This window comes from Microbacterium gilvum, from assembly GCF_039543865.1.
GTDB classification, from domain to species: Bacteria; Actinomycetota; Actinomycetes; order Actinomycetales; family Microbacteriaceae; genus Microbacterium; species Microbacterium gilvum.
In genome coordinates this window covers 392307-438109 of sequence record NZ_BAABKO010000003.1, presented here as the reverse complement: position 1 = coordinate 438109, position 45803 = coordinate 392307, and the positions used below count along the sequence as shown (strand labels likewise).

Below are 45803 nucleotides of genomic sequence, written 5' to 3'. Positions count from 1 at the left end.
CCGCGACCTCGACCCCACCCTCACCCGCACCAAAGTCGCCCGCCCCGTCATCATCGACGGCCGCAACACCCTCACCCCCACCACCTGGCAAAACGCCGGCTGGACCTACCACGGCATGGGACGCTGAGGAAGGAGCGGATCGAGATCACATCGCCGGACGCAAACAACGAGGTCATCAGGCAGACCTTTTCCCGACGCGGCGTGAGTCGACGTGGCTTGCTTGCCGGGGGCGCACTCGCGATTCTGGGCACCTCGATCATCCTGCGGGCGGCGGACGCCAACGACGCAGCAGGGCGATCGTATGAGACCCCGCATACTGAGATCGAGCCGGTCCGACCGCTTATCGGCGAGGGGTTTCTCATCCGTCCGGAGGGGAAGACGGCAGCCATTCTCTTCTGCGACGAGGACGGCAACGAGGTCCAGCGCTTTAGCGGCTTCCGCTTCCGTGACAGTGTCTTCCATCCCTCGCGCGTCTCCGTGGGAGAGGACGAAGGAGGATTCCCGGCGTTCGTCGTGGAATGCGCGACGCCCGACGGTTCTGACGGCACCGTCGGAGCGGTCTTCGCGCCGCGCGGGCGCCGGCTCGAGATCACCTATCAGTTCACGAACTTCACTGAGTTGACGCCGAAGGAGGGGATGATCCTCCGTGAGACCCCCTCACGCGACGCCGTCGAGGAGATAGCGCACGGAGTCTTCGACTGGACCCGTGACCCGCGCGGAGGCATTCCCTTCCAGCGCGACGGCACATTCGTCTATACGCAGAACTACAAACGCCGGCGCCTTGGTCTGGTGGCGAAGACGACGACCACGGAATGGCGGGACAATCGCGCCCTGCACCTCCCTCCGCAGCTGCAGGAGGACGGTAGCTATCGCTCCACGATTCGGGTGGCGTTCGCGGAGGATGCGTCGCCCGCCATGCTCGTGGGGATCGCAGAGGCGCATCCGCTTCGCGTTGAGCTCAGCACGGCAGCCCCGTTCAACATCTGGCGGTCCCCTTCAGACGCGTCCATCACGGCCACCGTGCTCAACGGTCGCGCCGACAGGGATGTCCGACTGAGGTGGAGCGGACGCGACTTCGATGGTTCGGATATCGGCTCAGGGGAGACCGTCGTCTCTCTACGGAGCGGTGAGTTCCGAGCCGTCGAGATCCCCCTGACGATGAACTCCCGAGACATCGGCTTCCTGGAAGCGACGGTGCGCGCCGATGGCGACGAGCACTACGATCGCACGAACGTCGCCGTGCTCCCGGACCATGAGTTCGGTGATGACGCATCGCATTCGCTCTTCGGGATTGCTGCCGCCTATCTCTTCGATACCGACGAAGAGCGCTCGCTTCTGCGACGCATCGGCGCTCGTCGCAGCCGCCACATCTACTTCTCGAGCGATCAGTTGTCGACGTACGGTGTCTCGCAGCATCGAATGCGCACGCCGCCGTCGCTCGATGCCTTCTCCGACGATGACAAGGCGATGGTGGCGTACGTCGACAGTGAGATCGACCGCGCGGAAGCGGGAAGTGCCACCGCCTACGAACTCGGAAACGAGATGAACCGCTGGGGCGACGGTCCGTACACGGGAGATGGCGCGGCTGAATATGTCGACAGGTGGGTTCGCGCGTTCCGTCGCCGCCTTCGCGCCCGGCGAAGCCCACTGACCCTCATCGGAGTAGGGCTCGCGGGAATGGATGTGCCGTACGCGAAAGCGCTCTTCCGCGCGGGTTTCGCCAAGTACGCGGACGCTTTCAACCTGCATCCGGGCCGCGGAAACGTCACACCGGACTACGCACCCGACTGGCGTGCGATACGGGACGGCTCTGATCGGACGTGGAGCTACCTCGGCGCCCTGAAGGAGGCCCGGGGGATGATCGAAGATCACTCCCCAGGACTCGAGCTCTGGCTGACCGAGGTGTACGCGTGCACCCGACCGAACGCGTGGTGGGATGACTCGTATCGCCACGCCGCTTCGAACGTCCTTCTGAGCGCGGCTCTCGCGCACACCGTGGGTGTCACGTCGATGATGTGGTTCCAGCTGTACGACAACATCCGCGCCAATCCGCATGGCGCGCGGCCCACCGACCGCGAGCACCACTTCGGACTCCTCTTGCGCGACTTGAGTCCGAAGCCCTCCCTCCTCGCATACGCAGCAGCAGCCGAGAACCTCGACGGGGCCTCGTTCACGCGGTGGCTCGATCTGGATATCGACGACATCTTCGGCCTGGAGTTCGAGACCCCCCGCGGCGTCCTCACCATCCTGTGGAGTCGCGCCGACGGGCACCGGCTCAACACGGAATCAGCCCGCGACGGAAGCTTCTATCCCTCCCCCGAGCCCTGGGAGGAGACGTGGAAGACGAAAGCCGAGCTGAGTCTGCCATCGGATGCAGGTCATGTGACCGAGGTCGACGTAATCGGGCGATCCCGCACGATCGATGTGGACGATGGCAACGCCAGCGTGGTGCTCGACGGAGCGCCGCGGATGTACTACGGCCTCCGCAGCGAAGCCTTTGCCACCGCACGTTCGATACCCGGCGGGGTCCGGCAGCCGTCCGCCGGATGAGAAGGTGCGCCTGCACGGTACCCGCGGGCACCTCTCCCGGTCGCTTGCGGCCTCTCGCCACCGCCCCGCTACCATCGAGACGGTGACTTCCGGGGGGATCGACGCATGGCGAGCAGCACGATGACGGGTTCGAGCGCACGAAGCCGATCGCGAACACGTCGTTGGGTCGCAGTTTTCGCAGCCGCACTCGCGATCGGCGGCCTCACCGCGGTCGCCCCGACTGCCCCGGCGCCCTCTGCCACCGCGGCGACGTCCGCACCCGATCCCGACGACAGCCGCCCCATCTACCGGTTCTGGAGCCAGGGCTACGACAACGCCCACTTCTATACCCTCGATCACTCCGAAGCGCAGAACCTCCACACGAAGGATGGCAACTGGGCATACGAGGGCACCGACTTCCGCGTGTGGCCGCTCGAATCGGGCACCTGTCCTGCCGGCACATCGCCCGTGCACCGGTTCTGGTCATCGGCCTACTCGTCGCACTTCTACACGATGAGCGCGTCCGAGGTCGAGCGCGTGCGCACCACCGACTCCAACTGGAACTACGAGGGCGTGCGCTTCTGCTCCACCCAGAGTCAGAGCGCCGGAACCACGGCCGTCCACCGCTTCTGGAGCCCAGCGTTCCGCAAGCACTTCTACACCGCCAACGCCGCAGAAGCCCAGAACCTTCGCGACAACGACGCGAACTGGAACTACGAGGGCGTGGCCATGTACGCGCCGACGTCGGGCGCCGGCTCCGCGCCGATCACGGGGGCCGCCGCACCCCGCGTCGGCTGCCAGTCACCCGCCTTGCCAGCCGCTCTCGCCGTAAAGGATGCCGCGCGCATCACCCAGCTCTTCGGCGGCGCGGGCGCTCTCCGGGATGCCATCGCGGCCGGCCGCGCCGACTGCCTGCCGCTGGACGACCCGGCACTCCCCTGGGTCGTCGTCAACAAGCAGCGCGCGATCTCGCCGCTCAGCTACACGCCGCCGTCCCTCACGGTGCCCTCGTCCTCGCTCGTCGACGGCGGCATCCGCTCGGACGCGATCGGCTCCTTCGAGCAGCTGCAGCGCGATGTCGCGAACAGCGGGGCGGGACGAATCGCGCTCACGAGCGGCTATCGCTCCTATGCGACGCAGGCGGCCATCCACCGCAACCAGGTAGCGCTGCTCGGCCAGGTCGAGGGAGAGCGTCTCGCCGCCCGGCCGGGCCACAGCGAGCACCAGCTCGGTCTCGCCGCCGATGTCGTCGCCTGCGGCACGAACGGCTGCGGGTCGCTCTACTCCTTCGCCGGCACGGCTCAGGAGAACTGGGTGCGCGACAACTCCTGGAAGTACGGCTGGATCGTCCGCTACGAGTCGGGTCAGTCCGGGACGACGGGCTACAACCCCGAACCCTGGCACCTGCGATACATCGGCGTGGATCTCGCCCGTGTGTATCACGACGGCGGATACCACTCGCTCGAGGCGTTCTTCGGGCTGCCTGCCGCGCCTCAGTACTGAACAGGGGCCCTCTGGGCTCAGCAGCAGTTTCCGTCGCTCGGGGAGGCGCTCCCATAAACGCGCAACAGATATGGCGCATGCGGCCGTCGGAGACATACGCGTGGTGCGGGCGCGCTGTGTATCCAACGATCGCCGGTTGCCGCGCAGGGTTGCCCCACCCAATCAACCCGCCTTCTGGACTGCGATCCTCCAACGTAGTGCGCTTGAGGATCTGCTGGGTGGACCCGCAAGCTCGCGAGTCGCATGAAGTCCGGATGTGGATACCTCATCGCGCGAGTGTCAGCCGCTACTCTATGCTCCTGCCATGAGCGCAGGAGTGGGGCGTCGCGGATTCGTCGGAGGTGTGGCGGGCACCGCCGCAGGATTTATGTTTGGGCAAGCGCCTCAAGCGCCATTCACTGTCGCGCCGATGTCGATACCAGAACTTACCGACTGGGAAAACCATCGGGGCCTTGCACTCGTTGACAGATACCCAAGCTCCGACAGCTGGGATTCATCTCGAATCGCAAACGCAATCGAGGACGCCTTGACCCGCGGCTTGGGTGGAGTACTATTTTCAGCCAGGGATTATGATCTAAATGTCCCTGTGGTCATCCCGCCCGTGGATGGCTTCATACTCCAGGGCATACGAGGTCAAACGCGGTTCACACGAACAGCAAACGGTGTAACGGGAACCGCATTCCGCATGGCTCCGCCGATCGGAACGACAATTAAGAATATTGTCTTCGACGGGCTGACATTTTGGGGTGGAATGACGAACATCGCGGACCTCGGCACCCGCCGCGCCAGAAGGAGTGGAAGCGGGGCCACGGAAAGTGAGGGTGGCGCGGAAATCGTATTCTCCGATGCGCGTCTGAGGGCCGCAATCTCCTGCGAGGGCGACCTCGCCAAGTATTGGAACTCAGCAGGAGACGACGTACCCAATCAGTATGGGGTCACACGAGATGTATATGTCCGAAACTGCGAGTTCGTCGGGCTACAGGGACTGCCGGTTTTCTTCCGCGGGGCGCGAGGGGTTTCGTCCGTCGAGAGTTCACGCTTCCAACGTTGCCTCGACCCCGGGTGGGTCTATTGTGAGGATGCTCGGTTCGAGCACAATTTGTCGGAATACTCGATGGATAATGGCTGCTCGCTTTCGCGAGGTTGCGTGAATGTGCGTGCGGTCGGAAACACAATCATTGCACCATGGTTCAATGGAATTTGGGTCGGGGGCTTCCGGCAAGATCCACCTACGGGTAGCACCCCCAGTCCAAAACCAACATTTGGTCCAAGAAATGTGGTGGTGGAGTCAAACACGATCACACGAGCAGGCGAGTACGGGATATACGGCCGAGATTCCTACGGGCGGTTTGTCCTTGTGGGCAACAACATTCTCGACACCATTCCACCTGAGGGAACCGGAGCTACCCGTGGTGCGGGGATCGTAATCGATGCGTGGTCAGCGGATGAGATGCCACTCTCGGTCACGATCAATGGCAATACCATCGACGGCGTCGCGCGGTCCTGTATTGACGTCAGGAACGCGCGCAGCGTTACGATATCAGGTAATACGTTGCGAACCGTCGGTTCCAAGACGAACCCTGACGGAACGATACGTCCCGGACAGGCGACTCAACGCGTTGGCGTATACGTTGGCGGACTCAATGCCCTGACCGTCGTCGCGGTCGTCGGTAACACGATTGCAGATCAACGCGGAGCGGCCTCAGCGATGTTCTTCGGCATTTCAATCCCGGCCGGGGCCGGCGCGCGCGTCGTCGAGGGCAACGCCGTCTTTGGAGCAGAGAACGGTAACAATCTTCCCTAAGCGAGCGGGTGCCTGACCGGCCGCCCGACCGCATGCTCGAGAATGACCGCGAGCACCGTGGCTGCTCGGAAGCCCTGGATGTCGCGTCGCACGGACGGGCGGGGGCAGCCCCGGCCGCATCGGCTACTTCGTCTTCGAGGGCGTCACCGCGGCCGTCGTCGAGTCGGTCTGAGGGATGACCACGCGGTACGTGCGACCCGCACTCGTGCGGTATGACAGCGTCGCCGACCCGTTCACGAGCTTCACGGTCGCGACCGTCTTCCAGGTGGTGCCGTTGCGCACCTGCAGCTGCGCCTGAGGGGCCGAGAACTTCACCTGCTCGGGGTAGGAGTACGGCGCGAAGCGCGTCGCCGACACTTTCACCGTCGTCACGCCGTTCGTCCGGGTGATCGATGAGATACCTGCCTTCGTCCTGGAACGGACGTAGAAGTACCCCTTGGTCCCGTCAAGACCGCTGCGGTGCGTGCCCGTCGTGCCCGCATACCACTCGGTCGGGCCGAGCGTGAACTTCCCGAAGCCATCGAGAGGGCAATAGAGGAAGCGGCTCTTCGTCGAACTGCCTGTGGAACCGAAGAACGCGGTCGAGATCAGCTGTCCGTTGCGGGTGACATCGACGAACGCGTCCCAGTACTGCACCCCGACGGGAAGCTTGCGCGAGATCGTCACGGGCACGTACGTGCAGCCATCGGTCGTCGGGCCGACGACGATGCTCGACGCCGTGAGCTTCGTCACGTCGAAGAACGCGGTCGATGCGGCCGTCGACGTCGACACCTGCGGTGCGTCGGACTCATCCGGCGTCGTCGCCGAGGCCGGAACCGCGAGTCCGAGCGCGAGAACGGCACCGCCCAGAAGACTGAGCGCGCGCAGAGGGAGAGAGGGCATGGCCGTCCTTCGGGAGAAAGGGAGAGCGCGCCATATATCGCGCGCGGGACTCACCCTAGTGCCCGCGCGCCCCGGGCACCGCCATCCGTCGTCGCGCAGCGACCTACTCGGTCTCGGAGCTCGCGACCGGCTTCCTCGCGAGACCGATGATCCCGCTGACAACACCGATGACGGCGAGGACGATAATCGCGATCAGCAGCGGCAGCGACGGGGTCTCCTGCAGGATCTGCCCGATCGTCACCGTGGCCATGGCGGCGCCGAGGAACAGCAGGCTCACCGCAGAGCGACGCTCCCGCCCCATGATCAGCATCGTGACAGTCAGAGCGACGACGGCGACCGAGAGTACGAGTGCGACCACGGTGAGCCCAGGCATGCACTCAGCCTACGGCGCGAGCCCGTCGCCTCAGCGCACCCCCGCGCGCATCCGCAGACCCTCCGCGCTCGCTCGGCGACGCGCCTCGTGGTCCCAGATCGCGCGCGCGATGAGCCTCTCATCGCGCGAGGTGATGGCGCCGCGCACGACGCCGAGCGCCGCGAAGCCGATCCATCCGCCCATCGTGTTCGCCACGACGTCGAGCGGGCTCGCGAAGCGCTCGGCGAGGAGCGCCCCCTGCAGCGCCTCGATCCCGATCGAGAACGCCGGCACGATGACGAGCGTGGCCCAGACCGCGCGCCGCGGCAGCGCCATCCCGATGAGGAACCCGAGCGGCACGAACATCGCGATGTTGGCGCCGAACTCGAGCTTGCGATACCCGAACCACCACGGCAGCCCGTTGCGGTGCGCGATGTCGAGCAGGTCGTCGATCGCACCCGACCAGCCGCGGTCGATGGGGGTCGGCCACATCGTCGCGAGCAGCACGATCGAGGCGTAGGCGACGAGCAGCATCACCGACCAGGTGAGGCGCACACGGCTCGGCGGCGGCTTCCTCGGAATCGTGTCGCTCATCGGGCCTCCCGCGTGCGGCCGCTGAGCGGCTCGTCGGTATCGCGCGGCGATGAGCGTGTGTGTCGCGCCAGGATATCGCGGGTGACCGCCCGGCGCACCCCCGCACGATGCGCGATCGGGATGCGCCGGGCCGCGGCTCACTCGAGCCCGAGATTGCCTCGCAGCGTCGTCCCTTCGTACGCGCGCTTGAAGACCCCGAGGTCCTGCAGGTGCGGCACGACGGCGCGACCGAACTCGTCGAACGAGCCGGGGAAGTGCGTGGGGGTGATGAGGAATCCGTCCGCCGACTCCGAGGCGAAGATCCCGGCGAGCTGCTCGGCGACCTCCCGCCCCGTCCCCACGATCTGCGGTGTCAGCTCGCTCTGCGAGAACGCGATCGCGGCGTCTCCGATCGTCGCGTTCGCCCTGCGCTGCCCGAGCAGGTCGTCGAGCGCGGCGATCGCGCGGCTCTTCCGCTGCTCCTCCGTCGCACGCTCGTCGAGCACCTTGAGGTACGACTCGTCGGGGTCGACGTCCGACAGGTCCAGACGCGAGAACTGGCTGAAGAACACGAGACCCGCCTGCGGAGTCACGAGCTCGTTCAGGTGCGCGCGACGCGCCTCGGCGATCTCCGTCGTCTCGCCGATGATCGGCTGCACGGCGGCGAACAGCCGGATGCGCTCGGGATCGCGCCCGAGCGCGGCCGCCTTCTGCTGGATGTCGCGCTTCTTCGCGAGCAGCTCCTCCGGCGTGCGCTCGATCGCGAAGATCACCTCGCCCCACCGCGCCCCGAACTCGCGCCCCCGCGGCGAGTCGCCCGCCTGCAGCAGCACGGGATGCCGCTGCGGCGACGGCGGCAGGTTGAGCGGTCCCTGCACCTCGACGTAGCGCCCCTTGTACTCGGGGGCCGCGATGCGGCTCGTGTCGGCGAACACCCCCGTCTCCTTGTCGGCGACGAGCGCGTCGTCCTGCCACGACCGCCAGAGCGCCGTGACCGCCTCGACGACCTCGTCGCCTCGGTCGTACGTCTCGGTGCGGCCGAGCTCCGCGACGTGCGGGAAGTTGCGGAAGTTGCGCTCACCCTGCGACTGGATGATGTTCCACGCGACCCGTCCCCCCGACAGCACGTCGAGCGACTGCAGCGTGCGCGCGAGGTTGTACGGCTCGTTGAAGCTCGTCGAGAGCGTCACCCCGACACCGAGGTGGGTGCTCGCCGCGGCGATCTGCGCAGCGAGCTGTGCGGGGTCGTGCTTGATGCCGTTCGACAGGCCGTGCCGGGCGAACCCCTCGCCGTACGACACCGTCTCGGGGATGAACGCGAGGTCGAACAGGTAGCGCTCGAGACTCTGCGCGGTCTGGTGGAAGAGCCCCGGGCCCACGAAGTCGCGGTCGGAGTACGGATGGCGCCACGCGCCGGCGAAATGTCCGCTCGGGAAGAGGATGTAGGCGCCGAGGAAGAGCTGACGGGTCATGGAGGGCTTTCTCGTGTGGGGATGGTCAGACGCGCGCGGGCCGCGCGAGGCCGAGGTTGTCGCGGAAGGTGCCGTCGACGTAGCCGGTGCGGTAGCGCCCGCGCGACTGCAGCTCGGGCACGAGCTCGTCGGTGAGACGGCGGAAGCCGTCGACGAGGTGCGACGGCAGCAGGTTGAACCCGTCGGCGCCGCCGCCGTCGAACCGCTCGAGCAGGAGGTCGGCGACCTGCTCGACGGCGCCGACCGGCGCCCAGTGTCCGCCGCCCGCGACCGCGAACTCGATCAGCTTGCGCAGGGTCAGCGCCTCGACGAGAGCCAGGTGCCGGAACAGGTCGTAGCGGGAGCGCACGAGGTCGACGTCGTCGGGCGCGGGGATGGCCGCCTCGGGGATGCGGTCGTCGAGCGACAGCGCCGACAGGTCGGCGCCGCCGAGCATGAACTCGACCTGGCCCCGGCTCGCGTCGTGATCGAGGTACTCGAGCAGCTCCGCCGCGATGCGGCGGGCCTCCTCCTCCGTTCCGCCGAGCACGGGTGCGAGACCGGGCAGGATGAGGACGTCACGCGGGTCCCGACCCGCCGCGGCCGTGCGCGCCTTGACGTCCGCGTAGAACGCCCGCCCCTCGGCGACGATCGGCTGCGCCGTGTACACGACGTCGGCGAACCGCGCCGCGAGATCGCGCCCTGCCGACGACGACCCCGCCTGCGCGATGACGGGCCGGCCCTGCGGAGGCCGGGGCAGGTTGAGCGGCCCCGTCAGCGCGATGTGCTCGCCCTCGTACCGATCAGCGCGGACGCGATCGGGATCGCCCCACCGCCCCGTCTCCCGGTCGAGCACGAGCGCGTCGTCCGCCCATCCGTCCCACAGCAGCGTGACCGCCTCGAGGAACTCCGTCGCGCGCTCGTACCGCACCGCGTGCGCGGGCAGCGGCGCGTCCGAGAAGTGCTCCGCCCCGCCGAAGGAGGTGACGACGTTCCAGCCGGCCCGGCCATCCGAGAGATGATCGAGCGACGCGAGCTGACGCGCGACCGTGTGCGGCGCGTTGAACGTCGTCGACAGCGACGGGATGAGCCCGATGCGGCTCGTGCGCCCCGCGAGGACCGCGAGGAGCGTGAGCCCCTCGAGATAACGGAGCGGACGGACGGGGAACCGCGCGGCGTCGTGCGTCGGACCATCCGCCACGAACAGGTGGTGGAGCGCCGCTCCCTCCGCCCAGCGCGCCTGATCGGAGTAGAGCGAGAGGCGGTACGCCTCCTCCACCCTGCTGCCGTCGCGCCGCCAGGCTCCGGGATGCGCGCCCGCCCCGTTGAGGAGGATGCCCAGCACGAGCTCACGCGGTTCCCCGTGCGTCATGCCCTGTGCACCTCCTGCGCGTACAGGTAGCGCGCCGACCGCGGTTCCCACGTCACGCCGCGCGAGATCACCGCGGTGAAGGGCGACGGGTAGAGGAAGATCGTGTGCGCCTCGTCGTAGTAGTTCTGAACGGCCTCGTCGACCAGCGCACGCTGCTCGTCGACGTCGGTGGCGGCCTGCGCCTGCTGCACGAGCGCGTCGAACTCGGGCGCGATCACGTCGCTCTGGATGTGGTCGGTCGTGAACGGATCGAACAGCTGGAACCCGTCGCGGTACTGCCCGCCCCACATGATGTAGACGAGGTCGGCGCCCGCCTGCGCGTCGCCGTACTGCCGCTCGATCCAGGCGGGGAACGGCGTCTGGGTGATCGTCAGCTCGACGCCCACCTCCGCCCACTGCGCGGCGATCGCCTGCGACGCCAGCTCGGCGGCGACGTACGTTCCCGACGGGACGTCGACCTCCACCTCGAACCCGTCGCCGTAGCCGGCCTCGTCGAGCAGCTCCTGAGCCTTCTCGAGGTCGAAGGGATAGGCCGAGACGTCGGGGTTCGGCTCCTGGAACGGCTCGTACAGCACCTGGCCGGGCAGCGGGTCGACCGACTCGCCGAACAGCGCCTGGATGATCGACTCCTTGTCGGTCGCGTAGTTCAGCGCCTGGCGGACGCGCACGTCCTGCAGCGGCGAGCCCTCCTTCTCCTCGTTGATGGCGAGGACGAGCGGCTGCGGGCCGATGCCGAGGATGGTGTCGTACACGGCCGAGTCGGCGAACAGGTCGAGGCTCAGCGGGTCGACGTTGAGGGCGATCTGCGGCTCACCCGCCTGCAGCGCCGCCACGCGCTGGGCCTCGGAGGCGAGCACCGTGTAGTGCACGCTCTCGAAGTCGGGCGCCTCGCCCGCATAGTGCGGGTTGAGCGACAGCGTCACGCCGTTCTCGAGATCGACCGTGTCGACCTGGTATGGCCCCGACCCGAGCGCCTCCGTGTTGAGGTCGTGGCTCTCCGCGAACGCGCGGTCGACGATGTAGGAGTTCCACAGCCGCCCCGGCAGGTCGATCGCGGGCGAGGAGAGGTGGAAGGCCACGGTGTCGTCGTCCACGGCGTCCACCGAGGAGATGTACTTCCGCAGTGCGGCACCGGACGTGCCCTCGTACTCGGGGTCGAGCAGCTGCGCGAAGTTCCACGCGATCGTGTCGGTCGTGAGCGGCGTGCCATCGGAGAAGACGGCGTCGGTGCGCACCGTGAACTCCCATTCGAGGTCCGACAGCTGCTCCCACTCCGTCGCTAGCCCCGGGGCGACCTCGAAGTCGGGGGTGATCGTCGTCAGCGCCTCGTACACGGATCCGATGACGGAGCCCTGGCTGTCGGGCGAGCCGCCCTTATGCGGGTGGATGCTCGTGAGCTGGCGCGAGAGGGTGAGCTGGAGCTCCTCGCCGACCTCGACGGCTGCCGCGGCCGCGGCATCGTCCGTGTCGGCGGGCGCGACCGAGCTGCACGCGGCGGCGACGGCGATCGTGGCGGCGGTGGCTGCGGCGAGCGCGATACGCGACAGGCGGCGCAGCGTCGGGCGCAGCGAGGCGCGGGGTGGGTGGACGGGCATGGTGACTGCTCTCTATCGGGAAGGGTCGGGAGGGTGGGAGGGGTATGCGGCCGCGTGCGGCCGGTCAGGCGAAGGCTCGCCCGGGGATGGCGTCGACGAGCGCCCGTGTGTAGGGGTGCTGCGGCCGGGAGAGGACGTCGTCGGTCGGCCCCTGCTCGACGATGCGGCCGTGACGGAGCACGACGACGTCTTCGCAGAGGAACCGAACGACACCCAGATCGTGGGAGATGAAGAGGTAGGTGAGATCGTGCTCGGCGCGCAGCCGTTCGAGCAGCCGGAGGATGCGCGCCTGCACCGACAGGTCGAGCGCGGAGACCGGCTCGTCGGCGACGATGAGGCGCGGCTCGCTCGCGAGCGCCCTCGCGATGCCGACGCGCTGCCGCTGCCCGCCCGAGAGCTCCGCCGGCAGGCGGTCGCGGAACCCGCGCGGCAGCTCGACGTCGTCGAGCAGCTCGTCGATGCGCGCCGACACGGCGCGCCGGTCGAGGCCGAGGCGCTGCAGCTCGAGCGGCTCACGCAGCGTCTGCGCGACGGTGAGACGCGGGTCGAGCGAGGCGTACGGGTCCTGGAAGACGTACTGCACGTCGCGCCGCCAGCGCTGCCTGGCCGCGCCGCGCAGACGGCGCGGCTCGACTCCGTCGAACCGCACGCCGCCGCTGTCGGGGGCGTCGAGCCCGACGACGATGCGCGCGAGCGTCGTCTTGCCCGACCCCGACTCGCCCACGATCCCGAGCGACTGGCCCCGCTGCACGTCGAGCGAGACGCCGTCGAGCGCGACATGGCGACGGCGGCCGTCGGGTGCGCGCACCGTGAACGAGCGGTGCAGGTCGACGAGCTCGACGAGCGGCGCCTCCGCGGCATCCGCAGCCGCCGCGCGGTCGCGCGACGAGGCGGGGCGCGACGGCGCGAGTCGCGAGGGGACAGCCGCCAGCAGCGTCTGCGTGTAGGGGTGCTCGGGAGCCCCGAGCACCCGTTCGGTGGGGCCGTGCTCGACGACGGCGCCGTCTGCCATCACGTAGACGTGCTCGGTGCGGTCGGCGATGACGCCGATGTCGTGACTCACGAGCAGGATGCCGATGCCGAGCCGGCGACGCAGGTCGTCGAGCAGATCGAGCACCTGCGCCTGCACCGAGACGTCGAGGGCGGTGGTGGGCTCGTCGGCGATGAGCAGCGACGGGCGGCGGGCGAGCGCCATCGCGATGACGACGCGCTGGTTGAGCCCGCCCGACAGCTCGTGGGGGAAGGAGCCCAAGGTCTTCTCGGCGTCAGCGATCCCGACGAGCCGCAGCAGCTCGGCGGCGTCGGCACGGCGTTGCGCACGCGGCACATCGCGCGGCAGCGCCTCCGCGAGCTGGGTGGCGATCCGCAGGCGCGGGTTGAGGGCGGAGGTCGGGTTCTGGAAGACCACGCCGATGTGCGCGGAACGGTGGGCGCGCGAGGCAGCCGGCCGGAGCGCGCGCACCTCGGCGCCGGCGACCTCCACCTCTCCCCCGTAGGTCGCGATCCCCCAGGGCAGGAGACCGGCCACGGCGAGAGCCGTCAGCGTCTTGCCGGAGCCCGATTCCCCGACGAGGCCGACCGAGGTGCCCGCGGGCACGACGAGGTTGTCCACGCTCACGAGCGGACGTCCGCCCCCGGGGGCGGGATCGCCGGTCACGGGTGCCCCGGTGGTCGCACCGGGCACGGGTCCGCGCCGTGCGATGAGGTCGATGACGAGATCGCGCACGACGAGCGCATCGGCCGGCACCGCGCCATCCGCCGCCCTGTCGATGAGGGCGGGCGTCTGCAGATCGGCGGTCATGCGCGCTCCCCTCCCTCTCGCCGTGCGGTGCCGAAGCGCTCGGCGAGCCCGTCGCCCAGGAGCTGCAGGGCGACGATCGTGACGATGAGCGCGAGACCGGGGAAGACCGAGAGCCACGGCGCGGCCGAGAGCCGGGCCTGCCCCGATGCGACCATCTGGCCCCAGTCGGGTTCGGGCGGCTGCACACCCAGGCCGAGGAATCCGAGGCTCGCCTCGAGAAGCAGCACCGCCGAGCCGCTCAGGGTGAGGGCGACGAAGAAGAGCGGGAGGACGCTGGGGAGGACGTGCCGCCAGGCGAGGGCGAGCCGACCGGCCCCGGAGACGCGGGCGGCCTCGATGAACGGCTGCGCGACGACCGCGCGGGCGTGGCCGCGCACGACGCGGAAGGTGAGCACCCAGGCGCCGAGCACGAGCACGAGCACGAGCGGCGCGAACGAGTTGCCGACGAACGACAGGATGACGATCGCGAGCACGATGCTCGGTACCGCGAGCTGCACGTCGGCGAGGCGGCCGCCCACGGCGTCGACCCACCCGCCGACGAGGGCGCCGGCGAGGGCGAGCACGAGGCCGAACACGGAGGCGATGATGCTCGCCACCGCCGTCACTCCGAGCGCCGTGCGCCCGCCGTGGAGAACCCTCGCGAGCTGGTCCCGACCGAGCTCGTCGGTGCCGAACGGGTGCGCCGCCGAGGGCGCCTGGAGGATGGCCGTGAAGTCCTGGGCGAGAGGATCGGGTGCGATCCACGGCGCGGCGAGCGTGACGGCCACGACCACGGCGAGCGCCACCGCCCCTGCCGCGCCCGACGCGCCGAGCCGCCGACGGGGTGTCTGCGAGGGACGGGCCGCCTCGACGGCGGGCGGGATGTCGACGACGGTCATGAGCGGAGCCTCGGTTCGAGCAGGGCGGCGACGATGTCGACCGCGAGGTTGATGACGACGAAGCCGATCGCGATGACGAGCACGCAGACGATGACGAGCGGGTAGTCGAGGTTCTGCACGGCACTGATGGAGAGCTGGCCGATTCCCGGCCATCCGAAGACCGACTCGGTGACGACCGCGCCGCCGAGGAGCACCCCCGCCTGGATGCCCACGACGTTGAGGGTGGTCCCGAGGGCGTTGCCGACCACGTGGCGGAGCACGATGACGCGCTCGGGCAGCCCCTTGGCCCGCGCCGTGCGCACATGATCGGCCTGCAGCACGTCGACGAGCGCCGTGCGGAACACCCGGGCGACCGCGGGGATGAACGCGACCGAGAGCGTCAGAGCCGGCAGGACGATGCCCGCCGGCCCCGCCGAGGCCGTCGCGGGGACCCATCCCAGCCACACGGCGAACACGAGGATCGCCAGGACGCCGAAGAAGAAGGTCGGGATGGCGTCGAGCGCGGTCGCCACGGCGAGGGGGACGCGTCGAGCCGCCGCCGAGCGCGCGGTCGCGGCCACGTAGCCGATCACGGCGCCGACGACGACGCCGATGAGGAGGCTGAGTCCGCCGAGCGCGAGGCTCGCGGGGAGCCGGCCCAGAGCCACGGCGACCGGGTCGCCGCCGTAGCGGATCGAGTCGGGGAAGTCGCCGGCGACGACCGAGGCGAGGAAGCGGCCGTACTGCACCGGGAGCGGCTGGTCGAATCCGTACAGCGCCGTGAGGCGGACGATCTCCTCGGGAGGGGCGTCGGGTGCCACGAGCAGGATCGCCGGGTTGTTGGTCGAGTACAGCGCGAAGAACACGAGCGTCGCCGCTCCCCACACCGCGAGGAGCCCGGTCGCGGCCCGGGAGGCGAGATAGCGCCAGCTCACGGGAGGGCGGATGCGGCGCAGCGCGGCCGGGATCGGACGCGCGGCGACGAGGGGCGGAGACGACATGGCGGACCTTCGAGACGACGGCGGGGACCGCACCATGACGCCAGAGGTCCGCCCGCCACGTCCAAGAGGCTGCGCCGATGGGGATCCATCGCGATCCGTGATGACTGGCCGATTCCCCGCGCGGCCTGGCCGTCATCCGCCGGCACGAGCGCCCGCGATGTCGCGGCGTTCCCCTCCGTGACGCCGTCTTTCGACATACGACGACATCGGCGGGCGGGAGCGCATCCCAATATCCGACACGTGTCGCGCGGGTCAAACCGCTCGCGCGCGTTGCTACAGCGACCCGACCCACTCCGCGAGCTCGCTCACGATGGCCCACAGCCCGTACCCGAGGCCGACGACACCGAGAACGATCCACCACCACTCGAAGCGCTCTCGCAGACGCCGACCCGCGCGCGCGACGCCGCGTGGGCGCTCGAGAGACGGCCGTCCCCTCACCTGAGCGAGCCGCTCGTCTCGCCAGTTCTCCCACTGCCTCGTCTTCGCCGTGATCGCCCGGATCGTCGTCAACACGGCGCGCCAGCAATCCGGGTCGGTCGTCACGATGCCGCGCGGCGCGCACAGGTACAGCGCGTCGTCGCGGACCTCGACGTCGAGATCGCGCGCGTGGTCGAGCATGACGGCGAGCACGTCGGGCGAGAAGAGGTAGAGGGCGTCGGCCTCGTACCCGGTCGGGCAGTACAGCCGGAACGCGTCGGCGAAGGGCCCCTCCGGGATGAGCTGCTGTCCGCCGGCGAATCCGAGAGGCAGGTTGCTGCGCCCGAACGCCCGGTCGTTCGCCCGGGCGTCCACGACGACGTGCGGCAGCATCGTCCCGAGCGGAACGCGCACGTAGTCGGTCTGACGGATGGTCGTGCTGCGCCCCGAACCGGTCGTGCCGCGGTACGTCCCGAGCTCGATCGGATCGCGCGCGGGGATCTCGATGCGGTCGAAGACGTCGACCACGGCGCCGGGCGCGGCGTACATGCCCGCGTACGCGCTCGCTCCCGCCCAGGGGGCGTAGCGCCAGCCGTTGTCGCGTGCGAGCAGGTGCAGGCGATAGCGGCGCCGGTCCTGGCGGACGAGACGCGCGATGACCCAGATGCACAGGGCGATCACGGTGAGCGGCGCGAGGGATGCGACCGCCAGCATGCCGACGTCGGCCGCGCTGAGCCGTCCGCCCGAGAACGCGCCGAGCATCGGCCAGGTGATCACGAGGACCACGAAGAGGAGCATCCCTCCGATCACGGCGAGGAGCCCTGCGTTCGGCACGACCCGCTTCGGAAGGCCCCCGCGCACGAGCCGTGCGAACCCGCGCACCTCAGCGCCGGAGATCCGACGCGTGAGCGCGCGGGTGTCGACGTCGAGAAGAGCGGTGATGGCGGCCCCCTCAGACGTTCACCTGGATCAGGGGGCGGGCGCGCATGGGACGAGGATAGCGCCAACTGAACGCATGTTCAGTACAGGGGCGGTACTCGCGCGAAGATGATTCCCCGGAAGCTGCTTCCCTCCAGCCGCCCTCAGCCAGGCAGGCGCCGCAGCGCCGACCGCTTGTGCGCGGCCTTCGCGCCCGTGAGCTCGGACTTCACGATGTACGCCGGGTCGTCGTGTGACGCCCGGAACCGCTGCCCGGCGAAGGTGAAGTCGCTCACGCGACGCCGGACGACCTCTCCGCGCGTCCGTCCCTGCGACGTGTCCCAGCTCACACGATCGCCGGGTGCGAGCTCGTCGGCCATGGCGGTGCTCTCAGGCGTCCGCGGCGAAGGCGAGCGACGTGGCAGCCGCGAGGAGCGCCATCCCCGTCGCCGCGCCGGCGGCGAGCAGTGCCCGGGGTGAACGCCGAGCAGGACGCAGCCCCGTCTCTCCCGATCCCACGGCTTCGACGGCCGCCTTGGCCTCGGCGATGTCGTCGAAGTCGCCGACGTGCGTCGACCAGCGGTCGAACGCAAGGTGACGGCCATCCGACGAGGTGTCGACGAAGCCGACGAACTCGCCCTTGCGCCCCGCGACGTGGAACCCGCTGTCGACCGTGCTCCAGGTCGTGTGACCGGGCTCGACCGCCGTCGGCGCGCTCACGCCGCCCTCGCCATCTCGACGCGGCTCTCGGCGATCGCACACTCCATATCGGCCAGCGCCTCGGACGAGAGGTCCATGCCGCGGTTCGAGTTGGCCGCCTCCACGAGACGGACGAGGATGTCGCGATCGATCGACCCGGCGTCCGCATCGTCCAGGACGATGCGCAGCGGAATCGAGGAGTGCACCCAGATCGTCTCGCGAACGGACTCTCCGTCGTGCTTCCACGAGATGGAGAACGACTCGCCGCGACGCAGCTTCGTCAGCACGACCGACTGGACGTGAGCGAGCAGCCGGTCCTCCATCTCGATGGCCTGCTCGGTCATCCCGTAGAACATCCTGCCCATGAGGTCCTCCTGCTGCCGATCGAATGCGACCCGATCGGGCCGTCCCTCAGAACTTTACTAGTCAAACTAATCACTTTTCAACCTAGTAATCAGTTTGAGTAGCTTTCGGCTACGATGTGGTCCATGACCGATCCGCGCTCGCACGAGGTGTCGTCGTTCTGGTACGGCGCCGGGGCCGACGAGCGCGCCGCCGCGAGTGTGCTGCAAGCGCTTCGCGCATATCGGGCGGCCGAGATGGAGCTGCGCCGCAGAACCCGGGCGTCCATGGGGATGAGCGACAACGAGATGCTCGTCGTCGGGCTCGCTACCCGCAGGGCGCGAGCGGGGCGGGAGCTGCAGCCGCGCGATGTCGCACGCGAGCTAGGACTGACAACCGCCTCGGTCACGGGGCTCCTCGACAAGCTGGAGCGCTCCGGACACATCCGCCGGGAGCCGCACCCCACCGACCGGCGTCGCCTCTGCATCCTCCCCACCCCACTGAGCGACACCGACGTCCGGGCGTCGCTCGGGACCATCCACGAGCGGATGATGGGCGTGGCGAGGACCCTGCCACCCGCCGATGCCGCGATCGTGACGGCATTCCTGCGGCGGATGTCGTCGGCGATCGGCGACGCCTCCCCCTCAGCGGCCTGACATCTCCGGCTGCCACGCGGCGTCGACCTCGTCGACCACCCGGCGGAGGAATCGCGCGACGACCGCGCGCTCGCCATCCGTCAGCGCGACGGCCGCGCGAGCGACACCATCCGACACCGGATCGCCCGCTCCGCCCGCGCCGTCGAGCGGGACGACGAACTTCGACCGGCGATCCGCGGGGTTCGCGCGGAGGGCGACGCGCCCGCCGGCCTCGAGGCGGCGCAAGAGGGCGGTGACGGAAGCACTGCTCACCTGCAGGCGCTCGGCGAGCTCGGTCGGCGTCAGATCCCGTCCGTCGACCGCCGCCTCCACGACGACGCGGATGGCCGCGAGGTCGAGATCTCCGAGGGCCCGAGAGGCCTGACGGCGGCGCGATAGCCGCGCCTCGGCCTGCCGCAGATCCTGGATGGCGCGCACGACATCGTCGCTCATGCTGCCTCCTCCCGGTCCGCCTCCGACTACCTTACTAGACGAACTTGCTACAAGGTTGTCGAAATACAACCCGATCGGGTCTTTCCTGCCGCTGCGGGATGAGAAGCTAGGGGGAAGCTCCTGCGAGAGGACCCCCATGTCAGACACCTTCGCCGTCCATCCGGCCGGCTATGTGCTGTATCACGACATGATCCAGCGCCTCTCCACCAGATTCCCCGACGTGCCGTTGTGGCGGATCGAAGCCATCGCGTACTCGGAGAACGAGGCGATGACAGGAGGCCTCCTCCACGTCGTGCCCGAGGGCGTCGAGCACGGGACGGCAGAACGGCTGGGAGGCCCCGCCTCCCCTGTGCAGGAAGAGCACGCGCATGGCGCCGAAGACTGAATCGACCGCATCCGGCTACTGGTACCCCGACGGCGATGGCGCCACCACCGTCGACGTGCTGAACCTGCTGCGCCGCTACCGCTCCGCCGAGACCGCGATGCGCGCGCGGACGCGGGCCTCGATGCGGATGAACGAGACCGACCTCGTCGCCCTGCGGCACCTGCTGCGCGAGCAGCGTGCGGGCCGTGCTGTGCGCCCCGTCGACCTCGCGCGGGTGCTCGACATCTCGACAGCCTCGGTGACGGCGCTCATCGACCGCCTCGAGCGGGATGGCCACGCGCGCCGCGCGCCGCATCCCACCGACCGGCGTGCGGGTGTCGTCGTGCCGACCGCGGAGAGCGATGCCGAGGTGCGCAAGACCCTCGGCCCCATGCACCAGCGCATGCTCGCGCTCGTCGACGGACTCAGCGAGAAGGAGCGCGCAGTCGTCGCGCGCTTCCTCGCGGGGATGGCCGACGCCGTGGGCGAGGCGGCCGACGGCGACCACGCGTCGTAGGGCGTCGGGTCGGCGAGCGGTCGGGAGCGGCGCGCGTCGGGTCGGGGAGCGGCGCGCGTCGGGTCGGGGAGCGGCTCGCGTCGGGAGGGCGGGGCGTCGGGTCGGGGAGCGGTCGGGAGCGGCGCGCGTCGCCGCGAATCGCGGCAGAAGTGCCTTGTGTCGCCGCGAATCGCGGCAGAGGTGCCGGGAGTCCGCCCGCGGGTCGCGGCACGAGCGCTCGCGTCGCCGCGAATCGCGGCGAAAGTACCTCCTCTCGCCGCGAATCGCGGCAAGAGCGCCTCGCTTCCCCAGTGGCTCGCGTCAAGAGCGCCTCGCGTCGCCGCGAAACGCGGCAAAACAGCCGCGCGTCGCCGCGAATCGCGGCAAAAGCGCCTCGCTTCCCCAGCGGCTCGCGTCAAGAGCGCCTCGCGCGGCCGCGAAACGCGGCAAAACAGCCGCGCGTCGCCGCGAATCGCGGCAAGAGTGCCGCGCGTCCCCCGCGGCTCGCGTCAGAAGCGGAGGCGCTCCGTGGGGGCGTCGCTCGGGTCCTGCCAGGCCGGCTGCTCGAACACGCGCGTCGCGGTGTCGTACTCACGGGGTGCGGGTGCCTGCTTCGCCGGGAGGGGATGCTGCCGGGCGCGGATGATCTCCGCGTCGCGCTCCCAGATGGCTCGCGCGATGACTCGACGGTCGCGGGCGTAGATCATCGCCCGCATCGTCATGGCGAGGAGCAGGCCGACGTAGCCGCCCGTCGTGTTCGCGAACACGTCGAGGATGCTCGACACGCGCGATTCGAGCGCCGTCGCCTGGGTGAACTCGATGAATCCGGAGTAGCCCGGCACGATGAACAGCGCGAGCCACCATCCGCGTCTCGGCAGGGCGAGCCCGAGGAAGAACCCGAGGGGCACGAACATGCCGATGTTGGCGGTGAACTCGAGCTCGTCGAAGCCGAAGGTCTCGGGGATGCCGAAGCGGTGGAGCACCGCGAGCACCCGATCGGCGATGCCGCCGAACTCGAGGTCGCTCGGCGAGGGCCACAGGGTGACGACGGCGATGAACCCCGCGTAGACGGCGAGGAGCAGCGTCGCGACCCACAGGCGGGCACGGCTGCGCGGCGGCTTGCGGCCGAGGACGTCGGTCATGCGGTTCCTCCTTCGAGCGGTGCATCGACCCTAGCCCGCCGACCCTGTGGATCCCCGAATGCCCCCGGCCATCCCGCCCGCCCCGCCGTCCCCACCGGCCCGACGACCGGCACGCACCACCCGCCATCCACCGTGCCGGGAATCGGACCAACGGTGCAGGTGTCGCCTCCCGGGACCGACACGCGCACACCGTCCCCACCGGCCCGAGGTCGACACGCACCCCCGGACATCCGCCGTACCGGGAATCGGACGAGCGGTGCGCGTGTCGCCTCCCGAGGCCGACACGCGCACACAGACCCCACCGGCCCGACGACCGGCACGCACCACCCGCCATCCACCGCGCCGGGAAATCGGACCAGCGGTGCACGTGTCGCCTCCCGGGACCGACACGCGCACACCGTCCCCACCGGCCCTAGGTCCGCACGCACCGCCATCCACCCTCCCCGCGCCGGGAATCGGACCAGCGGTGCACGTGTCACCTCCCGAGGCCCACACGCGCACACCGCCACACCGATCCGACAACCGGCACGCACCGCCATCCACCCGCCCGCGCCAGGATTCGGACCAGCGGTGCAGATGTGGCCTCCCGGGGCAGACAAGCGCACGCCCGCCCCACCAGTCCGACGACCGGCACGCACCGGGCCGATCCGCGGGCCGATCCGTCGGCATCCCGCCGGCGGCGACTCCCTAGAACTCCTCGTACTCGGACGGGTCCTGGTCGGCGAGGCGGCCATCCGGGCGCCCGAGCGCCGTGATCGCGCCGATCTCCGCCTCGTCCAGCTGCACGTCGAGCGCCCCGAGGTTCTCGACCTGGCGCTCGTCGCTCGCGGCCTTCGGGATGGGGATGGCGCCGCGCCCGATCGCCCACGCGAGCACCGTCTGCCCCGGTGTCGCGTCATGCGCCTGCGCGATCTCCGTGATCACAGGGTTCTCGAGCAGGTCGTTGCCGCGCCCGAGCGGGCTCCACGCCTCGGTGAGGATGCCGTGCTCGGCGTCGAAACGCAGCTGCTCCTCCTGCGGGAAGTACGGATGCAGCTCGATCTGGTTGACCTCAGGCAGAACACCGGTCTCCCGCTCGAGCCGCTCGAGGTGCTCCGGGAGGAAGTTGCATACGCCGATCGCGCCGACGAGTCCTCGCTCCTTCGCCTCGATGAGCGCACCCCACGCCTCGACGTACCGGTCGGTCTTCGGATTCGGCCAGTGGATGAGCAGGAGGTCGATGCGCCCCAGCCGGTAGGCGCTCTCTTCGATGGTCTCGAGCGCCTCCTCCCTGGCATGGTGCCGACCGGGGAGCTTCGTGGTGACGACGAGGTCGTCGCGGCGCTCGGCCCGGCGGGCGACCGCCTCGCCGACGGTGCCCTCGTTCTCGTAGTTGAACGCCGAGTCGATGAGCGTGTAGCCCTTGTCGACCGCTCGGACGATGGCGTCCGCGCCCGCACTCCCCTTCAGCCGGTAGGTGCCGAAGCCGAGCACCGGAAGTTCGAGGCCATCGTGCGCTGTCCAGGTGGGGATCGTCATAGCCCCTTCCTACGCGCTTCCCCCGGCCATCCGCAAAGCCTTGACGGATGGGAGCGGACGGTCCCGGGCATGCGAAAGCGGGGCCGCCCCGAAGGGCGACCCCGCTTCTCAAGCAGGTTCGGAGAACTTACTTGATGATCTTCGTGACCGTGCCGGCGCCGACGGTGCGGCCACCCTCACGGATCGCGTAGCCGAGGCCCTCTTCCATGGCGATGGGCTGGATGAGCTCCACCGTCATGTCCGTGGTGTCACCGGGCATGACCATCTCGGTGCCCTCGGGCAGCGTGATGACGCCGGTCACGTCCGTGGTACGGAAGTAGAACTGCGGGCGGTAGTTCGTGTAGAAGGGGTTGTGACGGCCACCCTCGTCCTTGGAGAGGATGTACGCGGTGCCCTCGAAGTTCGTGTGAGGGGTGACCGAGCCCGGCTTCACGACGACCTGGCCGCGCTCGACGTCCTCGCGCTTGAGGCCACGGAGCAGGAGACCGCAGTTCTCGCCGGCCCATGCCTCGTCGAGCTGCTTGTGGAACATCTCGATACCGGTGACCGTGGTCTTCTGCGTCGCGCGGATGCCGACGATCTCGACCTCGGAGTTGATCGCGAGCGTGCCACGCTCGGCGCGGCCCGTGACGACCGTTCCACGACCGGTGATCGTGAAGACGTCCTCGATCGGCATGAGGAACGGCTTGTCCTTGTCGCGCACCGGGTCCGGGATGGACTCGTCGACGGCGTCCATGAGCTCGACGATCTTCTCGGTCCACTCGGCGTCGCCCTCGAGAGCCTTGAGGCCCGAGACGCGGACGACGGGCGCGTTGTCGCCGTCGAAGTCCTGCGACGAGAGGAGCTCGCGGACCTCGAGCTCGACGAGCTCCAGGATCTCCTCGTCGTCCACCATGTCGGACTTGTTCAGAGCGACGAGCAGGTAGGGGACGCCGACCTGCTTGGCGAGCAGCACGTGCTCACGCGTCTGAGCCATGGGACCGTCGGTCGCGGCGACCACGAGGATCGCGCCGTCCATCTGGGCGGCACCGGTGATCATGTTCTTGATGTAGTCGGCGTGACCCGGCGCGTCGACGTGAGCGTAGTGACGCTTGGGCGTCTCGTACTCGACGTGCGAGATGTTGATCGTGATGCCGCGCTGGCGCTCCTCAGGAGCCGAGTCGATCGACGAGAAGTCACGCTGCACGTTGGTCGCCGACGGGTACTTGTCGGCGAGCACCTTGGAGATCGCCGCGGTGAGCGTCGTCTTGCCGTGGTCGACGTGACCGATCGTTCCGATGTTCACGTGCGGCTTGGTCCGCTCGAACTTGGCCTTAGCCACTGGGTCCTCCTCAGGACGGTCGTGTAGCGATCACGGGCGCTGGATTGCGACCGGATCTCTACGGGGATGTTTCACAGTCTAGTAGAGACTCGTTATGAAGTTTTGGGGTGCCGGGGCCGGCTGCGCAGCCGGCCCCGGCGAGCCGTCGGGGCTCAGGCGGTGTTACTCGCCCTTGCCCTTCTGGATGATCTCGTCGGCCACGGCCTTGGGGACCTCGGCGTAGCTGTCGAACTCCATGGAGTAGACGGCACGACCCGACGTCTTCGAGCGCAGGTCGCCGATGTAGCCGAACATGCTCGACAGCGGGACGAGGGCCTTGACGACCTTGACGCCCTGCGCGTCCTCCATCGACTGCACCTGGCCGCGACGCGAGTTCAGGTCGCCGATGACGTCGCCCATGTACTCCTCGGGCGTGCGCACCTCGACCGCCATGAGCGGCTCGAGGATGACGGGGTTCGCCTTGCGGACGGCCTCCTTGAAGCCCATGGAGCCCGCGATCTTGAACGCCATCTCGGACGAGTCGACGTCGTGCGACGCGCCGTCGATGAGGATGGCCTTCACGCCGACCATGGGGTAGCCGGCGACGACGCCCACGTTCATCGCGTCCTGGAAGCCCTGGTTGGTGGGCTCGATGTACTCGCGCGGGATGCGGCCGCCGGTGACCTTGTTCTCGAACTCGTACGTCTTGTCCGCCGTGACCTCGAGCGGCTCGAGCGCGAACTGGATCTTCGCGAACTGGCCGGAGCCACCGGTCTGCTTCTTGTGCGTGTAGTCGTGGCGCTCGACCGTCTTGCGGATGGTCTCGCGGTACGCGACCTGGGGCTTGCCCACGTTCGCCTCGACCTTGAACTCGCGCTTCATGCGGTCCACGAGGATGTCGAGGTGCAGCTCGCCCATGCCCTTGACGACGGTCTGACCGGTCTCGGCGTTGTTCTCGACGCGGAACGTCGGGTCCTCTTCCGCGAGCTTCTGGATCGCGAGACCCAGCTTCTCCTGGTCGGCCTTCGTCTTGGGCTCGATCGCGACCTCGATGACGGGCTCGGGGAACGTCATCGACTCGAGCACGACCTGGTTGGCCGGGTCGCTGAGCGTGTCGCCCGTCGTCGTGTCCTTGAGGCCGATGACCGCGTAGATGTGGCCGGCGGTGACCGAGTCGACCGGGTTCTCCTTGTTGGCGTGCATCTGGAAGATCTTCCCGATGCGCTCCTTCTTGCCCTTGGTCGAGTTGACGACCTGCGCACCCGAGTCGAGGTGACCCGAGTAGACGCGGATGTAGGTCAGACGGCCGAAGAACGGGTGCGACACGACCTTGAACGCGAGCGCCGTGAAGGGCTCGTCGCGGTCGGCGTGACGGGGGATGACCGTCTCCTCGTTCTTCGGGTCGTGCGCCTCGATGGCGGGCACGTCGAGCGGCGAGGGGAGGTAGTCCACGACCGCGTCGAGCATGGGCTGCACGCCGCGGTTCTTGAACGCCGAGCCGCAGAGGACGGGGTAGACCTCGCTGGCGATCGTCATCTTGCGGATGGCGCCCTTGATCTCGTCGACCGTGAGCTCCTCGCCGCCGAAGAACTTCTCGAGGAGCTCGTCGTCGCTCTCGGCGACGGTCTCGAGGAGCTGCTGGCGGTACTCCGCCGCCTTGTCGGCGAGGTCGGCCGGGATCTCCTGGATCTCGTACTTGGCGCCCATGGTCACGTCGCCCTTGGCGTCGCCGGGCCACACGAGGGCGCGCATCTCGACGAGGTCGATGACGCCGATGAAGTCGTTCTCCGCGCCGATGGGCAGCTGGAGCACGAGCGGCTTGGCCTTCAGGCGGTTGACGATGGTGTCGACCGTGAAGTAGAAGTCGGCGCCGAGCTTGTCCATCTTGTTGACGAAGCAGATGCGCGGGACGTCGTACTTGTCGGCCTGGCGCCACACCGTCTCGGACTGGGGCTCCACGCCCTCCTTGCCGTCGAACACGGCGACCGCGCCGTCGAGGACGCGGAGCGAGCGCTCCACCTCGACCGTGAAGTCCACGTGGCCGGGGGTGTCGATGATGTTGATCTGGTTGTTGTCCCAGAAGCACGTCACGGCAGCAGACGTGATCGTGATGCCACGCTCCTGCTCCTGCTCCATCCAGTCGGTCGTCGCGGCACCGTCGTGCGTCTCGCCGATCTTGTGGTTGACGCCCGTGTAGAACAGGATGCGCTCGGTCGTCGTGGTCTTACCGGCATCGATGTGCGCCATGATGCCGATGTTGCGGACCTTCTTGAGGTCGGTGAGCACGTCTTGTGCCACTTGCGTTCTTCCTTACGTGTGGAGAGGGAGTCGAGCAGGAAGCCGGTCCCGGATGCCCGGGGCATCCGGGACCGGCTCGGGGCGCTACTTACCAGCGGTAGTGCGCGAAGGCACGGTTCGACTCGGCCATCTTGTGCGTGTCCTCGCGGCGCTTGACCGCGGCACCGAGACCGTTCGAGGCGTCGAGGATCTCGTTCATGAGACGCTCGGTCATCGTCTTCTCACGACGACCCTTCGCGTAGCTCACGAGCCAGCGGAGGGCGAGCGTGTTGGCGCGGTGAGGCTTGACCTCGACCGGCACCTGGTACGTCGAGCCGCCGACGCGGCGGCTGCGGACCTCGAGCGTCGGGCGCACGTTGTCGAGCGCCTTCTTCAGCGTGGCGACAGCGTCCTGGCCGTTCTTCGCGGCCACACCCTCGAGAGCGGTGTAGACGATGTTCTCGGCGATGGACTTCTTGCCGTCGACGAGGATCTTGTTGACCAGCTGCGTGACGATCGGGGCGCCGTAGACCGGGTCGTTGACGACGGGGCGCTTGGGGGCCGGACCCTTACGAGGCATCTAACTCAACCCTTCTTCGCGCCGTAGCGGCTGCGAGCCTGCTTACGGTTCTTGACGGCCTGGGTGTCGAGCGCACCGCGGACGATCTTGTAGCGCACACCGGGGAGGTCCTTCACACGACCGCCGCGGACGAGCACGAGCGAGTGCTCCTGGAGGTTGTGGCCCTCACCGGGGATGTAGGCCGTGACCTCGGTGCCGTTGCGCAGCTTGACGCGGGCGACCTTGCGCATCGCCGAGTTCGGCTTCTTGGGCGTGGTCGTGTAGACGCGGGTGCAGACACCCGCCTGCTGCGGGTTCGCCTTCAGAGCGGGAGCCTTGGTCTTCGAGACCTTCGGCGAGCGCCCCTTGCGAACCAACTGCTGAATAGTTGGCACGATTCTCCTTGTTCGTTGCTGCACGGTGACAGCGCGTGATGTTTCACGTGAGCCCGCCCCCGCTCCGATTCGGAGCGGCACTGCGGCGGACATGCCGTGGGGGTGGCCTGTTCGCAGACCCGTCCCATGTGTGGATGCACGCACGCAGGCGCGTGCACGCACACCCGTCCCATGATACGTGCCGTAACACAAGCGGTCAAACGCGACAGTCGCCACGCCGCACACGACGACGGGGCGCCCCTCGAGAGGGACGCCCCGTCGTGTCGCGTCGATGCGCGAACGGGATCAGCGCTGCGACCTCACCTGGCGCACGCGGGCGAGGACGACCACTCCGCCGGCGAGGAGCACGAAGCCGAAGCCGAGGGCGATCGGCGCCATGCCGCCGAAGTCGGCACCCGTGGGAGCGAGGCTGTCGTCACCCGGGTCGGCCGGCTGCTCGGGAGCACCGGGCGTCGTCGGGGTCGGGCTCGGCGTGGCCGAGGGCGACTCAGCCGGCTGCTCGGGCTGCTCGGGGGCGACGGGAGCCGCCGCGACCGAGATCGCGACCGACGCGTCGTCGCTCGCGACGCCGTCGACCGTCTGACGCGCCGTCAGCTGGTGCATGCCGACCGGCAGCTGGCCGTCGAGCTGGATGGTCCAGACGCCCGCCTCCACCGTGGCGGTGCCCGCGGACTCGCCGTTCACGAAGAGCTCGACCGATGCGCCGTCGATGCCGGAGCCGGTGATCGAGGTGATGGCCTCGCCCTCCGTGTAGCTCGCGCCGTCGACCGGGTTGATGAACGCCGGGGCGGCGGGCTTGGGGGCGCCGACCGCGAACGTGATCTCGACCTTGTCGGACGTCTTGCCGTTGACCGTCTGCTGCGCGGCGACCGTGTAGCTCTTCGGCTCGGCGAGCTCGACCTCGTACGACCAGTTGCCGTCCGCGTCGGACTTGACCGCACCGGTCACGTCGCCCGACAGGGTGACCTCGGTGTTCGGGGCCGCCACGCCGGTGATCGCGGTGACGGGCTCGGAGAAGCTCTCGCCGGCCTTCGGCGACACGATCTCGGGAGCGGTCGGGAAGACCTGCACGTCGAACGAGGAGACCTCGGAGACGTTGTAGCCCTCGCCGTTCACGCGGAACCAGATCGTGTAGTCGCCGGGGGTCGCCGGGCCCTGGATGGTCCAGTTGCCCTCGCCGTCGATCGACGCCGTCGCGCTCTGCGAGAAGTCGACCTCGCCGCCCTGCGGCACGAAGGCGTACTCGAGCTCCTGACCGGCCTGGCCGGTGCCGGAGATCTCGCCGTTCCACGAGATGTTCGCGCCGTTCTCCTGCGAGGTGACCTCGGCGGGGGCGACGAACAGCTTGACGGAGTAGCCGTCGGTGGCCGCGAGACCCGTCTGCAGGTCGTGCGCCCACATGAACTCCTCGACGACGCCGCCGCCGGACTCCGTGATCGTGACCGAGCCGGTCACGACGCCGACGGCCTTCTCGCCGCTGATGACGGTGCCGCCCGAATCGCCGTGGTCGACCGTGTTGGTCGTCGCAAAGCCCTTGACGAGGTGGCCCTCGATCGAGACGTAGCCGCCGTAGACGATGGCACCGGCCTCGACGCCGTACTGCGTCTCGGTCGCCTCGCCGGTGCTCACGCCCGTTGTGCGGCCGGAGCGGAGGATCGGGTCGCCGATCTCGGCGGTGCCGACGCTCGTGACGCGCGTCGCGAGCGACGCGGAGAGGTCCTCGGGGGTCGTCCAGTCGGTGACGCCGGGAAGCAGGTCGAGCTCGGTGTTCGTCACGTCGACGACCGCGATGTCGAGTGCGTCGTTCACGTCGCCGGCGGAGTTGCCCGCGCCGCCGAACTGGCCGAACGCGAGCGTGCCGAGCTCGGCGAGCAGCGACGGCTGCGTGCCGCCCGCGGCGTCGTCGTCGGCGGGGGTGGTCAGGTACACGTCGCTGAGCGTCGTGCCGTCGAGGTCGGTGCAGTGGCCGGCCGTGATGATCGCGGGGTCGCCCGAGGGGGTGTAGCCCGTGAAGCCGACCGAGCACGTCGCGCCCTGGTCCGAGTTCGGAGCGAACAGGCCGATGCCGGCGCCGCCCACGACGTCGGTCGAGGCGAGCGCCTCGGGCAGCTGGTCCTCGGTCACCGGGACGACCGTGACGTTGCGGAACGTGTCGGCCAGCTCGGCCGCGTCGGTCGAGGCCGAAACGCTGAACGGCTTCGCCGTCGCCTCGGTCTCCGATGCGAGCTGCTGCACGATGATGTTGCCGCTCTCGTCGTAGAGCACCGCCTTGACGGTGTCGTCCTCGAAGAACTGCGACGCGAGCTCGTCGAACGCCGCGCCTTCCGTCGGCGCGACTGCGCCCTCTTCGGCGGCCGCCGACGTGACGGCGACGCCGCCGAATGCGAGCGCCGACGCGACGCCGATCGCACCGAGGCGCGCACCGCGCGTGATTGAAGACTTCACCTGTCCCCCAGATCTCGTAGGTCTTTTTCTCACCGGGATCGCGCGGGCCTGGTGTGCCCGGGTCTCGGTCGGTCGATGGGTCTCTCGGGAGAGACACAGCGAACCCAGAGTAGCCGCACATCTACGATGGTCCGCAAGTCCACATTCACCGACATGGACGGGGGCACCATGCGAAAAGGACCGATTACGGCGGGAACGGCCCTGCTCTTCGCGGGGCTCGCCCTCGCCGGATGCGCGACCTCGGCCGGTTCGTCGGCCACCTCGTCGGCGCTCGTCGGCACCTGGCAGAGCAGCGAGCAGGCGAAGCCGTATCTGACGTTCGAGGAGGACGGCTCGTTCCGCGGGAACGACGGGTGCAACGGGCTGTCGGGGACCTACGACATCGAGGGCGACACCGTGACGCTGACCGCTGTCGCGAGCACGCTGAAGGGCTGCATCGGCGTCGACACCTGGCTCTCGAAGGCCGTCACCGTGAAGATCGGGACGGCATCGCTCGAGGTCTTCGACCGCTCGGGCGACGCCATCGGCTCGCTCGCCAAGGACGCCTGAACAGCGGAGCGCAGCGGGCAGTTCTGCCCACGCCGAGAAGCCGGATGAGGGCCTTCGCGCGCGACGGCTACCCTCCCGGCAGCAGGTCGTCGGGACCGAAAGGCGTGTCGAGCGCCTCGGTGAGCTCGGCGAGCATGGCCTCGACCTGCGGCTCGACGTGCTGCGCGACGGCCTGCTGGATGCGGAGCCGGTGCGCGAGGAGCAGCGAGCACAGCTCGCGGCCGACGAGGTTCGCGTACTCGTCGGCGAGGGCGATCTCGCGGCGGAGCGCCTCCTTGGCCTCGTGGGAGAGCGGAGGGAGGCTCGGCACCTCCTCCTCGCCGGCCATCCCCTCGAGCGTGAACAGGAAGGGCGCCCCCGGCACGGGCTCGGGATCGAGGGGGAGACCCTCGTATTCCGGATCGAGGTTCTCGCGCGGGCGATAGGACCGCGCACGGTTCCGCGCGGACTGCTGGTCGAGCTCGACCTGCAGCAGCGGAAGATTCCTCTCCGTGTAGGACGCGACCGCACGATCGACGATCGACTTCATGCGCGTCGAGAGCCCGTGCTGCACGCCGTGCGGGACATCCGACCCCACTCCCGCAGCCGACAGCACGGGCGACCCGAGGCACCGCCGGCACGGAGCGCCCCTCCCCTTGTAGGTCGCCGGCGTCCACGTCGGCACCCAGCGCAGCCAGGCGTCGACCGCCTGCGTGACCTGGGTGTCGAGCGAACGCTCCATGGGAAAAGAGTACGGCCGGACGGGGTTTCCGCGAGGTGCGCCACGGCGCCGATATCACGGTCGGCGGCGCCATCCTGCACTGCCCGGCCCGTGCCCGAGAGGCGTCCCCGGGCAAGCCCGCGGCGTCGCCGGTTGTTTACATGCTCGTCATCGCATGCCGGAATTCCCGTGCATACGATGGCCGCGTGAATCGGACGGATACGCGGATCGGCGCAGGAGACGGAGGGGCATGAGACGTGCAATCGCAGGCCGCGCCGGAGCGGCGGCCCTGACCGCCGCCCTCGTCGGCACCGCGATCGCCGGGTGCTCGTCGCCGTCCGATCCCACGATCCCCGTCGACTTCGCCGAGCTCGCCGACGATGCCGACTCCGGCATCGCGACCGAGAACGACATCGCCTATCGCGAGGTCGACGGCGACCGCCTCCAGATGAACGCGTGCCTCCCGGCGCCGAGCGAGCGGGCGGCGCCCGCCGTGCTCCTCCTCCACGGCGGAGGGTTCACGCAGGGCGCCCGCACCGACGAGAGCGTCGCGGGCCTGTGCGTCTGGCTCGCCGAGAACGGCTACGCGGCCTTCTCCGCGAGCTACCGCCTCGCACCGGAGCACATCTTCCCGGCGCAGGTCGACGACGTCGCGGCCGCCATCGCGTTCCTGCGCGACCCCGAGACGGCGGAGCGCTTCGCGATCGATCCCACGGCGATCGGCGTGCTCGGGTCGTCGGCGGGCGCCATCCTCGCCCTCGAGACCGCGACAGCGGGAGAGGGGGCTCTCGACGCCGGATCGCGCGTGCGCGCCGCCGTCGCCCTCTCCGGGGTCGCCGACATGAGGCCGCAGGCCGCGTCGCTCGGCGAGCCGACCGAGCAGTCGGCGCAGATCATCCTCGACTACCTCGGCTGCACCGAGCTCGCGGCGTGCGACGGCGAGGCCGCCTCCGCCATCGCATCGGTCGACGCGAGCGACCCCGCGGTCTTCCTCGCGGGATCGACGAGGGAGATCGTGCCGGTCGAGCAGAGCCAGGCGATGGCCGACGCCCTCACAGCGGCCGACGTCCCCAACGAGCTGCACGTCGCTCCGGGCGAGGCGCACGGCGCCGCCCTCATGGACGGCGACATGCGAACCTCCGTGCTGTCCTTCCTCCGTTCCTTCCTCGGCGAGCCGACGACGCCTTCGCCGACCAGTTCCTCCTCCCCCGAGTAGAACGGCCGGTGCCCATGCCCCTGAAGCAGATCCAGCGCATCCTCCGACGCAACCTGTGGATCATCGTCGTCGTCACCCTGCTGGGCGGGGCGGTCGGATACGCGCAGGCGAGCACGCAGCCCGACACCTACACGGCGACGTCGCAGACGCTCTTCACGCCGGTGACGTCGTCGGGGCAGGCCGCCGACATGGTCTCGACGAGCGGGCTCATCGGATCTCAGCTGGCGACGTTCGCGGCGCTCGTGGGCACGCCCCTCATCCTCGACCCCGTCATCGACGACCTCGGACTCGGGGCCGACGCCGCCGAGGTCGCCGGCACCGTGACGGCCTCGGTCGCGAACACCAACAACATCCTCATCGTCACGGCGACGTCGACGCAGCCGCAGGCGGCGGCGCGGCTCGCCGACGCGGTCTCGCAGAGCATCGTCGACGAGGTGCTCAGCGGCGGCGGCGAGACCGAGATGCTGCTGGGGGCGCAGATCCAGGCGGAGCTCGTCGCGCCCGGCGAGACCGCCGTCGTCCCGGCGGGCTCGGTCGTCATCATCACGGTGCTCGTCGGCGCGGCCGTCGGCTTCGCGATCGCCCTGCTCGTCAGCGGCCTCCGCGCGCAGACGGACCGCCGCGTGCGCACCCGCGACGACGTCCGACGCGCCGTCGGCACGGAGCTGCCCGTGGAGGGCGTCGTGCGCGACGGCAGGCTGCTGGTCCGAGAGGCTCCGGACGGCCCCGTCGCCGAGGCGAACCGCCGTCTCGTGTCGGAGATCGTCGCCCGCGCCGAGGGCGTGCCGTCGCTGCTCGTGACGAGCCCGCGCCCCACGTCGGGCACGCCGGCGTCCGCGGCGAACATCGCCGCGGCCATCGCCGAGTCGGGCTCGCGGGTCGTGCTCGTCGACGCCGACCTGCGCACGGGCGAGACGGGCGCCCTGTTCGGGCTCGAGGCCGCACGCGGGCTCAGCACCGTGCTGCAGGGCGGCACGGCGCTGGACGAGGCCGTCGTCGACGGCCCCATCGCGGGGCTGCGCATCCTGCCCTCCGGCCCCGCGGCGTCGAACGCCTCGGCGCTCATCTCGTCGGGAGCGCTCGACACCGTCATGCGCTCCCTCGACGACGCCGCAGATGTCCTCGTCATCGCCGCGCCCGCCGTGCTCGAGCACGCCGACGCGGCGCGCCTCGCCCGCTACGCCGACGGCTCTGTCGTGGTCGTGACGAGCGGGGACGCCGACCGCGGCGAACTGGCCGAGGCCGCCGACCTGCTCGCGGAGGCGGGGGCAGCCCCCGCCGCCGCCGTCATCGCCGACGTGCCGCGCCGCGGCGTGGACGCGGCCTGGCGCTGAGCGCATGTCCATCGCAGAGGCGACCGGCCGCGGGCGTCCGCCGCGCCCGCCATCCGCCCGGCTCGCCCGCCGAGAGCGCAGCCGTCGCCGCAGGGACGATGCGGGATGGGCTCTCGCCATCCTCGTCGCGGGCGTCGCATCGGCCGCGGGCGTCGTCGGCGTCCCCGTCGTCGCGGTGCCCGTCATCGCGGGAGTCCTCGGCGTCTTCGTCGCCATCAGGTGGCCCTTCGCCATCGCCTTCACGACCCTCGCCGTCCTGGCGATGTCATCGATCCTCGAGATCACGCTGGGGGCGGCGGGAAGCGCCGTCGACGACGTGCTCGTGCTCGTGTGCGCTGTCGTCTTCACGGCGCGGCGGATGGTCACGGACCGCGCCGTCGTGTTCCCTCCCGGCATCGCGTGGTTCGCGGGATTCGCGCTCGCGGGAGCGGCGTCGGCCGTGATCCTCGCCGTGCCGACCTCGATCTGGACGCAGCAGGCGTTCCTCAGCATCAAGGGCGTCATCCTCGCCCTCGCCTTCGCCCAGCTGGAGTGGACGCGTCGCCACCTGCACGGCCTCATCGTGGCGGGTGCGCTGCTGACCGCCTTCCTCGCCCTGTGCGGGTTCCTCAACCTCGTCGCGACCGAGGCGTGGGTCGGCTTCACGAGGATCCGCGCACCCATCACGGTGTTCGGCATCCCCGCGCTCAACGGCCCCTACGCCCAGCCGGCGGCGTTCGGACGCATCACGGCCGTCATCGGCGTGGGCGCGCTGTGCCTCATGCTCGTCTCGCGCCGGCGCCTGGCACCGGGCATCGTGTTCGTGCTGGCGTCGACGATGTCGGTGCTCACGGTGACGGTGAAGTCGCTCACGAGCATGATGGCCGTCTACGGCGTGCTGTTCGTGCTGCGCGTGCGCAGCATCGCCGCGTTCCTCCTGCTCATCGCGGTCGTCCCCCTCTTCGCCGTCGTGGCGGCTCCCGTCCTCGTCGATCTGATCTCGAACGACCTCACGGCGTACTTCTTCAACACCGACACCGAGTCGGCGCGGTCGCTGCTCGCCTCGGGCGCGCTCGAGATCGCGCAGGAGCACTTCCCCCTCGGCGCCGGCTTCGGCCGGTACGGCACCTTCATCGCGTCGAGCGAGTACTCGCCCGAGTACCTCGAGCGCGGCTGGGAGTGGCACTACGGCCTCGGCCGCGAGGAGGAGTGGGGGCGCTACCTCACCGACACGCAGTGGCCCGCCATCCTCGGCGAGACCGGATGGCTCGGCGCCATCCTGTTCGCCGGCGGGCTCGCCGCCATGACGCTGTCGATGGTGCGGCCGATCGGCCCCCTCGAGCCGCCGCTGTTCACGTGGATCCGCTGGGCGGGCATCTCGTGGATCGGGCTCATCACGATCGAGTCGATCGCCGCGCCCGTGTACTCCTCGCCGCCCGCATACGCGTTCGCCTTCCTCGGGTCGGCGATCGTGGCGGCGCTGCGGTACGAGCACCGCCGCCACGGCTCGGTCTTCGCGGTCGACGACTACGTCGAGGCGCCCGACAGTCTGCGGGAGACGGTGCGCGCCGGGCGCTGAACTCGGGCCGGGTCGTGCGGCACCGCGCCGCAGATCGGATGGCCGAGGGCGCTGTGCGCGTGTCGGCCTCACCCGGCACCATCCGCCCCACCGATCCGAATCCCGGCACCGGCCAACCACCCCGGCGGCCGCACACGCGTCCCACGCACCGCGCCGCAGATCGGATGGCCGAGGGCGCTGTGCGCGTGTCGGCCTCGCCCGGCACCATCCGCCCCACCGATCCGAATCCCGGCACCGGCCAATCACCCCGCCGTCCGTGCGCACCCGCGGCCTCACCCGCGACCTCAGGCCGCCGGCAGCCCGTCAGGCCGCCGGCAGCCCGTCAGGCCGCCGGCTGCCAGAGGTCGGACGGGAAGGCGGCGCGCAGCACGTCGGGCGCCCACGCGAGCGGCGGCGCGATGTCGTCGAGCGCCTCCTCGTAGCTCGTCGCGAACCGGGGCACCCGGCGCCCCGTGCCCTCGTAGTAGTCCTCGTACTTGAAGATCGACTCGTGCGACGGCAGCACGGGCGACACGGGCACGCCCAGCACGTCGGCGATGACGATGGCGTGAAGCGACGACGCGACGACGCGCCCGCTGCGCGCGATCGTCTCGATGACGCTGCGATAGCCCGTGCGCGGGTCGACGAGGCCCGGCTTGCCTCGCCATGAGGCGCGCTCGTTGAGGTTCGGCACCGAGGTGATCGGGATGGTCGGGCGACGACGCTCGATGCCGAGCAGCGAGGGCGCAAGCAGGCCGGGGTCGCCGAAGACGTCGGGCACCTTCATGCCGCGCCGCCGCAGCACGTCGGCCGTGAGCGGCCCGCGCACGGCCCGCACGTCGAGGCGCCGAACGCGCACGCGATCGCCCTCGTCGAGCTTGCCGTTGACGCCCGTGCCCCAGACGACCTCGCCGTCGCGCGCGAGGTGCAGGATCGATCCGACCGACACGAGCCGCGGGGCGTGCGCGCGCGGCACGGCGTCGGGAGCGCACAGCCGCTCCACGATCATGGGCCCGAGCAGGTCGCCGAAGTTGTTGACGCGCGTCGTGCGCGGCAGCACCCCCGGCGCCAGCGACCGCCTCGGGTTCCAGTGCACGACCTCGACTCCCCGCACGCGTGTCACGCGCCCTCTCCTCTCCTGCGACGCCGCGGCATGTCAGTACGCCCCCGCCCCGAGCACGACGGCCCGCGCCGTCTTCCAGAGGATGAACAGATCGCCCCACATGGTCCAGTTCTCGACGTAGAAGAGGTCGAGGCGCACGGTCTCGTCCCAGTCGAGATCGCTGCGACCGCTCACCTGCCACAGCCCCGTGATCCCCGGCTTCACGAGGAAGCGCCGGTACACGTGCTCGGAGTACTGGGCCACCTCCCGTTCGAGCGGAGGGCGCGGTCCCACGAGCGACATCGAGCCGAGCAGCACGTTGAACAGCTGCGGCAGCTCGTCGATGCTGAAGCGCCGGAGCACGCGCCCGACGGGCGTCACCCGTGGGTCGTCCTTCATCTTGAACATCACGCCGTTGCCGCCCGCCGCGTCCGAGCCGACGAGCTCGGCCAGGCGCGCCTCGGCATCCTCGTACATCGAGCGGAACTTCAGCATGCGGAACGTGCCGCCGCGCAGACCCACGCGCTCCTGGCGGAACAGCACAGGGCCGGGGCTCGACGCCCGCACGAGCACCGCCACGACGGCGAGCAGCGGCGACAGCGCCACGATGAGCAGCCCCGCGCAGACGATGTCGAACGCGCGCTTGGCGTACTGCTTCCACCCCTCGTAGTGCGGCGTCTCGACGTGGATGAGCGGCAGGCCGTTGACGGGGCGGGTGTGCAGGCGCGGCCCGCCGATGTCGGTGAGGCTCGGCGCCACGACGAGGTGCTGACGGCCGGGCTCGAGCTGCCAGCTCAGCTCGCGCACGCGCGACGACGAGAACTCGTTCGAGCTCGTCACGATGACGGTGTCGACGCCCGCCTCCTGCAGCACGGCCGGCAGGTTGTCGAGACGGCCGCGCACGGGGATGGTCGTGCCCGGCACGATCTCGCCCTGCGCGCCCCCGGGGATGGCCGCGCCCACGACCCGGAAGCCGGCCGCCGGCGTGCGCTGCACGTCGCGCGCGACCGTCGCGATCGACGCGGGCGAGCCGACGAGCAGCACGGTGCGCGACATGCGCCCCTGCCTGCGCTGCGCGATGAGCCAGCGCCGAGCCGACCAGCGGGCGGCGAGGAGCAGGACGACGCCCGCGCCGAACCCGCAGCCCAGGAACAGGCGCAGCCCCTCGATGTCGAGGAGGTAGACGCCGAGGGCGACGAGGCCGAAGGTGAGCACGGTGGACTCGACGACGCGCCGGTACTCCGTCGCCCCCGTCCCGACGACGCGCGGCGAACGGCTCGCGCTGCCTGCGAGCAGCAGCAGCCACAGCACGGCCGTGACGATCGCCACGACGGCCCGGTCGCCGTCGCCGGCGCCGCTCTCCGCCGACGGGACGAGCGACGCCGCGGTCGTGGAGATCGCGATGGCGACGACGTCGACGCAGACGAGGATGCGTACGAATCTCGCCGCCCAGGAGCGGGGCGCCGCGCTCGCGCGCTCGACCCTCCGCCCCGCCGTCGCGACAGGTTCTCGCGTCGCGATCGTGGGCGGGCTCTGCAGAGCTTCCGTCATGCTGTGCCTCCTTCTGCCGGCGGTTCGTGTCGCGGCGTCGCCGCGCGGGCCCCCGTCCGCCGCGCGCCGCGCGGGCGCAGCACGTCGGAGAGCGGACGGGGCGGGACGTACAGCCACCGCACGCGGCTCGTCGCGCGGATGATCCACAGCGACGCGGCGAGCGCGACGGCGGCGAGCACCACCTGCAGCACGGCGCCGACGGCGCGCGGCGGCTGCCATCCCGATGCCGAGAGCACGGCGGCGAGCGAGACGATCGGGAACAGGTGGACGAGGTAGATCGTGAGGCTGCGACGACCCCAGTCGGCCAGCGCCGCGCTCCCCCGCCGCGGCGCGATCGTCCTGGCGAGCACGAGCCCGAATGCGACGGCGGCCAGCTGCCCGACGAGGACGACGCCCGGAACGGAACGCGCGCGCAGCAGGACGAGGGCGGCCACGACGAGCACGACGACGGCCCCCGATGCCGCGAGCTGCCGCCATCCGCTCGCCGCCACGGACGAGGCGATGCGCCCCGAGAAGTGCAGGCCGAGGAGGTAGAGGAAGAGCATGCCCGCGACGCGGTCCCATCCGACGTTGCCGGGGTCGACGATCCCCGCCCCCTGAAGTGCGGCGAGCACGCCCGACGCGGCCAGCTGGACGACGGGCGGCACGGCGCGCAGCAGCCACCCGACCAGGGTGAACAGCGCGAGCGCCCACAGGAACCAGTAGCTGCTCGACGGCCAGACCAGCAGCAGGGCGAGGGTGAGGGGCGACTCGGCGGAGAGGTCGCCGAGGCCGCCGTCGATGCCCGGCACCACGACGTAGAACACCCACCGGATGACCGACCACAGCACGTACAGGTACACGAGGGGCAGGATGCGCCGGCGCAGCAGATCCCGGAACGCGTACGTCGGCGTGCGGTGCTGCGTCATGCCCGCGAGCACGAAGAACGCCGGGATGGGGAACAGCTCGAGCGGCACCTTGAGGAGCGACGGCATGCCCTTCACCCCCGCGCCCTCGACGTAGAGGAACGCATGGAACACCACGACGAAGACGATGGCGGCGCCCTTCGCGACGTCCATCCACTCGCCGCGCGCCACGATCCGCTCAGCCATGCTCCGCCTCCGCCTTCTCGAGCCGGCGGACCAGCCGCGCCGGCACCCCCGCGTAGAGGGCGTCGGGCTCGCAGTCGCCGACGACGACGGCGCCCGCCGCGATCACGGCGCCCGCGCCGATCGACACGCCGCTCAGCACCGTCACACCCGCTCCGAGCCAGCACCCGTCTCCGATGCGGATGGGCGCGGCGGCGACGGCGCCCGCGCGCTGCTCGGACGGCCCGAGCCCGTGCGTCGTGGGGAGCAGGGCGCACCGGGGCCCGATCCGCACGCGCGCTCCGACCTCGACGCGCGCGTTGCCGCCCACGAGCAGCTCCGCGTTGAGGAACGAGCCGGCGCCCACCGCGAGATCGCGCGGCGATCCGAGCAGCCGGATGCCGGGGTACACGCGCACGCGGTCGCAGCGCACCCCTGCGGCGCCCAGCAGGCGGCCCCGCATCCGCGGCGACCAGAGGGGCCAGGCGGCGACCGCCGTCGCGAGCGTCATGACGCGCCCCCGTCGGCTCGCGCGGGCAGACCGCGGAACCCGTCGGCCGCCATCCCGCGCAGCACGGGCACCGCGGCCGCGATGGATGCGCGCGCGGGCGACCCCGCCGGGAGCGCCGCCTCGACGAGCCGCACGACATCGGCGCCGAGGCCGACACGGGGCCGCACGCACATCTCCGGCGTGCCCGCGAGCGCCATGAGCCCCTCGACCTTGCCCTGCGAGGCGAGCACGACGGCGGGGGTCGCGAACGGCAGCGCCATGACGGCGAGATGCATGCGCCCCGTCACGACGATCTCGGCGCCGTCGACGAGGCCGCGCACCTCGGCGGGAGCGAGCGCCCGCTCCACGACCGCGACCCCCTCGGGCACGGCGCGGCGCAGCGCCTCCGACACGGCGCGGTCGTCGACGGCCGTGCCGACGACGTGCGGCAGCACCACGACCCGCAGGCCGAGGTCGCGCAGACGCCGCACCACGACGGCGTAGTCGGCGACGAGGTCGGCACGGCGCGCGATGCCCCCGCTCACGTTCACGACGGCGTACGGGCCCGTGAGCCCGAGCTCGTCGCGGGCCGCGCGGTCGACGCCCGTCGCCGCGAACACCACGTCGGCGACGGTACGGGTCGGCGCGATGCCGTCCGCCCGCAGCCGCTCGGCGCTCACGGGGTCGCGCGGCAGGATCTGCACGCCCGCCCGGCGGGCGGCGCGCAGGCTGCTGCGCGCCGCGCCGCGCGGCTCCTCCGACCAGCTGAACCCGAGGATGCGGCTGCTCGCCCCCGCGCGCACCGCTGCCTCAGCGACGACGGCGCGCATGACGGAGGCGCGCGGCTGGTAGTGCCCGTCCATCGTGTCGGCGCCCAGCACGACGACCCACCGCGCGTCGGCCAGCAGCCGCGCGAACCGCGCCAGGTCGCGGCGGCGGTCGTCGACGGTGCCGTAGAGCAGACCGGGGAGCACGACGACGTCGGCCTGCTCGGCGTGCACGCCGGTGAACGAGAACGCGCGCTCCGAGGAGGCGACGACGGTGACGTCGCCTCCCACGTTGTCGAGGAACGCCTCGACCATCGCCTGATCGCCGATGTTCCCGCCGCCGGGAGGGGCGACGAGCACCACGCGCGTGCGCTGCTCGAACGGCACGGCGTCTCCGAACCCGGCGAGCGCGCCCGCGATGCGCCGCAGAGCGGATCGCCGCGTCGCACCGGACCTCAGGAGCGCGTCGCGCGCCATCCGCCGCGCCGACGAGGCCAGCGACGAGCGACGGGCGTCCGCTGTGCGGTCAGCCGACTCGAACATCCGCTTCCTCCTCGATCCTCTCGCCGCGCGCCCGCCGGTACGCCCGCGCGTGCAGGGCGCCGATGCGGGCCGCATCGCGCGCCGCGATATCGGGCCCCTCCGAGGAGAGCAGTCCCTCCGCCGCGACGGCCGCGAGCTGCGCCGCGAGGACCTCGGGGGTGAGCGCGCCGCGGTACATGCGCACCCACCCGTGCCCGAGCTCGTCGGCGAGCAGCGCGTTGGCGCCCGAGTGCGGCACGAGCACGGGCCGTCCGAGCGAGGCCGCCACGAGCAGCGCCCCCGAGTTGTGCATCTCGCGGTACGGCAGCACGACGAGGCTCGCCTCGCGCACCTCGCGCACGAGGTCGGCGTCGTCGAGGTAGCGCAGCGCGAGCCCGATGCGCGGGTCGTCGCCCGCCGCCGCGTGCACGCGCTCCTCCTGCCCCGGATGCGCCCTGCCCGCGATGCGCAGGCTCAGGGCGGGGTCGTCGAGGCCGCGGAACGCCGCGATGAGCTCCTCGACGTTCTTGTACGGGCGGATGATGCCGAAGAACGTCACCCTCCCCGGCACCGCGGCGGGCTGCGGGAACGACGCGAACACCTCGGCGTAGTGGCCGTGCGGGATGAGGACCACGTCAACGTCGCCTTCGGGTCGCGTCGTGCCGTTCAGCGCGATCCACAGGCGGGTCGCCGCGTCGATGCGGTCGAGCGCTCGGACCTCCGCGGCGTCGCCCCGCTCATGCGGCCGCGGATTGTGGAAGGTCCGCACGAGAGGGATGCCCCGCACCCGCAGCACGAGGAGCAGTGCGTCCATGAGGCGCCTCCGGAGGAAGGCGCGCCCCCGGCCCCTGCTGTCGCGCACCAGCAGCTCCGGCCAGTGAACGTGCAGCACGTCGTACCGCCCGCGCAGCGCTTCCGGCCAGCTGAAGTAGCGGTACTCGACGTCGTCCTGCGCGCCCTTCTCCAGGAGGTCGGAGAACTCCCCGACACCCGGCGAGCGCCGCATCGACAGCATCACGATCATCCGTCCGCCTCCGTGTTCCATGGCTCCGTCCCCTCCTCGGCTCCTGCCCGCCGCCGGCGCGACCCGATCACCTGGCGTCCGATCCCGACGGTCTCGCGCACCTGCGCGCGGAAGCCGGGCAGCACGAGCGCCGTCGCCGCGGGCACCACGAGCGCGATGCCCGTCGCGACGGCCAGCCCGCCGGCCGTGTCGCCGGGCAGCCACGCCGCGCACACCGCGGCCGCCGCTCCCGCCGACACCGCGACGACCGCCATCCCGCGCAGCCCGTTGCGGAGCATGGCGCCGACGGGCGCGTCGGAGCAGCGGGCGAGCCACGCGAGGCTGGCCGGCCAGTACAGCGCCAGCGCCGCCGTGTAGGCCCAGGCCACGCCCGTCGCCCCCCACTGCGAGCCGAGCACGACGACGACGATGCCGACGGGCCGCGTCGCGAGCGCGTAGAGCAGCTGCTGGCGGCCGAGCCCGAGGGCCACGAACACCCATGAGCTGGCCTGCGTGGCCGCCTGGAAGACGCCGCCGACGGCGAGCGCCTGGAAGAGGGGGGCGACCTCGTCCCATCCCCCGCCCAGCGCGACGCGCACGACCGCCTCCGGCTGCGAGATCGACACCGCCGAGATGACGCCGACGACGAGCAGGAGCGCGAACTGCCCCGCGAGGATGTAGCGCGCGAACCGGCGCGGATCGTCCTGCAGGCGCGAGAGCACGGGCACGGCGACGCGCGACGTCGGGATCTGCAGCTGGTTCAGCGGCGCCGTCATGAGCTGGAACGCGCGGTTGTACGAGCCGAGCTCGACGGCCCCGAAGCGCAGGCCGATGACGACCGCGTCGACGTTGCGGCTCGCGTAGTTGAGCAGGTTCGCGCCCGCGAGCGCGGCCCCGAAGCGGACGAGCGGGCGCACGGGCACCGCCCTGCGGTACGGGCCGGGCAGCCATCCGGTGAGCGCGACGGCGAGAACGAGCACGACGGCGGCCTGCACGACGACCTGCCACGCGAGCGCCCAGACGCCCGCGTCCGCCGCGGCGAGCGCGATCGCGGCGGCGAGTCCCGCGATCTGACCCGTCGTCTCGGCGATGGCGAGGCGCCCGAACCGCAGCGAGCGCGACAGGTCGGCCGCGAACTGCACCGACATGCCCCGCAGCAGCAGCGTCGCGGAGAACAGGACGACGACGTGCTGCAGCGCCGGCTCCCCGTAGAGCGCCGCCACGCCCCACGACGACGCCACGGCCGCGACGCACAGGAGCGCCCCGATGAGCGTGTTGAGCCAGAACAGGTTCGCGCGCTCTGCGGGCCCGAGGGTGCGGGCCTGCACGGCCGCCTGCCCGAGGCCGAGATCGCGGACGACGTCGGCGATGCCCACCAGGGCGACGACCATCGCCATGAGGCCGTACTCGTGCGGCGTGAGCAGGCGCGCGAGCACGACGACGCCGGCGAGCTGGATGACGACCCGCGCGCCCTGCGCGGACAGCGTCACGACCGCCGCCCGCGATGCCGCCCCCGCCAGGGTCTGGGTCGTCATGCGCCGCCCCTCACTCCGCCGTCCGGGGGCGGCGTCGAGCGAGCGCGCGGGCGATCGGGGCCGCCGCGGCGGCGAGCGCCCTGCGGTTCTCGTCACCGGCGATCGGGAGCAGCAGCACGACGTACACCGCGCCGCCCACGACGGCCGCCGGCACGGCGAACGTCCAGAACGCGCCGTCCGACTGCGCCCACGGCGTCGGCTGCAGGAGCATCACGGCGCCCGCGACGGGGATGACCGCCACGAGGCAGCGCGCCACCTGCCCGACGTAGCGCCACACGGGCAGGTCGATGTACCGCCGCAGCAGCCACAGCCGCACGGGCCACAGCACCACGCGCGCCCAGCGCGACAGCGCGACCCCGAGCAGGCCGAGCGGCACGAGCGCGAAGACGAGAGCGATGCTCGCGACGCTCTGCGCGAGGGCGAGCCAGAAGGCGGTCTGCGCGTGCCCCGTCGCGACCATGACGGAGCGGTCGAAGTACATCGCCGTGCCGAGCGCCCACCCCGGGGCGAGCACCCAGAGGATCGAGACGGCCTGCTCCCATCCGCCGCCGAAGACGAACGGCACGACCTGATCGGCCAGCGCCGCGACGAGGAAGAAGATCGGGAAGCTCACGGCCGACGCGGCGAACGTCATCTGCCGGAAGATGCGGTTCAGGCGCGGCAGGTCGTCCTGCACCTTCGAGAACGTCGTCAGCGAGACGCGCGCGATGACGGAGGTCACGAGCTCGACGAGGATCGTGCCGAGGCGCTGCGCGACGTAGTAGTAGCCCAGCTCGGTGGCCGAGAAGAACGCGCCGACGACGATCTTGTCGACGTTCGCCTGCACGGCGTCGAGCAGCTCCATGCCGAGCACGCTCACGCCGACCGTCCACAGACCGCGCAGCGACGCGAAGGAGTACTCGAAGCGCGGACGCCACGTCGTCGAGGTCCACAGCACGACGACCGCGACGGCCGCCGTGCCGAGCGACTGCGCGACGAGCGCCCAGACGCCGCCGCCCACCAGCGCCACCGGCAGGGCGACGGCGGCGCCCGCGATCGTGCCGATCGACTGGCGGATGGAGAGCGTCTTGAAGCCGAGCTCGCGCTCGAGCAGCGCGGCCGGCGTCTGCGACAGCGCCGTGATCGGCAGCGCGAGGGCGAGCACGGGTAGGACGTCGGCGAGGCCCGGCTCGTCGAAGGCATCCGCGAGCGCGGGGGCCGCCAGCACGACGAGGAGAGACAGCACGGCCGACATCCCGAGCGACGTCCAGAAGGCCGTCGAGGCGTCGACCGCCTCGATGCGGTCGCGCTGGATGAGCGCCTTGCTGAAGCCCGAGTCGACGAACACCTGCATGATCGCCATGAAGGCGCTCGCGAGCGAGATGAGGCCGAAGGCGTCGGGGGGAAGGAGTCGCGTGAGCACGGCGAACACGCCCAGCATGAGCAGGCGCGACGACCAGCGCTCGGCGACGATCCAGCCGATCGAGCGCGTCGCCCGGCGGCCGAGTCCCTCGTCCCCGTCGTCGAGGATCATGCGCGGACGAGGACCCTCCTGGCGAACCGCGCGGCACGGCGGCGGTTGCGGGAGGCGTAGTCCGACACGCTCTGCGCGATCGCGGCGGGGCGCAGGGCCGACCACCAGGTCGCACCGGCCCCGAGCGAGGCGTCGATCGCGAAATCGCGGCGGAGGGAGCGGCCGTAGGGACGAGCGGCGCCCGTCATGGCCTTGCCGGAGTGGTTCTCTCCCGTGTCGACGTGGTAGACGGCGGCCCGGAACGGGATCGCGTGGAGCGTGCGCCCGCGCGCGGCGTGCCATTCGACGGCCCCGTGATGCGCGCCGAGCATGGCCTCGAGCCGCTCCCCGAACGCCGCGGCGACCTGTTCCTGCGTCGACGTCACGGCGAGGTCGTCCGGTATGCCGTACGCGGAATACGGCAGGATGTGGCACGTCCCGCAGATGCGGTTGAAGGCGTTCTGCGCGCGGTAGGCGTTGCGGGAGCGCGAGTACATCCAGCCGCGATCGACGACCCAGCCCCGGTCGTCCCTGCGGCCTGCGAGGAAGGCCGCGAGGTCGCGGTGCACGAAGTCGTCGGCGTCGAAGATCATGACGTGATCGGGGGAATGCTCGCGCGCGGCTGCGAGCCCGATGCCGATCTTCGTGCCCTTGTCCCACACGAACGGCGCCCGGTCGGTGCGCGGCCCGGTGGGAGGCGCGGGCGCGGGGAAGTCGACGGGAACGAAGTGCACGCGCGGCGGCAGCTCGAACGACGGCCGCACGTTGCCGACGACGATGACGACGTAGTCGTCGCTCGTCTGGTTCGCCGTGGATGCCAGCGTGAGCCGCAGCAGCTCCTCGACGCGTCGGTAGTCGGCGGAATTCTGCGGATGGCGGAGCGAGGTGATGAAGGCGAGCATCAGGTCGAGACCAGTCCTTCCACGAGGGAGCGGGCGTCGTCGACGCTGCTCGCGTACAGGGCCGTCGAGAACCCGCCCGTGTAGGCGTCGAAGACCGACCCGATCTTGCGGTAGCTGTTGTCGAGCACGATGTTCTCGATGCCGAGCAGGCACGCCAGCACGTGGGCGTGCAGACGGTCGACGACGACGAGGCGCGACCCCGCGTAGAGCGCGACGGCGGCCCGGATGTTCTCCTCGTTGATGCGGGCGACGGCGTGCTCCGCGAGCCCGTGCGCGATACGCAGGCGCGGCGTGCCCCATCGCCGGCTCGCCTGCACGAGACGGCGGTCGAGGGCCGTCACGGCTCGGGCGATGCG

42 protein-coding genes (1 of these 42 only partly in view) are annotated in these 45803 nt (G+C 70.7%); 10 read left to right on the top strand and 32 right to left on the bottom strand.

Features of this window, described 5'->3' with window-relative positions; all coding sequences use genetic code 11:
* The first annotated feature begins 201 nt into the window (after nt 1-201).
* The 3 genes from ABD998_RS11190 to ABD998_RS11180 all read left to right on the top strand — a co-directional run bounded on the left by ABD998_RS11190 (nt 202) and on the right by ABD998_RS11180 (nt 5836).
* Complete coding sequence (locus tag ABD998_RS11190) at nt 202-2550, top strand: hypothetical protein (protein WP_345439103.1); 2349 nt, start codon at nt 202-204, stop codon at nt 2548-2550.
* Nucleotides 2551-2655: 105 nt separating this feature from the next.
* Complete coding sequence (locus tag ABD998_RS11185) at nt 2656-4032, top strand: D-alanyl-D-alanine carboxypeptidase family protein (protein ID WP_345439101.1); 1377 nt, start codon at nt 2656-2658, stop codon at nt 4030-4032.
* Nucleotides 4033-4336: 304 nt separating this feature from the next.
* On the top strand, nt 4337-5836 hold the full coding sequence (locus tag ABD998_RS11180; RefSeq protein ID WP_345439099.1) for a right-handed parallel beta-helix repeat-containing protein: 1500 nt from the start codon (nt 4337-4339) through the stop codon (nt 5834-5836).
* 123 nt (nt 5837-5959) lie between these two features.
* Here the strand turns inward: ABD998_RS11180 and ABD998_RS11175 are convergent, their stop codons facing one another.
* The 13 genes from ABD998_RS11175 to ABD998_RS11115 form a co-directional block, all read right to left on the bottom strand.
* Entirely contained in the window at nt 5960-6718 is a 759-nt protein-coding gene (locus tag ABD998_RS11175; protein ID WP_345439097.1) for a hypothetical protein, read from the bottom strand.
* A 103-nt stretch (nt 6719-6821) separates the two neighbouring features.
* Complete coding sequence (locus ABD998_RS11170; protein WP_345439095.1) at nt 6822-7091, bottom strand: hypothetical protein; 270 nt, start codon at nt 7089-7091, stop codon at nt 6822-6824.
* A gap of 30 nt (nt 7092-7121) precedes the next feature.
* Complete coding sequence (locus tag ABD998_RS11165) at nt 7122-7664, bottom strand: VanZ family protein (protein WP_345439093.1); 543 nt, start codon at nt 7662-7664, stop codon at nt 7122-7124.
* A gap of 137 nt (nt 7665-7801) precedes the next feature.
* A complete protein-coding gene (locus tag ABD998_RS11160) occupies nt 7802-9115 on the bottom strand; it encodes an NtaA/DmoA family FMN-dependent monooxygenase (protein WP_345439091.1) in 1314 nt (437 codons plus the stop codon).
* Nucleotides 9116-9140: 25 nt separating this feature from the next.
* Nucleotides 9141-10466 carry an NtaA/DmoA family FMN-dependent monooxygenase gene (locus ABD998_RS11155; protein WP_345439089.1) on the bottom strand — a complete coding sequence of 442 codons (1326 nt, stop codon included), beginning with the start codon at nt 10464-10466 and terminating at the stop codon, nt 9141-9143.
* Nucleotides 10463-12061 (bottom strand): ABC transporter substrate-binding protein, encoded by a 1599-nt coding sequence (locus ABD998_RS11150; protein WP_345439087.1) that lies wholly within the window; start codon nt 12059-12061, stop codon nt 10463-10465. Before ABD998_RS11150 ends, ABD998_RS11155 begins: the two co-directional genes overlap by 4 nt.
* Nucleotides 12062-12125: 64 nt before the next feature.
* A complete protein-coding gene (locus ABD998_RS11145; RefSeq protein ID WP_345439085.1) occupies nt 12126-13862 on the bottom strand; it encodes an ABC transporter ATP-binding protein in 1737 nt (578 codons plus the stop codon).
* Nucleotides 13859-14740, bottom strand: a complete 882-nt coding sequence (locus ABD998_RS11140; protein ID WP_345439083.1) for an ABC transporter permease — start codon at nt 14738-14740, stop codon at nt 13859-13861. Before ABD998_RS11140 ends, ABD998_RS11145 begins: the two co-directional genes overlap by 4 nt.
* Nucleotides 14737-15720 carry an ABC transporter permease gene (locus ABD998_RS11135; RefSeq protein WP_345439081.1) on the bottom strand — a complete coding sequence of 328 codons (984 nt, stop codon included), beginning with the start codon at nt 15718-15720 and terminating at the stop codon, nt 14737-14739. Before ABD998_RS11135 ends, ABD998_RS11140 begins: the two co-directional genes overlap by 4 nt.
* Before the next feature lie 273 nt (nt 15721-15993).
* Nucleotides 15994-16971, bottom strand: a complete 978-nt coding sequence (locus tag ABD998_RS11130; RefSeq protein ID WP_345439079.1) for a hypothetical protein — start codon at nt 16969-16971, stop codon at nt 15994-15996.
* A gap of 248 nt (nt 16972-17219) precedes the next feature.
* Nucleotides 17220-17435: a hypervirulence associated TUDOR domain-containing protein gene (locus ABD998_RS11125; protein WP_345439077.1), complete on the bottom strand. Its 216-nt coding sequence runs from the start codon at nt 17433-17435 to the stop codon at nt 17220-17222.
* Nucleotides 17436-17445: 10 nt separating this feature from the next.
* Complete coding sequence (locus tag ABD998_RS11120; protein WP_345439075.1) at nt 17446-17775, bottom strand: hypothetical protein; 330 nt, start codon at nt 17773-17775, stop codon at nt 17446-17448.
* Entirely contained in the window at nt 17772-18119 is a 348-nt protein-coding gene (locus tag ABD998_RS11115) for a DUF7882 family protein (protein WP_345439073.1), read from the bottom strand. The genes ABD998_RS11120 and ABD998_RS11115 overlap by 4 nt, the downstream gene beginning before the upstream one ends.
* Nucleotides 18120-18242: 123 nt before the next feature.
* On the opposite strand from ABD998_RS11115, the gene ABD998_RS11110 reads away from it, so the two are divergent.
* Nucleotides 18243-18752, top strand: coding sequence for a MarR family winged helix-turn-helix transcriptional regulator (locus ABD998_RS11110; protein WP_345439071.1), 510 nt, complete (start codon nt 18243-18245; stop codon nt 18750-18752).
* On the opposite strand, the gene ABD998_RS11105 is transcribed toward ABD998_RS11110, so the two are convergent.
* A complete protein-coding gene (locus tag ABD998_RS11105) occupies nt 18741-19184 on the bottom strand; it encodes a MarR family winged helix-turn-helix transcriptional regulator (protein ID WP_345439069.1) in 444 nt (147 codons plus the stop codon). The two genes, ABD998_RS11110 and ABD998_RS11105, sit on opposite strands and share 12 nt — an antisense overlap.
* 136 nt (nt 19185-19320) lie before the next feature.
* Between ABD998_RS11105 and ABD998_RS11100 the strand changes: the two genes are divergently transcribed.
* Nucleotides 19321-19569: a hypothetical protein gene (locus ABD998_RS11100; protein ID WP_345439067.1), complete on the top strand. Its 249-nt coding sequence runs from the start codon at nt 19321-19323 to the stop codon at nt 19567-19569.
* Nucleotides 19553-20065, top strand: a complete 513-nt coding sequence (locus tag ABD998_RS11095) for a MarR family winged helix-turn-helix transcriptional regulator (protein ID WP_345439065.1) — start codon at nt 19553-19555, stop codon at nt 20063-20065. The genes ABD998_RS11100 and ABD998_RS11095 overlap by 17 nt, the downstream gene beginning before the upstream one ends.
* Before the next feature lie 488 nt (nt 20066-20553).
* Here ABD998_RS11095 and ABD998_RS11090 read toward each other — a convergent pair whose 3' ends face one another.
* The 7 genes from ABD998_RS11090 to ABD998_RS11060 form a co-directional block, all read right to left on the bottom strand.
* Nucleotides 20554-21186, bottom strand: coding sequence for a VanZ family protein (locus tag ABD998_RS11090; RefSeq protein WP_345439063.1), 633 nt, complete (start codon nt 21184-21186; stop codon nt 20554-20556).
* A 687-nt stretch (nt 21187-21873) separates the two neighbouring features.
* Nucleotides 21874-22704, bottom strand: coding sequence for an aldo/keto reductase (locus tag ABD998_RS11085; protein WP_345439061.1), 831 nt, complete (start codon nt 22702-22704; stop codon nt 21874-21876).
* Nucleotides 22705-22831: 127 nt separating this feature from the next.
* Nucleotides 22832-24025, bottom strand: coding sequence for an elongation factor Tu (gene tuf / locus ABD998_RS11080; RefSeq protein WP_345439059.1), 1194 nt, complete (start codon nt 24023-24025; stop codon nt 22832-22834).
* Between the two features lie 162 nt (nt 24026-24187).
* Complete coding sequence (fusA, locus tag ABD998_RS11075; protein WP_345439057.1) at nt 24188-26302, bottom strand: elongation factor G; 2115 nt, start codon at nt 26300-26302, stop codon at nt 24188-24190.
* 88 nt (nt 26303-26390) lie between these two features.
* A complete protein-coding gene (rpsG, locus tag ABD998_RS11070; protein WP_156242096.1) occupies nt 26391-26861 on the bottom strand; it encodes a 30S ribosomal protein S7 in 471 nt (156 codons plus the stop codon).
* Nucleotides 26862-26866: 5 nt separating this feature from the next.
* The gene (gene rpsL / locus ABD998_RS11065) at nt 26867-27235 is read right to left on the bottom strand and encodes a 30S ribosomal protein S12 (protein ID WP_018171438.1); all 369 of its coding nucleotides are present in this window, start codon (nt 27233-27235) and stop codon (nt 26867-26869) included.
* Nucleotides 27236-27520: 285 nt separating this feature from the next.
* Entirely contained in the window at nt 27521-29680 is a 2160-nt protein-coding gene (locus ABD998_RS11060; protein ID WP_345439054.1) for a S1 family peptidase, read from the bottom strand.
* Between the two features lie 168 nt (nt 29681-29848).
* Between ABD998_RS11060 and ABD998_RS11055 the strand changes: the two genes are divergently transcribed.
* The gene (locus ABD998_RS11055; protein ID WP_345439052.1) at nt 29849-30229 is read left to right on the top strand and encodes an META domain-containing protein; all 381 of its coding nucleotides are present in this window, start codon (nt 29849-29851) and stop codon (nt 30227-30229) included.
* Between the two features lie 67 nt (nt 30230-30296).
* Here ABD998_RS11055 and ABD998_RS11050 read toward each other — a convergent pair whose 3' ends face one another.
* The gene (locus ABD998_RS11050; protein ID WP_345439050.1) at nt 30297-30950 is read right to left on the bottom strand and encodes a spermidine/putrescine ABC transporter substrate-binding protein; all 654 of its coding nucleotides are present in this window, start codon (nt 30948-30950) and stop codon (nt 30297-30299) included.
* Nucleotides 30951-31179: 229 nt separating this feature from the next.
* Here ABD998_RS11050 and ABD998_RS11045 point away from each other — a divergent pair, with 229 nt between their 5' ends.
* The 3 genes from ABD998_RS11045 to ABD998_RS11035 are packed head-to-tail and all read left to right on the top strand — an operon-like array spanning nt 31180 to nt 35037.
* On the top strand, nt 31180-32145 hold the full coding sequence (locus ABD998_RS11045; RefSeq protein WP_345439048.1) for an alpha/beta hydrolase: 966 nt from the start codon (nt 31180-31182) through the stop codon (nt 32143-32145).
* Nucleotides 32146-32159: 14 nt separating this feature from the next.
* Entirely contained in the window at nt 32160-33479 is a 1320-nt protein-coding gene (locus ABD998_RS11040; protein WP_345439046.1) for a Wzz/FepE/Etk N-terminal domain-containing protein, read from the top strand.
* A gap of 4 nt (nt 33480-33483) precedes the next feature.
* Nucleotides 33484-35037: a hypothetical protein gene (locus tag ABD998_RS11035; protein ID WP_345439044.1), complete on the top strand. Its 1554-nt coding sequence runs from the start codon at nt 33484-33486 to the stop codon at nt 35035-35037.
* Between the two features lie 322 nt (nt 35038-35359).
* Here the strand turns inward: ABD998_RS11035 and ABD998_RS11030 are convergent, their stop codons facing one another.
* The 10 genes in view from ABD998_RS11030 to ABD998_RS10985 are tightly spaced (at most 33 nt apart) and all read right to left on the bottom strand, a layout consistent with a single transcriptional unit that may run on beyond the window.
* On the bottom strand, nt 35360-36139 hold the full coding sequence (locus ABD998_RS11030) for a polysaccharide pyruvyl transferase family protein (RefSeq protein WP_345439042.1): 780 nt from the start codon (nt 36137-36139) through the stop codon (nt 35360-35362).
* A gap of 33 nt (nt 36140-36172) precedes the next feature.
* On the bottom strand, nt 36173-37669 hold the full coding sequence (locus tag ABD998_RS11025) for a sugar transferase (protein ID WP_345439040.1): 1497 nt from the start codon (nt 37667-37669) through the stop codon (nt 36173-36175).
* A complete protein-coding gene (locus ABD998_RS11020; protein WP_345439038.1) occupies nt 37666-38760 on the bottom strand; it encodes an acyltransferase in 1095 nt (364 codons plus the stop codon). Before ABD998_RS11020 ends, ABD998_RS11025 begins: the two co-directional genes overlap by 4 nt.
* Nucleotides 38753-39247, bottom strand: coding sequence for an acyltransferase (locus ABD998_RS11015; RefSeq protein ID WP_345439036.1), 495 nt, complete (start codon nt 39245-39247; stop codon nt 38753-38755). The genes ABD998_RS11020 and ABD998_RS11015 overlap by 8 nt, the downstream gene beginning before the upstream one ends.
* Entirely contained in the window at nt 39244-40536 is a 1293-nt protein-coding gene (locus tag ABD998_RS11010; RefSeq protein ID WP_345439034.1) for a polysaccharide pyruvyl transferase family protein, read from the bottom strand. Before ABD998_RS11010 ends, ABD998_RS11015 begins: the two co-directional genes overlap by 4 nt.
* On the bottom strand, nt 40520-41539 hold the full coding sequence (locus ABD998_RS11005; RefSeq protein WP_345439032.1) for a glycosyltransferase: 1020 nt from the start codon (nt 41537-41539) through the stop codon (nt 40520-40522). The genes ABD998_RS11010 and ABD998_RS11005 overlap by 17 nt, the downstream gene beginning before the upstream one ends.
* Entirely contained in the window at nt 41536-43053 is a 1518-nt protein-coding gene (locus ABD998_RS11000; RefSeq protein ID WP_345439030.1) for a lipopolysaccharide biosynthesis protein, read from the bottom strand. Before ABD998_RS11000 ends, ABD998_RS11005 begins: the two co-directional genes overlap by 4 nt.
* A gap of 10 nt (nt 43054-43063) precedes the next feature.
* Nucleotides 43064-44566, bottom strand: a complete 1503-nt coding sequence (locus ABD998_RS10995) for a lipopolysaccharide biosynthesis protein (RefSeq protein ID WP_345439029.1) — start codon at nt 44564-44566, stop codon at nt 43064-43066.
* The gene (locus ABD998_RS10990; protein ID WP_345439027.1) at nt 44563-45447 is read right to left on the bottom strand and encodes a glycosyltransferase family A protein; all 885 of its coding nucleotides are present in this window, start codon (nt 45445-45447) and stop codon (nt 44563-44565) included. Before ABD998_RS10990 ends, ABD998_RS10995 begins: the two co-directional genes overlap by 4 nt.
* Nucleotides 45447-45803: the end of a polysaccharide pyruvyl transferase family protein gene (locus ABD998_RS10985; protein WP_345439025.1), read on the bottom strand. 699 nt of this gene lie beyond the right edge of the window; only the last 357 of its 1056 coding nucleotides appear in the window; the start codon falls outside the window, past its right edge; its stop codon occupies nt 45447-45449. The genes ABD998_RS10990 and ABD998_RS10985 overlap by 1 nt, the downstream gene beginning before the upstream one ends.

Coding starts and splice junctions, on each gene's coding strand:
- ABD998_RS11155 (WP_345439089.1), bottom strand. CDS start 10,466: ATGACGCACGGGGAACCGCGTGAGCTCGTGCTGGGCATCCTCCTCAAC.
- ABD998_RS11015 (WP_345439036.1), bottom strand. CDS start 39,247: ATGACGCTCGCGACGGCGGTCGCCGCCTGGCCCCTCTGGTCGCCGCGG.
- ABD998_RS10990 (WP_345439027.1), bottom strand. CDS start 45,447: ATGCTCGCCTTCATCACCTCGCTCCGCCATCCGCAGAATTCCGCCGAC.
- ABD998_RS10995 (WP_345439029.1), bottom strand. CDS start 44,566: ATGATCCTCGACGACGGGGACGAGGGACTCGGCCGCCGGGCGACGCGC.
- ABD998_RS11145 (WP_345439085.1), bottom strand. CDS start 13,862: ATGACCGCCGATCTGCAGACGCCCGCCCTCATCGACAGGGCGGCGGAT.
- ABD998_RS11020 (WP_345439038.1), bottom strand. CDS start 38,760: ATGGCTGAGCGGATCGTGGCGCGCGGCGAGTGGATGGACGTCGCGAAG.
- ABD998_RS11100 (WP_345439067.1), top strand. CDS start 19,321: ATGTCAGACACCTTCGCCGTCCATCCGGCCGGCTATGTGCTGTATCAC.
- ABD998_RS11105 (WP_345439069.1), bottom strand. CDS start 19,184: ATGAGCGACGATGTCGTGCGCGCCATCCAGGATCTGCGGCAGGCCGAG.
- ABD998_RS11040 (WP_345439046.1), top strand. CDS start 32,160: ATGCCCCTGAAGCAGATCCAGCGCATCCTCCGACGCAACCTGTGGATC.
- ABD998_RS11045 (WP_345439048.1), top strand. CDS start 31,180: ATGAGACGTGCAATCGCAGGCCGCGCCGGAGCGGCGGCCCTGACCGCC.
- ABD998_RS11140 (WP_345439083.1), bottom strand. CDS start 14,740: ATGACCGTCGTCGACATCCCGCCCGCCGTCGAGGCGGCCCGTCCCTCG.
- ABD998_RS11055 (WP_345439052.1), top strand. CDS start 29,849: ATGCGAAAAGGACCGATTACGGCGGGAACGGCCCTGCTCTTCGCGGGG.
- ABD998_RS11025 (WP_345439040.1), bottom strand. CDS start 37,669: ATGACGGAAGCTCTGCAGAGCCCGCCCACGATCGCGACGCGAGAACCT.
- ABD998_RS11165 (WP_345439093.1), bottom strand. CDS start 7,664: ATGAGCGACACGATTCCGAGGAAGCCGCCGCCGAGCCGTGTGCGCCTC.
- ABD998_RS11090 (WP_345439063.1), bottom strand. CDS start 21,186: ATGACCGACGTCCTCGGCCGCAAGCCGCCGCGCAGCCGTGCCCGCCTG.
- ABD998_RS11085 (WP_345439061.1), bottom strand. CDS start 22,704: ATGACGATCCCCACCTGGACAGCGCACGATGGCCTCGAACTTCCGGTG.
- rpsG (WP_156242096.1), bottom strand. CDS start 26,861: ATGCCTCGTAAGGGTCCGGCCCCCAAGCGCCCCGTCGTCAACGACCCG.
- ABD998_RS11035 (WP_345439044.1), top strand. CDS start 33,484: ATGTCCATCGCAGAGGCGACCGGCCGCGGGCGTCCGCCGCGCCCGCCA.
- ABD998_RS11150 (WP_345439087.1), bottom strand. CDS start 12,061: ATGCCCGTCCACCCACCCCGCGCCTCGCTGCGCCCGACGCTGCGCCGC.
- ABD998_RS11010 (WP_345439034.1), bottom strand. CDS start 40,536: ATGTTCGAGTCGGCTGACCGCACAGCGGACGCCCGTCGCTCGTCGCTG.
- ABD998_RS11110 (WP_345439071.1), top strand. CDS start 18,243: ATGACCGATCCGCGCTCGCACGAGGTGTCGTCGTTCTGGTACGGCGCC.
- ABD998_RS11050 (WP_345439050.1), bottom strand. CDS start 30,950: ATGGAGCGTTCGCTCGACACCCAGGTCACGCAGGCGGTCGACGCCTGG.
- ABD998_RS11185 (WP_345439101.1), top strand. CDS start 2,656: ATGGCGAGCAGCACGATGACGGGTTCGAGCGCACGAAGCCGATCGCGA.
- ABD998_RS11135 (WP_345439081.1), bottom strand. CDS start 15,720: ATGTCGTCTCCGCCCCTCGTCGCCGCGCGTCCGATCCCGGCCGCGCTG.
- ABD998_RS11095 (WP_345439065.1), top strand. CDS start 19,553: ATGGCGCCGAAGACTGAATCGACCGCATCCGGCTACTGGTACCCCGAC.
- ABD998_RS11170 (WP_345439095.1), bottom strand. CDS start 7,091: ATGCCTGGGCTCACCGTGGTCGCACTCGTACTCTCGGTCGCCGTCGTC.
- ABD998_RS11125 (WP_345439077.1), bottom strand. CDS start 17,435: ATGGCCGACGAGCTCGCACCCGGCGATCGTGTGAGCTGGGACACGTCG.
- ABD998_RS11180 (WP_345439099.1), top strand. CDS start 4,337: ATGAGCGCAGGAGTGGGGCGTCGCGGATTCGTCGGAGGTGTGGCGGGC.
- ABD998_RS11000 (WP_345439030.1), bottom strand. CDS start 43,053: ATGACGACCCAGACCCTGGCGGGGGCGGCATCGCGGGCGGCGGTCGTG.
- ABD998_RS11175 (WP_345439097.1), bottom strand. CDS start 6,718: ATGCCCTCTCTCCCTCTGCGCGCGCTCAGTCTTCTGGGCGGTGCCGTT.
- ABD998_RS11115 (WP_345439073.1), bottom strand. CDS start 18,119: ATGGGCAGGATGTTCTACGGGATGACCGAGCAGGCCATCGAGATGGAG.
- ABD998_RS11005 (WP_345439032.1), bottom strand. CDS start 41,539: ATGATCGTGATGCTGTCGATGCGGCGCTCGCCGGGTGTCGGGGAGTTC.
- ABD998_RS11160 (WP_345439091.1), bottom strand. CDS start 9,115: ATGACCCGTCAGCTCTTCCTCGGCGCCTACATCCTCTTCCCGAGCGGA.